Below are 56,338 nucleotides of genomic sequence, written 5' to 3'. Positions count from 1 at the left end.
CCGGCGAGCAGACCCGCGAACTGCGGGCGGTGCGTCGGCAAGGTTCCGGCGGTGGAGGGCACGGCATCCTGGGCCGCGAGGGAACCGGCCAGGGCCAGCACGAACACGATCGGCAGGAACCGTCCGAGGAGCATCGCCACCCCCAGTGCCGTGTTGAACCACGGGGTGTTGGCCGTGAGACCGGCGAACGCGGAGCCGTTGTTGTTCGCCGCCGAGGTGAAGGCGTAGAGCACTTCGCTCAGGCCGTGCACGCCCGGATTGAGGATCGAGGTGGTCTCGACGTCGTCCCGGATGCCGGGAATCCCGAAGCTCAGCGCGGTTCCGGCGAGCACGAGCGTGGGTGTGATGAGGATGTACAGGCTCGCGAGCTTGATCTCCTTCGGCCCGATCTTCTTGCCCAGGTACTCGGGGGTGCGCCCGATCAGCAGGCCGCCGACGAACACCGCGATCACGGCGAGGATGAGCATGCCGTACAGGCCCGATCCGACACCGCCGGGGGCGATCTCACCGAGCATCATGTTGATCATCGGCATCATGCCGCCGAGCGCCGTGTAGCTGTCGTGCATCGAGTTGACCGCACCGGTCGAGGTCAGCGTGCTGGTCGTGCCGAACAGCGTCGAGCCGAAGATGCCGAACCGCACCTCTTTGCCCTCCATGGCGCCGCCCGCGAGCATCGGCGCTGTTCCGTTTCCGGCCGTCTCGGCCCAGGTGAGAAGAGCCGTGGATGCCACGAAGATCGCGCCCATGACGCCGAGGATCGTGTAGCCCTGGCGGTCGTCGTTCACGATGCGGCCGAAGGCACGGGGGAGCGAGAACGGGATCACCAGCATGAGGAAGATCTCGAAGAGGTTCGTCCAGGGAGTGGGGTTCTCGAACGGGTGGGCGGAGTTCGTGTTGAAGATCCCGCCGCCGTTGGTGCCGAGGAGCTTGATCGCCTCCTGCGAGGCGACCGGTCCGCCGGGGATCGACTGGGCCGCGCCCGCCACCGTCGTGGCATCCGTGAAGCCCGAGAGGTTCTGGATGACGCCACCGGCGAGCAGCACGACCGCCGCGACGATCGAGAACGGCAGCAGAAGGCGGTAGGTGCCGCGCACCAGGTCGACCCAGAAGTTGCCGATCACACCGCTGCGGCGGTAGGCGAACCCGCGCACGAGAGCGACCGCGATGGCGATGCCGACGGCCGCGCTGACGAAGTTCTGCACGGTGAGGGCGGCGAACTGCACGGTGTAGCCGAGCGTGGTCTCTCCGCCGTAGGACTGCCAGTTGGTGTTCGTGACGAACGAGACGGCCGTGTTGAACGACAACGCCTCGCCCGGGGCGTCGAAGCCGAGAGAGAGCGGCAGCACGGCCTGCAGGCGCATGATCGCGTACACGAAGACGACCCCGACGAACGAGAACAGCAGCACCGAGCGCAGGTAGGCCTGCCAGGTCTGGGCGCTGCGGGGGTCGACGCCGATCAGGCGGTAGGTGCCCCGCTCGACGGCGAGGTCGCGCTGACCGGTGTAGATGCGGGCGATGTAGTCGCCGAGGGGGCGGTAGGCCAGGCCCAGGGCGACGAGAAGAGTGAGGCTGGTCAGGACGATCGACCAGATGGTTCCGCTATCCATGGGTCAGAACTTCTCCGGTCGGACGAGGGCGACCACGAGGTACACGACGGCGGCGACCGCGAGGACCGCGGCGAGGATCGAGAAGACGATCACGAGTGCTCGCCCCCTCGTCCGGTGGTGCGGGCAGCCGAGGGGCGGGCCTCGGGGCCCAGCTTCTCGACCCCCTTCGCGACGAGGGCGATCAGCGCGAAGAGCGCGACGATCGCGGCGAGGAAGACGGCATCGAGCACGACGACTCCAGATTCGGGTGTGTCCGCGGCGGACCGCGGGCGCCGCGGGGCGGCACGTGTGTCGATACAACTCCTCGAGCCCGCGGCATCCCGGCGCCCTAACGCTTTCCCTACGGGTCGCCGACGGACACATACGGAGTGCTTACGGGGCGCTCTGCTCGATCGCCGCCGCCGCCGAGACGGCAAGTCGCTGACATCCCGCTTGCAGGCTGACGCCGACGTGTCGGCCGGATGCAGTCTCGAGACCATCGGTGTCGGTGCCGACCGCGCATGATGGAGGCATGCTTTCCTCCGACGGATCCGACGTGCGCGTCAGCGCGGGGCTGGTGATCCCGGCGGCGGAGCTGTCGTGGCGGTTCTCGCGTTCCTCGGGTCCGGGCGGTCAGGGAGTGAACACCGCCGACTCGAGGGTCGAGTTGATGTGGGATGCCACGGCGTCGACCGTTCTGTCGCGGGTGCAGCGTGAGCGGCTCATCGAGCGACTCGGTGACCGGCTCGTCGGCGGGGTGCTGACGATCGCGGCATCCGAGCATCGGGCGCAGCTGCGCAATCGCGATGCTGGGCGGGCACGGCTCGCCGCTCTGGTGGCCGAGGCCGTGGCGCCTCCCGCCCCGCCGCGCCGCGCGACGAAGCCCACCCGCGGATCGAGGGAGCGCCGCCTCCAGGCCAAGCAGCGCCGTACCGACGTGAAGAGGATGCGCCAGCGTCCGACCGACTGACCCCCCGCCCTCCCTCCCCGCCCTACGCCCCGCCCCCCGCCCCCCGCCCCCGCCCCCTCCCTCCCCGCGCCCCCGCGCCCTCGCGCCCGACGTTGAGTGTCCAAAACACCCGGACGCTTTTGAAAACCGTCCGGGTGTTTTGGACACTCAACAGGGCTGGAGGGGGGAGCGAGGCCGCGGGGTAGAGGGGGGAGCGAGGCCGCGGGGAGGGGGGGAGCGCGGCGTGGGCGTCAGGTCGGCGCGCCGCCCTCGGCGCGGCGGCGGCGCACCTGCTCCTCGAGGTCGGCCAGGCGCATCTCGCGCTCGAGGTCGGCGATCTGTTGCTCGGTGGTGCGGTTCTCGCGCGGGGCCGGAGGGGGAGTGTGCTGAGCGTCCTTCTGCCAACGCCGCGGGTCGCCGAACGACATCGGCGTCGATCGCGCCTCGTACTCCCGGCCGAGGGCGAACCACAGGATCGAACCGATCAGCGGCAGCAGCACGATGAAGAAGATCCACGCGAACTTCGGCAGGTGCTTCACCTGATCCTCGCGACGGGTGATGGCGTCGATCAGGGCGACCACCATGACGGTGAGGGTCAACAGGGCGAGTACCGGCATGGCATCCACCATGGCGAAGACTTCCGGCGGCGTCCACCGTCGTTTCGTGAGCGGGCCGAACTCCGGAGGTTGCGCGCGCGGCGTCTGCGGGGTGGTCGATCCCCGCGTCTCGCCCGAGCTCGGGTCGCCGCCGCGCGGTGACGACGCCGAACGCCCCCGCCGGAGGGGCAGGGGCGTTCGAGAGGGACTCAGGATGCCGAGCCGGGCGGGGTCTTCTTCGGGCGGTGAGCCGTGACCTCGGCCACCGGCTGACCGCCGCGCTGCTGGCCCGGGAGGGGCCGCGAGCGGCGTCCGTAGATGACCTCGGACGAGTCGAGCAGCCACGGCACGAGCGTGATCGAGACGCCGTGCACGAGCATGAGCTGGTGCGCGAGGCGGCGCGAGCGGCGGTTGTGCAGGATCGACTCCCACCAGTGGCCGACGATGAACTGCGGCAGGTACACCGTGACCACGGCCGAGCCGTTGTTCTCGCGATACTTCTTGATGAAGGTCGACACCGGCGAGGTGTACGTGCGGTACGGGGAGTCGATGATCACCAGGGGGATGGGCATGTCGTGCTCGGCCCACTCCTTCTGCAGCTTGGCCGCGTCTTCGTCGGTGATGGCGACGTGCACCGCGAGCGTCTTCTGGTGGTTGGCGGCCAGAGCGTAGTCGATCGCCTTCATCACGGGCTTCTGCAGCCGGTTCACCAGCACGATCGCCACGTCTCCCGACGAGCCGAAGTGCACGGTCTCGTCCATGCGGATCTCGTGCTCGACGTCGCGGTAGTAGCGGTTCACGCCGATCATCAGCACCGCGAGGATCGGGATCGCGATGAACACCAGCCATGCGCCGTGCGTGAACTTGGTGACCGTGACGATCAGCAGCACGAGCACGGTCATGGCCGCGCCGACGGAGTTGATCCACAGGCCCGAGATGGCGGAGCGACGCTCGATCGCGGCGGACTGCTGCTTCGCCGCCTCGGGGGTGAGGTCTTTCAACCCCCGCAGCACGCGACGCCAGTGCTTGACCATGCCGATCTGGCCGAGCGAGAACGAGACGAACACGCCGATGATGTACAGCTGGATCAGCGTCGTGAGGTTCGCCTGATAGACGATGAGCACGCCGATGGCGACGATGCCCAGGATGATCATGCCGTTGGAGTAGACCAGGCGGTCACCGCGGGTGTTGAGGGCCTTGGGGGCGTATCCGTCGCGCGCGAGCACCGCGCCGAGCAGCGGGAAGCCGTTGAAGGCGGTGTTGGCGGCGAGCAGCAGCACGCACGCCGTGGCGGCTTGGATGATGAAGAACGGGATGCTGTTCATGCCGAAGGTCGCGGCGGCGACCTGGGCCATGAGGCTCGGTTGCGGGTTGTTCGCACAGTCGAAGCCGATGAGGTGGCAGGGGTTCTCGGCGTAGTGCACGCCCGAGATGAGTGCGAGGATCGTCAGGCCCGCGAACAGCACGATGGCGATGCCGCCCATCAGGGTCAGCGTCGTCTGGGCGTTGCGGATCTTCGGCATGCGGAAGGCGGGCACGCCGTTCGACACGGCCTCGACGCCGGTCAAGGCGGAGCAGCCGCTCGAGAACGCGCGCAGCACCAACAGGATCAGCGCCGCTTGCGTCAACGATTCCGCCTGCACGCCGTAGTCCGCGCTCGAGGCGTGCGGCGCGTCTCCGAGCAGTGTGCGCGCGAGGCCCACGACGATCATCACGCCGACCGACCCGATGAACAGGTAGGTCGGGATGGCGAAGACGCTCGACGCCTCGCGCACGCCGCGCAGGTTCACGATCACGATGAGGATGACGAAACCGACGGCGATCTCGACGCGGAACGGATTCAACTCCGGCAGGGCCGAGATGATGTTGTCGACTCCGGATGCCACCGACACGGCGACCGTGAGCACGTAGTCGACCAGCAGCGCGGCGGCGACGATCACCCCGGGCACCTCGCCGAGGTTCTTGCTCGCGACCTCGTAGTCGCCGCCGCCCGAGGGGTAGGCCTTGATGAGCTGCCGGTAGCTCAGCACGACCACGACGAGCAGCGTCACGACGGCGACGGCGACCCACGGACTCAGGGTCAGCAGGGCCGTTCCGCCGATCAGCAGGATCATCAGCAGCTCCTGTGGCGCGTATGCCACGGAGGACAGCGCGTCGGAGGCGAAGATCGGCAGCGCCATCTTCTTCGGGAGGAGCTGTTCGTCGAGTTTCTCGGAGGTGAGGGGCTCGCCGATCAGGATGCGTTTCGCGATCGGCGTCTCTTCGCCGTCAACGCGACTTTCGTCAGTCACGGCGCGCGACACTACGCGTACTGGAGGCCATGCGCAATCTGACGCGCACGCTGTTCAATGCATGGTCGCCAGACCGTGACCTAGCGGCGCATTCTCGCAATGCGAGAAACGCTCACTTCGCGGCCCTATTCCCGATGAATTCCGCGACCGCGTCAGCGCCCTCATGATCGTGCGCGGTCACCGTGACGACGGCGTCGCCGGCGAAGACGACGAGCTGCCCGTGGGCGCCGTGCAGGCGCCAGGCGTCGCCCGGTCCGTCCCACCCGGCGAGGGCGTAGCGACGGTACCCGGCGCCGGGGCTGCCGGTATCGATCCACCCCGAGTGCATGGCATCCACGATCCCCTCCGAGACCACCCGATGGCCGTCGATGACGCCGCCGTCGCGGATGAGCAGACCGAGACGCGCCAGCTCGGCGGTGCGCAGCTCGAGGCCCTCGCCGGCGAGGACGCGACCGTTCGGGCAGCGGCGCCACGACACATCGGTCCATCCCATCGGGGCGAACAGGCGCGGGCGCAGGAAGTCCTCGATGTCGCCGGTCCGCTGCGACAACGCGGCCATCGCCGTATAGGTGCTGGCGTTCGAGTATTGGAACACCCGGCCGCTCGAGGGGCGAGACAAGAACTCCGCGGCGAGATCGGGCCAGTCGGTCATCATCGTCTCGGACCACGGCAGATCGATGCCGCTCGACATCGAGAGCAGGTCGCGCAGCGTCACCTCGGTCGCCGCGGGCAGCATCGAGCGAACCGGGTCGTCGAGCGACACGATTCCCTCGTCGGCGGCGATTCCGGCCGCCAGCACCGCGACGGCCTTCGCGACGGAGTGGATCTCCTCCCGCACATCCGGCGTCCACCAGTGCATCGCGACGTCGTCGCCCACGCGCGCGTGCACGCCGTGCGCGGCGAAGCCGGTGTCGTCGATACGAGCGACGAGCGCGTCTCGAAGGGCGGCGGCGCGGGTCATGCGCCCAGGCTACGGGCCCGAGCGATTCTGCCTAGGCTCTCGGGGTGGACAACATCGTGGGCTCGGGCGTTCTCGCTGTCGTCGCGGGTGCCGTGGTCGCGATCCTCGCCTTCGTGCCGTTCGTCGCGGTCAGCTATCGGCGTCGCGGTCGGCTCACGGTATGGCGCTCGCTCCTGTGGACGGGGGCGGCCGTGTACTTCTGGGCGATCTGGACGTACACGCTCATCCCCCTGCCCGACTCCGAGGTCTACCGCTGCGCGGGCGTGAACCTGCACCCCTTCGCGTTCGTCGACGAGGTCCGCGCGGCCGTCGCCGCCTCGGGCCGGTACCTGACCGACCCCGTCGTTCTGCAGGTGGCGCTGAACGTGCTGCTGTTCGCCCCGCTCGGCTTCTTCTTACGGGTGCTCGGGGGTCGCGGCATCCTGATCGCGGGTCTCGTCGGCTTCGCGACCTCGGGGATCATCGAGACGACGCAGCTGACGGGCGTCTGGGGTCTGTTCCCCTGCGCCTACCGCGTCTTCGATGTCGACGATCTCATCGCGAACACCAGCGGCGCTCTGATCGGGTCGTTCCTCGCGTTCGTCGTCCCGGCGCAGCACCGGGGTGTGGAGAGAGCTGCGGATGCCGACACCCCGCGCCCCGTGACGCGTCGCCGGCGTCTGCTGGGACTTGTGTGCGACGTCGTGGGCGTCTGGCTGGTGGGCTTCGCCGTGGCCGTGGTGGTGCAGGCCGCGCTCGTGCTGCTTCTCGGTGAGACGTCGTCGTTCTCGACCGACCGCGTCGCGTCGGTGGCGGGGACGATCGCTTCGGCGGGGCTGTGGCTCGGCGTGATCCTGGCGACGGGTCGCTCGATCGGTGACCTCGCCACGCGTGTGCGGTTCACGAACGGCGTCCTGCCGGCGTGGGTCGCGCGACCCCTGCGCTTCGCGACCGGGGCCGGGTCGTACGCGATCCTCGCCGGGCTGCCGGCACCGTGGTCGCTCCTCGCTGTTCTCCTGGCGCTGACGACCGCGGCGCTCCTGCTCGTGTGGCCCGATGGTCGTGGGCTCACGGGGTGGATCGGGCGCCGCCGCCTGGTCGACGACCGCGCGGGAGTGGTCAGTCCGACGGTGGATCGAGGCTCGCGCGTCTAGGGCGCCGTCAGCCCGCGCGGAACTCCTCGGCCAGCACGCCCATCAGCACCTCGTCATGGAAACGCCCGCCGTGGAACGCCACCGCGCGCCGCACGCCCTCACGGACGAATCCGGCCTTCTCGTAAGCCCGGATGGCGCGGTCGTTGAAGGCCCAGACGCGCAGCTCGACCTTGTGCACCCCGAGCTCGTCGAACCCGTACCGCAGCAGGGTGCGAGTGGCATCCGGGCCGTATCCGCGTCCGACCGCGTCGGGGCCGAGGATGATCGCGAACGTCGCGATGCGCGCGGGCAGGGCGGCTCCCCACAGCGTCGCGTGACCGATGAGCCGACCGGTCTCGTCATCGATGCTGAAGCCCGCGCCGCCCGGGGAGTCGTTGCGGCTCCACGCCTGGAACATCTCGCGGACGGATGCCGTGGGGCGCAGGCTCACGCTGTTCTGTTGCAGCACGGCGCTGTCGCTGCGCTGCCACCAGTCGACGAGCGGGTCGAGGTCGGCGTCGGTCAGCGCGCGTAACCGCACGCGCTCACCGCGCAGGATGTCGGAGCCGTACGCCAGGGCGGAGTCGGTGTCGTGGATCGCGTCATCGGCCATGGCCCGACGTTACTGAAGGGGTCCGACACGGGACCACCCGGCCTCGGCCTTGTGCCCACGGGCGGGGCCGTCGACCGATATCCGGCGCGTCGAATGAACGCCCCGCGGTTGTGCTCGCGCCCCCCGCGATCGTATGCGCGGTCCCGCGGGTGTCTCGACGGCGGAACACTCCTCGTCACCCTCCGCGGGCCCGCCACCTAGGCTGGACCCGGAGGATTCGATGTCGTCGAGAGCAGGGCGCGCGCAGCGGACGGGGCGCGGCATGGCCGCAGCCGCGGTCGCGACGTTCGTGGCGACCCTCTCGCACTCGGCCGTATCGGCCGAGCGACCGCCTCTCGGAAACATCGTGCTGGCCCTGTGCCTGGCCGCTCCCGTGTGCGTCCTGCTCGCGGGGCGTGCGATGTCCTGGGTGCGCCTGTCGCTCGCGGTCGTGCTGAGCCAAGCGCTTTTCCACGCGTTGCTCGTGCTCGACCTCCAGGGCGGATTCGTCCCGGCCGGTCACCACGCCGCGGCATCCGTCCTCAGCGCCACCGGAGCGCACAGCGCGTCGGCACACGCCTCGGAGTCCCCCTGGATGTGGGCTGCGCACGCCGTCGCCGCTCTCGTGACGGTCGTCGCCCTCGGTCGGGGGGAGCGCGCGGTACAGGTCATCGCGCGGTTCTTCGTCGCGGTGCTGTCGGCGCTACGACCCTTCCGGGGGCTTCCCCCGCGGCCGGATGCCGTCGTCTCGGCGCCCGCGCCGGTGCTGCTGACCACGACGATGACGGTGCTGTCGTCGATGAGGCACCGGGGTCCGCCGCTCGCGGCCTGATCCCCACCCCTCATCCTTCGCGCGTGAAAAACGCCGATTCGGCGTGCGCACCTCTCAGAAAGCAGCACCATGTCTCGAAAGACCACTCTTCGCCGTGCCCTCGCCGGCCTCGCCGCCGGTGCGGCCCTGGCGATCGCCGTTCCGCTCGCGGCCTCGGCCCACGTCACCGTCAACCCCAACACGGCCACCCCGGGCAGCTACGCCACGGTCAATTTCCGCGTCCCCACCGAGTCGAAGACGGCATCCACCGTCAAGCTCGAGGTCACGCTGCCGACCGACACTCCGCTGACCTCGGTGCTCGTCGAGCCCGTCCCGGGGTGGACCGCCACCGTCGAGAAGGGGGCGCTGCCCGCTCCTGTCGAGGTCGACGGCAACACCGTCTCGGACGGCCCGCTCAAGATCGTCTGGCAGGCCGACCCCGGCGTGGGTATCGGACAGGACCAGTTCCAGATCTTCTCGGCGGTGCTCGGGCCCATCCCCGACACCGGGCACCTCGTGCTCCCCGCCGTGCAGACCTACTCCGACGGCTCGGTCGTCGACTGGACGAACACCCCCGAGCAGGTTGCGGCAGACGACACCCTCGAGCCCGCCCCCGTGCTCTACATCAACGACACCCCGCCCGCGAGCGGTCACGGGGGTCACGGCAGTGCGTCGGCCGCGCCGACGATGGACGATCACTCCATGGAGGCCTCGGCTCAGACGAGCGACTCCTCGGGCCTGTCCCTCGGCCTCAGCATCGCGGCCCTCGTGATCGCGGTCGCCGGCGCCCTGCTCGGCGCCTTCGCCGTGTCGCGTCGTCCGAAGCGCAGCTGAGCGTGGGCCCCCGGAACGCTCTGCGCCGGGCCCTGGCCGGGGCGGTGGTCGTCGCTGCGGCGATGACCGCCGCCCTCGGCGGGGCGGTGGCGGCGTCGGCGCACGACAGCCTCGTGTCGTCGACTCCCGCGGAGGGCGAAAGCGTCTCGACGCTGTCAGAGGTCACGCTCGACTTCAGCGCCAACCTGCTCGGCTACGACGGCGGCAACATCGTCATCGTCATCGGTCCTGACGGCAAGCATTACGAGAGCGACTGCGTGGCTCTCGCGGGCCCCACTCTGACCCTCCCCGTCGCCCTGGGTGCGCCCGGCGCCTACACGGTCGAATGGCGCGCGGTCTCGTCCGACGGGCACCCCGTCTCGGGGGAGATCCCGTTCACGTACACGGGTGAGAGCACGTCGGCCGGGGCGGATGCCTCGCCGTGCGCCAGCGCTCAGGGCGCCGCTCCGGCCGAGACGCCGGTCGCAGACCCCTCCCCTTCGGGCGGGATGTCGGGCGTGACCGTGGGTCTGCTGATCGGCGGCGGAGCGGTCGTGCTGGTCGGCGTGATCGTCGTCGTGATCCTCAGCCGTCGCCCGCGGGAGGACGAGGAGCCGTCCGACACGGAGTGATTCCGGATGCCACGACCCGGCGCGCCCGCCCCACCCTCCGTCTTGCGGAGTCGGGGCCGGACGCGCCGGGTCTCGGCATCCGGGACGAGGTTGTCCGCCCTCGCGTCCGCAGGGCGGCTGGTCGGATCTACAGGCTCCCGCCGGGCACCGAGAACGTGTCGCAGGCGTTGACGCCGCCCTGGCGGCCCTCGTCGAACCAGCGCGTGCGCTGCGCGCTCGAGCCGTGGGTGAAGCTGTCGGGGTTGGAGATCTGGCCCGCTTCGGCTTGGATGTGGTCGTCGCCCACGGCCGACGCGGCGGACAGGGCGTCGAGGATCTGCTGCTCGGTGGGCGGCTCCAGGTACGGGGTGCCGTTCTCGTCGACCTGCTCGCTCGCGGCGGCGACCCAGGCGCCCGCGTAGCAATCGGCCTGCAGCTCGGTGCGCACACTGTTGCTGTCGGCGCCCGTGCCGTTGTTCGGGTGCTGCTGCATCACGCCGGTGAGGTTCTGCACGTGGTGGCCGTACTCGTGGGCGAGCACGTAGAGCTGGGCGAGGGGCCCCGCTGTGGTGTCGTACTGGGCGCGCAGGATCGAGAAGAAGGTCGGGTCGACGAACACCGTCTCGTCCGGCGGACAGTAGAACGGACCCGTCGCGTTCGAGGCGGTGCCGCACGAGCTCCCCGTCTGCCCGTCGACGATGACGAGCTGCGGCGGACGGTACCCGTCGAGGCGTTCGGCCCAGAACTGGTCGATATTCAACGAGGCCGCGGCGAGGCGGCAATCGTCGTTCTCGTTGGCATCCCTACCCGTCTCGCAGCTCGCGATCCGCTCCCCGCCGCTGCCCGGGGCGGCAGCGCCGCCGCCCGAACCGAGCAGGCCCGTGAGGTCGGTGCCCGTGAACATCGAGATGAGCAGCACGACCACCGCGCCGAGACCCACGGTCCCGCCGCCGACGGCAGCCACCGTTCCGCCCCGGCGCTTGGCCGAGTTGCCGCCCACGCGGGCGTTGTCGTTGAACGTCACGGCGGAAACGCTACGCCGGCGATGGTGCAGCCGAAGGGGCTGGACTTCGCGCGTGCGAGCGGTTCGGGCACACGCACTCGTCGCCTCCGGGCTGCACTATTCGCGGACGCCGGCTGCCGCACGAGCAGAACGCACCCGGGACCCCTATTGACCCGTTTTAGCCCATATCATGTGTTCTGAGGAAAATTCGATGTGCGAGGAGAGAACCGCGCGCAGGTAGGTCCTCGCCCCCTCGCCGACCCACCCAGAAAGGTCTCATGCGTCACAACGTTTCTCGGCCCAAGCTCATCGGCGCAGTCGCAGCCGTCCTGCTGGTCATCGCAGGACCCGCGGCTGCCGCCTCGGCCGCCCCCAATTCCTCGGAGTGGCCCTCAGAGATTTCCATCTCTGGCGCCTATGGGATGGCATTCAGCCAGGACGGCTCTACGCTCTACGTCGCGCAGCCGCAGAAAGGCATCGCAGCGGTGTCGTCGTCCGGCTCTGTTCGCGAGATCATCACATCGGAGACGGGTTTCATCGCCGTCGCCACCGAGGCCGACGGTGATCTTCTCGTCACCGTCGACAGTGACGCCAACATCTACCGCATCGATATGGCGGACGTAGACGCAAACCCCGAGATCTACGGGACGAACGGGGCGTGGAAGGGCCGGGCGACCATCGTGTACACCTCCACCTCCAGTTCCTTCCTCTACTCCCTCGCGGAGACGTCCGACGGCACGATCTATTACTCGACGTACCAGGATCGGCAGATCAACGTCCTCCGTGGCGGTGTTTCGAAGCCCCTGCTCACCTCGTCGGCGAGTTCCGCGTTCGTCGGCTTCTCGTTGTTGTCCGACGGGGGTCTCGGTGCGCTGGACGAGAGCGGAGTCATCTCCAAAGTCTCCGCGGTGCAGCTCGCTTCGGGCTCGGTAGCGCCCTCCGCGCTCACGGTTCTCACGACGGGGGTGCGCGGCAACGGCTTCGCCGCTTTCGACGGCAACACCTTCTACGACACCTCTGGCGCGAAGCGGACCTTCAAGGGAACTCGTGCCCACATCCCCGACGCACCGACCGGACTCACGGCGACGACGGGCGATGGCGAGGTCACGCTCAGCTGGAAGGCGCCCGAGAACGACGGCGGCGCCGACGTGACCGAGTACACCGTCCTCGCTTACAACAGCGACGACGATGACTTCGAGCCAGTCATGACGACGACGACCACCACCGCGAAGGTGACGGGACTCAAGAATGGAACTTCCTACGAGTTCGTCGTGAGCGCCTCGAACAGCGCCGGCGGGGGTTATTACTCCGACAGCGTCACCGCGACCCCGTTCGCGCTGAACGTGGCCTACACGACCGGCGGGACGACCCTCGCAGCGGACGGCACGGTCGGAGCGGGGCAATCCGTGACGGCGACCGGGAGCGCCCTGCCGCCCGGCGCGGCCCTGAGTCTGGTGCTGCACTCCACTCCGGTCACGCTCGCCACCGGAGTGGTCGGCAGCGACGGCACGTTCACTCTCACCGGCACCATTCCCTCCGACACGGTCGCGGGAGCGCACACTCTTATCCTGACGGTCGCGCCCGCGGGAGATGACGTTCGCTCGGCAGAACAGTCCCTCACCGTCACCAACGCAGCCCAGACTCCCTCGCAAACGGTGATCCCGCCCTCGGGCACGTCGTCGGCGACGCCCGGTACGCCGGCCTCCACTGTCGGTCCGGCTGTCTCGGCAGGGCACCTCGCGGCGACGGGGGCGGACGACCCGGAGCCGGCACTCGCGCTCGCTGCGTTCCTGGTCGCCGCGGGCCTCGCGTTCTCCGTCCTCAGCCGCTCGCGCGCTCGCCGCGCCTGAGGTTCGGCAGAGCAGACGCGCCACGCGAGACGGCACCCCGCCCGGGGTGCCGTCTCGTCGTTTCGCCTCTCGCCTCCCTCGGGGTCGGTCCGACGACGTCGGATACCGCGCAGAGGCGGAACGCGTTCAGCCCAAGAACTCCCGCGCCGCGACCACCAGGTTCTCGACGCCGCGATCGATCGTCGGCTGCATGACCGGCGCGAAGTACGGGGAGTGGTTCGTCGGGATGTCGCGCTCGATCGTGCCGCCCGCAAAGGCCTTTTGGAACGTCTCGGGGTCGACCCCGCCCCAGAACCAGAACACCAGGGGTGCGCCCGATTCGCGCGCGAACCATGACACGTCCTCGCTCCCCGTGAACATGCCCGGGTCGACGACCGAACCTTCGCCGAACGAGCGCTGGAACGCCGCGGTCAGGCGAGCTGTGGCATCCGCGTCGTTGATGGTCGGCGGCAGGGTGTGATCGGTCGTGATGGTCGGCGTCTGCTCCGCGCCCGAGGCCTCCGCCTCGGCGCGGATGATGCGCTCGACCTTGGTCATGACCCGTTCGCGCGCGGCGTCGTCGGGGTAGCGCAGGCTGAGCTCGAGCTTCGCCTCGGCGGGGATGATGTTGTTCTTCAGGCCGGCGTGGATCGAGCCGACGGTGACGACGGCGACGTCGCGCGGGTCGACCTCGCGCGAGACGACGGTCTGCAGGCGCATGACGGTGGCGGCCGCCATCACGACCGGGTCGATCGTGGAGTGCGGGCGCGAGCCGTGCCCGCCGCGGCCGTGGAGCACGACGGTGAGACCGTCGGATGCCGCCATCTGGGTGCCCGGACGCACGCCGATCATTCCGGTGGGAAGGGGCGTGACGTGCTGGCCGAGCACGATGTCGGGCTTCGGGTACCGCTCGAGCACGCCGTCGGCGATCATCGCCTTCGACCCCGCGCCGTACTCCTCGGCGGGTTGGAAGACCGCGACGACGGTGCCCGACCACTCCTCGCGCGTGGCGACGAGGCGCTCGAGGGCGCCGATGAGTGCGGTGACGTGCATGTCGTGGCCGCACGCGTGCATGACGGGAACAGCGTTGCCGGCGGGGTCGGTGCCGCGCGCGGTGCTGGCGTAGGCGAGGCCCGTCTGCTCCTCGACGGGCAGGCCGTCCATGTCGGCGCGCAGCCACACGACCGGACCGTCGCCGTTGACGATGCTCGTGACGAGGCCGGTGCGGCCCACTCCCTCTTCGACCTCGAGCCCGAGCTCAGCCAGGTGGCGGGCGAGAACGCCCGCCGTCCGCGTCTCTTGGAACGACAGCTCCGGGTGGGCGTGCAGGTCGGTGTAGAGGCTTTCGAGGTCGACGCTCATGTGTCCGAGCCTAGTTCTCCCCGCCCGCGCGCGGTCGGGCTCCTCCTCGTCGAGTGTCCAGAAAACGCCGTACCGAGCGGCGCACTGGCGGAGTGTCGTGGACACTCGACGAGAGAGCGGCGGCACGCCCGCCGCATCGCTACCGGATGCCGGGGACACCCGCAACCCATCCGCTCCGGTCAGGTCGAGCGGTCACGCTTTCGCCATGACCACCACACACTTCGACTACCTCATCGTCGGCGGCGGAATGGTCGCCGACACCGCCGCCCGTGGCATCCGCGAGATCGACGCCGACGGCTCGATCGGCATCCTGAGCGACGACGTCGACGAGCCCTACACGCGCCCCGCCCTGAGCAAGAAGCTGTGGACCGACGAGGAGTTCACGTGGGACAAGGTGCCCCTCGGCACCTCCGACGACACGGGCGCCGATATCCGGCTGCAGACGCGCGCCACGGCGATCCGCCCGGACGCGCACGAAGTGGATGCCGACGGCGACACGTTCTCGTACGGCAAACTCCTCATCGCCACCGGCGGCAAGCCCGTGCCCCTGCCCGTCGAAGACCACTCGAACGGCGAGCGGGCGCTGACCTTCCGCACCGCCGAGGATTACCGACACCTCCGAGCCCTCGCGAAGGACCTCGACCGCATCGCCGTCGTCGGCGGCGGTTATATCGGCTCCGAGCTCGCCGCCGCCCTCGTGCAGAACGGCGTCGAGACGGTGCTCATCCACACGGGTTCGGTGCTCGGCGATGCGGTGTTCCCGGCCTCGCTGGCAGAGCGCTTCGAGAAGCTCTTCCGCGACGCCGGGGTCGAGATCGTCTCGGGCTCCAAAGTCGCAGGAGGAGAAGTGGATGCCACGGGCGCCCGCCTCGAACTCGAGAACGGCGATGAGGTGAGCGCGGACGCCGTCGTGAGCGGCCTCGGCATCGAAGTGGCCGTCGACCTGGCCGAGAAGGCGGGTCTTCAGGTCGACGACGGCGTGCACGTCGATGCGCAGCTGCGCACATCGGCCGACGACGTCTACGCCGCGGGCGATGTCGCGAGCTACCCCGACCGTCTGCTCGGGCGCCGTCGCGTCGAACACGTCGACAACGCGAACGAGCAGGGCAGGGCCGCCGGTCGCAACCTCGCGGGGGCTGCCGAGCCCTACACGCACACTCCCTATTACTACTCGGCGGTCTTCGGCATCCGGTACGAGGCGGTCGGCACGCTCGACTCCTCGCTCGAGACGGTCGAGGACTGGATCGACACCGACCGCGGGGTCGTCTACTACCTCGACGACGACCGCGTCGTCGGCGTCCTGCTGTGGAACGTGGAGGAGGCTCGGGATGCCGCCCGCGCGGTCCTCGCCGAGGCGGACACCCTGACGCGCGACGATCTCGTCGGTCGCATCCGCTGATCCGGCGGGCGGGCGGGAGGCGAGACCCCTCGTTCGCCCCCGCCCTGCTGCGGACGATCCGGTCGTGCGGACCGCGCCGCAGGACTAACCTGGACGCGCGCTGAGTGTCTTCAGCCCGTGATCCCCCAGGAGCATCCGATGGCCACCGCCGAACTTCGCCTCTCCGTCCCCGTCGACTCCGCACGAGACGCGGTCGGCTACGCGCTCGCCGAACAGGGCTTCACGGCCCAGCCCACGGCATCCGGATCCCTCGACGTGTCGCGCGGGAGCATGGGCACCACCCTGGTCGCCGGGGCGTTCGCGGGACAGGACATGCACGTCCGTTTCGACGTGCACTTCTCGGAGATCCCCGAGGGGACTCTCGCGTCGTTCGAGCACTCCACTCTGGGCGGCTTCTTCAAGGGCGGGGCGATCGGCGCCGCAAAGGTCGGCGATGTCGTGCGCGATGCAGCTCACCGTGCGGGCGCTCGGCTGGCCGAGCAGGGCGTGCTGGTCGGGGGTGTGCCTGCTTCCCCTTCCGGCGCGGGCGACGCGCAGCAGCCGGCCGCGACCGACAGCACGTGGGCGCCTCCGGTGCCGCCCGCTCCTCCCGGCTACCCCGGCGCGGCTTCTGCGGGCGACGGCGGAGCCGCTCCGGCTGACGGCGCTCCCGTCGGCGGCGCTCACACGGTCGCGCCCGCGTATGGCTCGTCGCCCTATGGCACCGTGCCGGCCGCATCGGATCGCACCAACGGCATCTCGATCCTCGCGATCATCCTCGGTTTCGTCTTCCCCATCGGCGGCATCATCGCCGGTGCGGTCGCCCTCGCCCAGATCAAGCGCACGGGCGAGAAGGGGCGCGGCCTCGCGATCACCGGCATCGTGGCGGGCGCGGTCATCAGCGTTCTGACGATCCTCGCCGTCATCGGCCTGTTGATCTTCTCGTTCACCGTCGGTTCGAAGGCGTCCTCCGCCGACCCGTTCGATGTCCCCACGTTCCCGCAGGACGGTGGCGTCACCGTCGGCCCCAGCGAGGCTGCTCCGGGCGACGAAGACACCTTCACCCTGCCCGTCGGGGTCTGCCTCGACGACGTCCCGAGCGGATTCATCAGCTCGTCCAACATCGTCGAGTGCGCCACCGCGCACACCTACGAGGTGTTCAGCAGTTTCCTCCTCCCCGAGGGAGCTTTCCCCGGCGACGACGCGATCGCCTCCGCCGCTCAACAGGGCTGCGATGCGGCGTTCCCGGCGTTCGTCGGCATCCCCTATGACCAGTCCGCCCTGAACTACCAGTACGTGGCTCCCACCGAGGGCACCTGGGCCGACGGCGATCGCGAGATCTCGTGCCTGCTCTACGACCCCGCCGTGCAGGAGACGACCGGGTCGTTGGCGGGTTCGGCGCGCTGACGAGGGTTGGGGGCGACCGACACTCGCGCTGAACCCGGGTACGTGTCGCCGTGCGCGGCGGGGCTACGTGCAGCGAGCCACTCCGAACCACAGCAGGGTGGTGGTCGTGACGTTCACCGACATCGCCGTGCCTGCCGTCCAGTCCCGAGTCAGGTTCGTTCGGATGCGAATGACGGAGGTTCGACCGAAAGAGAAGGGGCTGCTCGGCTTGATGACGAACTCTCGGGTATCAGATCCCACACGAGCGAGGGAACCTCGCCCGTCGACGAGAACATCGAAGTCCAGAGGCCGTTGCCCCGTGTAGGACCATGACACGGTGGCCGTACCGTCCGCGTTGTTGCGACACGACAGGGCGTCGGGAGGGCGTGCCGTCGCCGCCGAGAACGAGCCCGATGATCGCACCGACGCCGAAAACGGTTCGGCGAACGCGGCGCCGGGAAGAGCGATCAGGGCCAAGGTGAGGGCGATGCCGCTCGTCTCAAGGAGACGACGGTGCCGTCTGCACTCCGACCGGGCCCGAATGCGGCGAGAGAAACCGTCCACCGGTACTCTCCCGCCCGCTTTTCGGCCCGGGGGATGGCTGTGGGTTGTGGAGGTCGGTCCCTCTTCTCGCTGTGTCGGTCGCACGGCTGGTGTCAGCGACAGCCACACGACCAGCCCGACAGCAGCAACGAGGGGGATGAGCCTGCCGAAGTCCCCGACCGACGCCAGGAGGATCGGCGTGCCCACATACGGCACTCTGATGCACCCGACTCCGATGACCGCCGAGCTGTCGAGAAGGCTCGAGTCGGGGTCCGGGTTCGCATCGCCCTTCGTGACGAAGCCGTTGCCGTCGCGACGGACAATGCGATGAAGACGTAATCTCCCCGGATGATCAGGATCTCTCCCCAGTAACACGTGCCCTGACTGTAGATCTCCCGTCGACGCCGGACGGCTGACAACGAGGTCTCCCGGTGCGATGGCCGGCTGCATGGAGCCCGTCATGACTGTCGTCGTCGTCCATCCCAGGACGAGAGGTGCTACCGCCCAGAATGTCATCCCCAGAATGAGGGCAAGGATGGCGCGAGCCGTCAGGACGCCGCAGAGTCGCCCCCAGAGGCGCAAGGCCCCAATCTCCCCCGCGCTGTGTTGCGGGTGGCCGGGGGCGGCGTCGACTACTGGTTCTGCGCTTCCCATGTGAAATTGAGCTTGACGGTTCCACCCATCGCGGAAGAGGGAGCGTTGCTGGCGACGTCGTAACTGATGCGGTAAGTGCGCGGCTCGGACGCCCCGCCCGAGGTCACCCAGTCACCGAAGCCGTTGCTGAAGTTGGTGCTGTTATTGATGAACGCGTCCAGGGTGTTGTTGTACGACGCGCTAGTGGAGAGGGCGGCGAAGCCGTTGCACGTGCCGTTTCCGCCGCCCGTTCCCTGGGTCACATGGAGGTTGATCCAGGACCCCAGGGAGTTCGTCTGGCTGGCGGTCGTGGCGTAGAGCTTGACCGCTGCCGGCAAAGAACCCTTCGACGTGACGACGATGCAGTTGCTTCCGGCTGAGCCGGGCTTGAGATTGTCCGCCGTGAAGGCTGCGCTGTTGGGGAGATCGTTCGAGAGCGCGACGGTTCCCGCGGTCCAATTGTTGGCGGCATTCGATGTCGTCGCAGAGAACGCGGAGTACGAGGCCGTAGAGACGAGGACACCGGAGCCGAGCAGCGCGAGCGGTATGGCGGCCAGCGTGCCGAGGCGAGCGAGCTTGGGGGTGGGAGCGTGCATGACGGGTTATCTTTCGGGTCGAGGAAAGGGCGATGAGTGTGGCCGCGGCGGCACTCGCCGGTGCTGGTCCCGACTGTTCTCGTCGGTGACGAATGGTCGTCGAGGGGCGACAACCTTTTGAGCGAGATGGCTCACGTGAGCGTCCACTTCTGAGACGAACTCCCGTCGCAGGTCGCGATCTGCTGCTGCGTGCCGGCTGTTGCCGATCGGCTCGGGTCGGTGAGGCACAGCCCGGACGATGGGTTGTACATGGAGCCGTCGTCTCGAGCTACCCACCACTGATAGCCGAGGCCGTTGCAGTCCCACAGCTGAACGATGCTGCCCGACGTGTTCCCCTTCATGTCCAAACATTTTCCGTTGGCGCGAAAGGTGCCGTCCGACCATGTCGTCCACTTTTGACTCGTGGAGGAAGGATCGCAGGTCGCCAAGACGACCGGCGTTCCTTGCGCGCTGCTGTTGCCTTGGATCGCCAAGCACATCCCACTGTCTCCTGGACCACCGACCACCGCGATGCCTGTCTGCTGCGATGTCGCCGTTGACGTGACCGGACCCGCGCTCGCTGACCACGACAGGTACCGGTAGGAGACCGTATAGCTGGCCTGGCCTGTGAAAGGGCAGTACCCGGCGGAATTAGGGGTACTGCCGTTGTCGCAGGTCTTGAACGTCGCCGCCCCGTTCTGATAAGTGAGTCCACTGGCCGCAAGCACGGGGTAAGGGTAGGTGGAGTACTGAGCGTCTCCGTTGCCGAATACGGGTGTCGAGGGCACGTTCGCTCCCCAGGCCCAGAAGGTACCATTCTGGTCAACGGCATAACTCTGAAGACTGCCTGTCGACAATTGAAGGACGTTATACGAGACGCGATCAGGATTATAGGTTTTCACCGGTACGCTGCTGTCGGACTTCGAGCCGCTGCCGAGTTGACCCTGATCGCCCCGCCCCGCGATGTAAATAGTTCCGTCGGAGGCGATGGCGCCCACCGTGTCGGAACCGACGGACACATCGACCCACGTCTTGTTTGTCGGGACTTGAAACTTCTGAAGATAGGCGTACTTGTTCGAGTTGCTTCCCGACGGAAGGTTGGCGCCCAGTTGGCCCCGCTTGTTGGAGCCAGCTACCCAGACTGAGTTGTTGCTCAACAACACGGCTGTGTTATTCATGTACCCCGCGATCCTCACTGCGGAGGTGCCCGCGGGCAGAATGGCCTGGGCCGGCGCGTCGGACCATGCGAACGTTCCGTTCGCCAGTTGACCATATGTGTTGTCTGTGCCTCCGACAGACCACACCGTCCCATCACTCGCCAGCACCATGCCGGCTCTGCTGAGCTGCACAATCTTGCGCCCCCCAGGGAAAGTCACGGCGTGGGCGGTCTGGCCCGTGCCTGCTCTCCATACGACCCGGTCCGCATCGAGCATGGTGACGGTGAAGCCGTCGAAGGTCGCCGAGATGATCTTCGAAGAGCTCGGCGGGGCGACGAACCGGGGGGTTGGGGAATCGCTCCCGTACCCCCAGATCCACACGGTTCCGTCCGACGCCACCGCCGATGCGCTTGCGAACGTGTAGGAGAAGTCGACGATCGCGCGGTTGCCGGGGAACGTCACTTTTGTCGGATATTTGTTGAGAGTGGTGTTCGTGCCAAGGGACCCATATTGCTGGTCCGCGCCCCATGTCCACACAGAGCCTTCGCTGATGGCGCCGGCAACGGCGCCACCGACGCTGAAGGTGTTTTGCGTTTGACGATCTTTTGCGACTGGATAAGGGTCGCTCGCGGATGTCCCGGTGCCGGAGTAAATACTGACAGGATCTTTCCCGTCGATTGTTCTGGTCACCGAGTACGACACGCCGGAAGACACCTGGTTTGCTGTGGCCCACGTCTGCTGCCGAGCATCCACCCACCGCACGTTGACCCCGTCGTCGCGGCTCGTGGCTGACAAGCCCGATACGGGTGACAGCGTTGCGGCAGCGATCGAATTACCGTTCCGAGTCTGCTGAGCCACAAACCAGGCCCCGGTGTCTTCAGGAGGCGCGACCACGCCGGCGATGAGCGCGGCCGTTACGGCGGTGATGGCTAGAGCGACTCGGCGCCGCCCCGGCTGTCCGGACGGTTTGCGTGATCGAATCATGGCTGCTCCTGAGGCACTCGTACGCGAAGACTCGCGAGCACGGGTGGGGAAATAGATGCGGGTGACAAACGAGAAGACGGCGCCGTCTCGACGCAAGTCTCAGACGGCGCCGCGCGGCGACCCACCCGTTACCCTCGGAGGAATCGCCGGCCTGAATCACGGGCTTTGTTGAGTTACCCGGACGAAAAGTGAGGCAGATGCGGTCTGCCCCTGGTACTCATTGCCCACCGCAGCCGGAAGGGACAGTGTGAAGGTCACCGGTGCCGTTTCACCTGCCGCGAGTGTTCCCAGAGCATGAGCATCGGTGTTTGTGAGAACGCTCGTGACGGTCACGTCGCCGCGCTGAGCGGTCCACGCCACCTGACTCGACAGCGGAGCCGACGGATCGGTGCTCGACAACGCGAACAGCGATACGGGAACGTTCGTGGTGTTGGTGACTTTTGCGGTGACCACGGTCGGCGCGGCTCCAGGAAGTAGGACGATCGAACCGCCTGCCGAAGGTGCAGGATCGACGGAGACCACCGTCACCTGAACCGCGTCGCAGCCCGACCCGACGGCAGCCTGCGCTCCGGGCGTAGGGGCAGCGAAGCCGAGCACGAGGACAAACCCGAGGGCGATGACCGTCGCCGAACCGCGACCCAACGACCGTGATCCGCGTTGGGTCCGGCGCTGGCGGTGCCGGCGAGCTCGAACGGCAACCACGATGCCCGTTCCGAGGAGAACCGCAGCAACGATGCAGAGGAGCGTGATGTTGATGTTGAGCCCCGTGATGGCCAGACCGCCGTTCGCACCGTCGACCCCACCACCTACGAAAGGTACGACCCCCGTCGCGGAGGATGCGCCGCCGGGAATCTGCACATCGGGTGTAACGGGTACGGAGCAGTCCAAGATGGTGTCCTCTGGTACAAAACGGGTCTTCACGGTTCCCGCTGAACCTAGCTCATCGCTCTCTGTCAGTCAATTTTGGCGGTTTGAAACCGTTATGTACCCTTTTCGCCCGATGTCAACCGCTCTTCGTTTTTCGAGGATCATCAGGCGGTTTGACGCGCGGGGCCGTAGAATGGAACAACCCGTTACCCCGGAATGAGCACATGGCGAATCACGTAGAGCACCTGTTTGCTGGGTACCCGGCGATCCTGTCCGCGAAGGATGTCGCTGAGGTGCTCGGGCTGAACAACAAGACCGTTTACGAGTACCTGCAAAGCGGCACCCTGCCCGGTTACCACATCGGTACGAAGTGGGTCATCATCCGCGACGAGGTCGTGGACTTCATCTCCCGCGCATCCAACGTCGCCGATCGTCCCGCGGTCAGCGTCAGTCCGTAGGGCTTCCTCATCGGCCCCTCTGGGTGAGGGAAGGTTCGAGAGGCGTAATACGGTTGCGCCGCGCTCACTGGTGGCATATCTCGACTTCTGACGACGCCGGCCAACGTTGCGGCGAGTCGATGCGCGCGATGTTCTCGCACGACGATGAGGTCCTGCCTATGGACGACGTCGCACACCCCGAGGCGGCTCGGATGCTCCTGCCTGAGCCTCTCGAGGTGCCGCCCATCGCGCGCGCGATCGTGTACATGGCGCAGTACTTCGACACTTCCTCCACGGATTTGGTCATCGAGTTCGCCTAGGCGATCGAAGCTGTCGGCGCGGACGGCCGCGTGGGTGGCTTCGTTCAGGCGGTGTGCGCGGAGAGTGTGCCGGCTCTCGTGGGCGACGGGGGTCCCTCCGGCCCAGTCTTGAAGATGCTCGGCGCGCCATGGCTCGGGAGGCTGACTGAGCCCCCGCTCGTGTGACTCTCTTCGGCCACGTCATGGCGCCTCTCTATGACCTGCCGGTCGCGCACGTGGACTCCTGTCAGGTGATCTCTGCCAGCTGGACCGTGGGGACCGCGCAGGCCTTGCATCGCTACACGTAACCGGGCAAGCGTGCTTCTTGCCGCGCTGATGTGCGCGGCTAGACGGTCCCCATCTGCCCGCGGTGGCGGGTCCGGCGGGAGCTCCGCCTCGAGGCGGCGGTGTCGTCATCGACGAGCGATGTCGGGACTTTGTGTCGTGCCCTCGAACGGGGTTGTCAAAGGTCACGCAATTGCTGTTATGGTATCGACGTTCCGCTTCACTCCGTTTTGACCCGTAGAATACTCTTTGAACTGTTTAGACCCGTTGATGGGTACTGCTGAGTGAAAGGTTCGCTTGAGGTCCATCTTGCGTGTCAAGGCGACCGGTCATCGCGCCCGCAGGGCTCGGCACCGGTCCCGAAGCACGAGCACCCGTCCGGTGCATACCGGTCACCGTCGTACCGAAGCCGCGTGGTTGAAGGCCGACGTTCATCTCCCATCACTCGAAAGTGCACCGCTCATGAACTCCACGTCCCGTCCCTACAAGAAGAAGCTGTTCATCGCCTCCGCGGCGCTGCTGAGCATCGGTCTGACCGGTTCGCTCGCCACCGGCGCCTACTTCACCGATCAGAAGGTCGTGACCGACAACAAGCTCACTGCCGGCACCGTCGTCCTCGGCAACCTCGCTGACGACTCGACTTCTACCGCGCCGGTCGTCTTCACGAACGTGCTCCCGATCGACGACTCCACCAGCGCCAAGATCGCGGCTAAGGCGAAGACCTTCAATGTCAACATCCGCAACACTGGCACTGCGGACATCGACTGGAAGTCAAAGATCACCCTGACCTCCAGTGCCTTCGCCAAGCAGGTGACGGTGTCGTACAGCACCGATGGTGGCACGAACTGGTCCACGCCGGCCCTTGCCGACAACCTCAATAATGTCGCTATCAACAGCTCGAGCTCGCTTGCGGCCGGCGGATCACTGCCCATCAAGTTCCGCGCCTGGCTGCCGGCCTCCACCGACAACAGCGCGCAGGGCCAGAGCCTGACGTTCACCCTGACCGTCAACGCCATCCAGGCCGGCGCGCCCTGGTCCTAACTCAGACCGGGTGCCGGTCGAGCCCCAAACCGGCCGGCACCCCGTCGGGACGAGGCCATCACAGAGACCGATGGCGTCGGCCCAGCCGACAGGCAGACCCCGTCAGCATCCCGCGCGATTAGGCGAGCCCAGATGACACTGATGCACGATGTCGATCCCTCGCAGGGCGAGAAACGCGCGGCGATCGCTGCCTTTGTGATGATCAGCCTCGGGGTGATCGTCACCCCCACGCACCTCGACAGCGAGATGAGCCGCAGCTCCACACTGTTCTGCGCGGGCACCGTCTTCCTCGGGGACCCCGCCCTTCGGGAGGCCGCCGCGCCGCCGCGCGTCGTGTTTCGAGAAGCTCTGAGCGTCCCGCAGTCCACCCACACGCTCGCCATAGATGTTCGGAACATCGGGCTCAGCGTCGTCGGATGGCATACCGGGTTCGAAGTGGCACCGCACGGCTACCCCTCGAAACATGTGGCACTCTCCCTCAGCGCCACCGGCGGCGCCACATGGTCACCGCCGGTGCCGATGGATGACGCCGAGAACCCCGCCTTTTGTGCACCGCCGACGCTCTCGCCCGGGGCGCTTCACCGCATTCTTCTGCGCGTGCACCTCTCCGCAGAGCCGGCGCGAGAAGGGTCGCGCGCCGTGGGATTGACCGTGGACACCACCGTCCTTCAGAACGAACGGAAACAGACCCCGCGCCGCGCCCATCGGCGTTGGATGCGGTCGCCCGACCGTCCCCGGCTCGGCAACGCCCTGTCTGACTGATACGTACCTGCCTCGGAGGTCCACCATGCGCATCCTCTCCTCTCTCCGCTGGAGCGTCGTTGCTGCTCTGCTTGCCCTACTCATCGCCCCGGCGGCCGTCGCCCTCGTCACCGGGACGCAGCTCGTCGTCGTCGATGGGAAGTCGATGACACCTACCTACCAGTTCGGCGACATCGTCCTCATCGGCGCACCCCACCCCGACGATTTCGCCCCCGACCACGTGGTGACCGTCGGGATGCCCAACGGTGCGATGTACACCCACCGGATCATCAGCATCACTGACGGTAAAGCGCAGCTCAAGGGTGACGGCAACACCGCCGAGGATCCCGACACGGTTACGTACGATCAGCTGGTCGGGGCCGTGAGAGGACACATCGGCGGTCCCCTCGCCGGCATCCTGGCATACGCCCAGACCCTGCCCGCCCGTGTCAGCCTCGCCGTCCTCGTTGTCGCACTGATCATGCTCCCCTTGAGCCCGCACCGTCGATCGGTCGACGACGAGCACGATCGAGACACATCGACCCCGGCTGACGCGGAGGCGGACACACCTGACGACCACGCCTCGTCTTCCGACGACCTGGACATCTTCCTACCGGTGGTGCCAGCAGCCTCACGCGACGGTGATGCCGTCGTCCCCGCGCCGCCCCATTCCCGCCGCGCCCGTCAGCAGGGGTGATTCCCTGCGGAGCGCCAATGAACGCCCGCCCCTCGCCCTCCAAACCCCCATTTTCCGGGAGATCACGTGACCGCTAACGAACAACTTCACGCAGTGGCGTTCCGCAGCTGCCCCACAGCGGTGGTCATCGAGGACGACGCTCAGGTTCGCGCTCTTCTCACCCAGACACTCGAGGCCGCCGGCTACGCGACGGATGCATGCCCGAATGGAGTCGAGGGGATCGAGACCATCTTGGCGACATCGCCGGACCTCGTCACGGTGGACATCGACCTCCCGGGCATCGACGGGCTCGAGGTGGTGCGCAGAGTCCGTGCCGCCGGCCTGGCGACGCACATCATCGTCGTCTCGGCTCAAGACGACGAGCCGGCCACGCTCCTCGGGTTCACGACTGGCGCAGACGACTACGTCACGAAGCCTTTCCGCATCCGTGAGCTCCGTGCCCGCATCGATGCCGTGTCACGGAGAGCAGCCCGCGCGCACCAGAGCCGCTGACGTCTCGTCTGGATGACCCCGCCTTCCGCACCCGACCCGGCATGTACTCGTCTGCCAGTCGGAACTCGGCGGGCGGAGTCACCTCGCTCCGCTCTTGCCCGAGTTATCTGACCTCCGCCCGGTACTCGCAGATCCAGGTCGGCGCCTCAGCGCGCCGGCGCCGCCGTCGAGCCGCGGTCGACCAGCTCGAACGGAAGTGTGCCGAGGCCCCGAACGGGCTCGGCGCCGTCGAGGGCTGCGAGCACCGCCTCGGCCGCGCGTCCTCCCTGACCCCGTGCGAACTGATCGACGGTGGTGAGCGAGAACCACCGACCGAGCTCGTGCCCGTCGACACCGACGATCGACACGTCCTCGGGTACGCGTAGACCGAGTTCGCGCGCGGCGAGGATCGCCCCGATCGCCATCTCGTCCGAGGCGGCGAAGAGCGCGGTCGGCGGGTTCGCGGCGGTCAGGGCGCGGGTCGCCGCGGCGGAGCCACCCTCGATCGTGAAGTCTGCCGGCTCCACCACGGCGTCGGTGATACCCGCTGCCGCCAGCTGCTCCACGAAGCCTCGACGTCGCAGGCCCGGCACGGTCGAACCCGCGGCGGTCGCGGCATCCGCTCCGATGTGCACGAGATGCCGGTGACCGAGCGCGAGCAGGTGATCCGTCGCCAGGCGTCCCACGGCGAGATCGTCGACCGTCAGGGTCGTCAGGAGCGGGTTGGGTCCGGCGATCGCGACGATCGGAACGCCCAGCCCGCGCAGGGACGCCGATTCCTCGGCATCCAGTTCGAGGGCGATCGTGATGACCGCGTCGATGCGGCGGCGGCGCAGGTGGTCGTCGAAGACGCGGTGACGCTCGACCGGGTCGCCGCTGACGCTGTACAGGGTGATGTCGTAGCCCTCGCGCACGAGAGCATCGGAGATGCCCGCGAGCACCGTGCTGAAGAACCAGCGGTCGAGGAACGGCACGACCACGCCCACCGCCCGCGCCCGTCCGGTCGCCAGGCTCGACGCGGCCGCCGAGACGACGTAGCCGAGCTGGTCGGCCGCAGCCAGCACCCGATCGCGGGTTACGGCCGAAACGGGTCCGCGCCCGCTCAACGCACGCGAGACCGTGGCCGTCGACACCCCCGCCGCGCGGGCGACGTCATCGATACCGACCACGGTCTCGAGATTCCGGATGCCGCGACCTACGCCGCCGCGATCCAGACCGTCGTGTCGGTCGGCAGGCGCTCGTCGTCGAGGGGGCCGCTCGCGATGAGCACCTCGCCCGCGGGGAGCTCTACCGACTCGTCGCCGAGGTTCGCGATCACGAGCAGGGAGCCGTTGCGGAACGCCACGATGTCGTCGCCGTACTCGTCGAGCCACTCGAGGTGACCCGCGCCGAGGTTGCGGGCACGGCGCTCGGAGAGGAGCGACCGGTACAGCGTCAGCGTCGAGGACGGGTCGTCGACCTGTACGTCGTGCGCGAGCTCGGCCCACTCCGCGGGCTGGGGCAGCCACGACTGGCCCGTGGTGTTGAAGCCGTAGGCGGGGGCGTCGGAGGTCCACGGGATGGGCACGCGGCAGCCGTCGCGACCGTAGCGCTCGCCGTCGGTGCGGAACCAGGTGGGGTCCTGTCGCGCGTCGTCGGGCAGGTCGATGACCTCGGGAAGACCAAGCTCTTCACCCTGGTACAGGTACGACGAGCCGGGGAGCGCGAGCATCATCGACGTGGCGGCGCGCGCGCGACGCAGGCCCTTCACCGGGTCGGGCTGTCCGGGCGACTTCGGGCCGATGCCGGCGCCCTGCGGGTTCTCGGCGGTCAGCGCGAGACGCGAGGCGTGGCGCACGACGTCGTGGTTCGACAGGACCCAGGTGCTCGGGGCGCCGACGGCGGCATACTCTTTCAGCGACTCCGAGATGACATCGCGGAGGGCGGCGGCATCCCACTTCGTCTCGAGGTAGTGGAAGTTGAACGCCTGGTGCATCTCGTCGGGACGTACCCAGAGAGCCGTCTGCTCGATGGTCGGCAGCCACGCCTCGGCGCACAGGGCGCGGTCGCCGTCGTACGCGGCGAGCACCTCGTGCCACTCGCGCCACACGTCGTGCACGCCGGGCTGACCCCAGTACGGCACCTCTTCGGCGTCGCCGCCCATCGAGCCGCCCTCGGGGTCGGGCGTGAAGTCGGGCAGGCCCTCGGCCTTGATGAGGCCGTGGGCGACGTCGACGCGGAAACCGTCGACCCCGCGGTCGAGCCAGAAGCGCAGGATGTCGCGGAACTCCGCACGCACCTCGTCGTTGGTCCAGTCGAAGTCGGGCTGGCTCTCGTCGAAGATGTGCAGGTACCACTGGCCCGGAGTGCCGTCGGCCTCGGTGATGCGCTTCCACATGCCGCCGCCGAACACGCTCTCCCAGTTGTTCGGGGGCAGTTCGCCGTTCTCGCCCTTGCCATCGCGGAAGATGTACCGCGCCCGCTCGGGGCTGCCGGGAGCGGCCTTCAGCGCCTCCTGGAACCAGACGTGCTGGTCGCTGGAGTGGTTCGGGACGAGGTCGACGATGACCCGGATGCCACGCTCGTGCGCACCCGCGAGCATCTCGTCGAAGTCGGCGAGGGTGCCGAAGATCGGGTCGACGTCGCGGTAGTCGGCGACGTCGTAGCCCGCGTCCTTCTGCGGTGAGGTCTGGAAGGGGCTGAGCCAGATGGCATCCACCCCCAGCTCTTTCAGGTCGTCGAGGTGCGAGGTGACGCCGGGCAGATCGCCGAGGCCGTCGCCCGATGCATCGGCGAAGGAGCGGGGGTAGATCTGGTAGATGACGGCGGTGCGCCACCACTCGGAGCCGGGCGCGGAGACGAGGTCGGCCTGCGCCTCTTCCTGCGTGAAAGTCATGGTGTCCACGTTAGTGCAAGCGCTTGCATCGTGGTCAAGTGGGCGGCGGGTGAATCCCGGCGGGCGTAGCGAGGTGGGGTGGGTGGTGTCGGCCGGGGTGCGAGCGGTTCGCGCCTCGGGGTGTGAACGCTCCTTGAGTGTCCAAAACACCCGGACGAATTTTCGAAGTGTCCGGGTGTCTTGGACACTCGATGCGTCGGGCGAGCGCCCGCCATGAGCCCGCCCGTCCGCGCCCACCGTGAGCCCGCCCGTCCGCGCCCGCCGTGAGCCCGCCGGTCCGCGCCCACCGTGAGCCCGCCCGTCCGCGCCCGCCGTGCGCCTGCCGCCCGCGAGCCCCGCCCCGCGGGCGCCGCGATTAGGCTGGGTCGGTGCCCGACGCCTCCGCCCTCGCCCGTGCTGAATCGCTCATCACGAGCATCCCCGACTACCCCAAGCCCGGGATCGTGTTCCGCGACATCACGCCGCTGCTCGCCGATGCCGCGGCGCTGCGGGTCGTGGTCGACGCGCTGATCGAGCCGTTCGTCGGACGCTTCGACGCCGTCGCCGGGGTCGAGGCCCGCGGCTTCCTGCTCGCGGGGGCGGCGGCCATCGCCGCCGACGTGGGGCTCATGCCGATCCGCAAGGCCGGCAAGCTGCCACGGCCCGCGGCAAGCGTCTCGTACGACCTCGAGTACGGCTCGGCGCGGATCGAGATGCACGATGACGCCGCAGCCGGTGCTCGCGTGCTGCTGCTCGACGACGTTCTCGCCACCGGTGGCACGCTCGGCGCGGGCCGCGAACTGCTCGAGGCCGTGGGCAGCGAGGTCATCGGCATCGCGACGCTGCTCGAGATCGACGGGTTGGGTGGCCGCGAGGCCCTGGGCGGCGCCCTGCACTCGGTCTTCCACGTCTGACGCGCGACGACCTCCCCGTGCCGCGGTCCGGGTGATCCGGCTGCGATAACCGCGCGCCGCGAGGCGGCGGGAGAGCGGATGCCGGGATCTTCCGGAGTCCGGCACGCCGCTGCCCCGCCGCGACGACGTTTTACGCGACGTCGCGCGACGCTCGTAACGCCGGCAGCTCCCGGTCGGTGTCGGCGACCTGCGTCAGTTTCGCCGTGAAGTGCGAGAGGGGCGGTGCGGTCATGACCTTCATGAGCACGCCCCGCGCGGCGAGCCCGAGCCGCGAATGTGGGTACGCGAGCTTGAGCATCCCGCGCGGAAAACCCTGGATCTCGTCGACCAGCGGCCGCATCCACGCATCGAACGAGGCGAGCGCCTCGTCGAGCCGGTCGCGGTCGGGGCGCCCCTCGACCTGCGAGAGGGAAGCCGCCAACACGTACCCGCCGATGAGTGCCAAAGACGCCCCGCCCCCGCCCATCGGTGTCACGCACCACGCCGCGTCGCCGATGACGCACACGCGTCCGCGGTGCCATCCCGGCATCCGGATCTGCGTGAGTTCGTCGATGTACACGTCGTCGGAGGAATCGAAGCCGTCGAGCACACGCTCCGCCTGCCACCCGGCGTCGGCGTAACGCTCGCGCAGCACGCGCAGGGCTTCGTCGCGGTCGCGCCCGACCAGGTCGTCCTCGCCCGCGTACGACAGGATCGCGCGGATGGTGCCGTAGGGGTCGGGGCGCAGGTGCACCTGGCGTCCGCCGACCGCGTTGTACCAGCGCCACCGGTCGTCGTCGCCGTCGGCCCGGGGGATCGTTCCGAAGGCCATCGTGATGCCGAGGGGATCGGCATCCACCTCCGATTCCGCGAAGAGCAGGTCGCGCGTGGCTGAGCGCACGCCCTCGGCCACGATGAGGAGGTCGGCCTCGAGGCGCTCGCCGTCGGTCGTGACGACGACGATCCGGTCGGCCCGCGACTCGTCGACCTCGGTCACGGTCGCGCCGTAGACGAAACGCACGCCCTTCGGGAGGGACTCGAGAACGGCGCGCGCGAAGTCTCCGCGCAACACCTCGAGTTCGGCCGTGGCACCGTCGGGCCCGTCCGAGGGAAGCTCGGCGATGACCTTGTCATCGGCGTCGACGATCACGGTGCCGGTCTCGGTGGTGTTCTTCGCGCGGATCGCGTCGGTCAGGCCCATGCGTTCGAGGACCTCGCGCGCGACCCCTCGCACGTCGACGTTCTGCCCGCCGTCGCGAAAGGCCGGGGCCCTCTCGACGACGGTGACGTCCCACCCGATCGTGCGCAGCCACCAGGCGGTGGACAGTCCGGCGATGCTGGCGCCGGTGATGAGGGCGTGCGGTGCGGTCATGGCGGTCTCCTCGGGGGTCGGTGCATATAGCTTTACGGCAAAGTCGCTTTACTGTAAAGTCATTGCATGACCTCCGTGAACGCGCTCTCCACGTCCTGGTCCGACGACGAGGTCGGGGTGATGCACGGTCTTCGCGACTGGGCGATGGCATCCGACGAACTCAATCGGCACCTGTCGACCTGGATGGGTCTTCCCGTCTCGGATGCCGAGGCGCTCGGCCAGATCGTGTGGGCCGCGCAATCCGGCAGCCCGGTGTCGCCCGCTCTGCTCGCACGACAGATGGGCATGACCTCGGGCGCGGTGTCGGTGCTCATCGACCGGCTCGAGCGCGCGGGGTACGTCACGCGCCACCGCGAAGGCGACGACCGCCGTCGCGTGGTCGTGCGCCCCACCGCCACCGCCCTCGAGGGGACCGAGCGCTTCCTCGGCTTCGCAGGCGCCGAGGTCGCCGCCGCCGTCCGCGAGACACCGGATGCCGAGCTGCGCGTGATCCGCGCCTTTCTCGAGCGCATGACGCAGGCGGCGTCGGCCGCGAACACCCGGCTTCGTGACGCACCCGCGTCGACCAGAATCGACGCGTGACCACCAGCCCGGGAACCCGGCGCCGCGGAACGGCGACCGCGCTCACGCGTTAGCGTCGGCTCACGCGGGCGTGCGCACCGCAGCGAACCTGTTGCGGCGACGCAGCGCGAAGCCCAGGCGCTCGTACGCGGCGATCGCGCCGAGGTTCGTCGCCGCGGCGTGCAGCAGCGCACGGTCGCCGCGTTGCTGGATGTGGAAGGCGACATCGAGCACGAGTCGTGAGGCGAGTCCCTGGCGGCGGTGGTCGGCGTCGACGGCGACGGCACTGATCTCGGTCCATCCGGTGGGGTGCAGACGCTCGCCGGCCATCGCCACGAGACGCCCCTCACGACGGATGCCGATGTACCGGCCGAGCTCGTAGGTACGGGGTCGGAAGGGACCGGGCTGGTTGCGCGCGACGATGTCGATCATCTCGGCCGCGTCATCGGCGCTCAGCTCGATGGCCTCGTCGTCGGGGCGGGTCTGCAGGGCATCGGTCTCGACGAGCTGGACTCCCTCGCCGCCGCCGACCCACTGCCAGTCCGCGGGGATCTCGCCCTCGAAACCCGACAGGCCCACGTCGGCGCCGGGGCCGACGAGCTCGCGCAGCGCCTCCCACACGTTCGGGTCGTCCCACGTGCGCACGGCCACGAACGGGGCGACGTCTTCGGGGTAACGCTTGACCAGATCGCCGCCGATCGCGAAGCGCGCGTGCGGACCGGCGAGCGAATGCCAGGCGGCGTTGTCGAGCACGGTGGCGTCGGCGTGCGGAACGGGAAGCGGGAGGGTGGTGGTGGTGGTCATGGCATCCGTTCTGGGCGAGGTGCGGCGAGGCGCACTTAAGACAACAGCGGCGAGAGTCCCGCATTCCGCGGGGCTCAGCGCACCCCGGCCGTGGTGCGGGCCGCGAGGGCGGCGGCGACCGCCCCGGCGACTCGGTCGGTCTGGCGCAGCGACAGCGAATCGGAGCGCGGGCGGGTGAAAGCGCCGGCCTCCATCGACGAGGTGAAGGGCCCGATCGCGAACATCGCCGGGCGCGACCGCCCGTCGCGCGCGATCACGCGACCGTCGGCGTCGACGTCGATGCGCCCGAGCGAGCCGGTGAACGTCTCATCCGAGACGTGCACCTCGCGTCCGTGACGACTGGCCAGCTCGCGGAGTGCGGGGTTCTCGCTCGCCGACGCGGTCGCGGCGGGAAGCCACGCGTCGATGAGTCCTCGAGCGCTCACGTTGTCGCCGGTTCGCGGCGACGAGGCGACGAAACCCCGGTCGACGTCGACGTGCACCGCGACGTCGGGCCCGAGAAAACGGACGATCCCCGCGTCGGCCAGCGCGAGGAGCTCGTGCAGACGGTGCGCGGGCGGACCCGAGGCGACGTAGCTGAAGAACGCGTGCCAGGTCACGGGCAGGTCGACGGCCCGGGAGCGCGCGCTCCACCGCTCGGTCGGGATGTCCGCCAGTGCCAGGAACGACGACAGGATCGTGAGGAACAGCGCCTGGGCCGTGCTGCGATCCTGGTTCGTGCGCAGGTGCAGGTCGTCGAGGATGTGCCGGCTCACCCGCTCGTGCACCTCGGCGGCGTCGGCGAACGTCTCGTCTCCCAGTGGTACGTCGAGTGTGCGCACGTCGAACCGGTCGAGAGGATCGGGAACCACCGCGGCGGCGGCCCGGCGGAGGGCCGAGGTGTCGGCATCCACCTCTCGAAGGGTTTCGCGGAAGGCCTGCCACGTCGTCGTGACGCGCTCGGGGTGACCCGTGAAGAGTTCGCGGTAGTGGCCCCACACGAGCTCGCGCGCGATGAGCGGCCAGACGTCGTCGAGGAAGTCGATCGTGCCGGGGCGCGCGAGCAGCGCGGCGACCGCCGCGGGGGTCAGCACCTCGCGCACGGGCGGGTCTCCCTGAAGCTGAGACGACACCTTCGAGCGGTAGGGCACGCCGCGTCGAGATCCGAGGTGCAGCCGCGGCTCGCGGCCCGAGGGCTCGTAGCGCAGCCTCCCGTCCGCACCGGTGACGAAGCGACCGCCCCGCCCCGCGGTGAGCAGCACCACGGCGTCGACGGCCGCCAGCCCCATCCCGCGGACGATCACGTCGTCGCCGGGTGCGAAGACGCTCAGGTCGGCGTCGGCGGTGAAGGCCGGGGGAACGTAGGTCAGCCCGGTGCGGGCGGCGGCCTCGCGCAACGAGACCGCCTCGCCCTCGAGCTCGCGGGCGTTGTGCCCCATCGCGTACACGAGAACGTCGGCGGGCAGACGGATGCCGTCGGCGAGGGCGATCTCGTACCCGTCGGCCGTGTCGTCGACCCACTGCACGGTACCCTCGTGCCACCGCACCTCGACGCCCGGCGGGGCGATCGCCACCGTGCGACGCCAGAACCAGTCGAGGTACGCGCTCTGCAGGCGCCGCGTCGGGAAGGAGTCCGGACCCAGGCCCCGCAGCTCGGCATCCAGATCGACATCGTCGATCGCGACGTCGGGGAGCGTGCCCGCACGCACCCGCTCGGCCCACTCGATCAGCGAGGGCCCGGAACGGATCGGCCCCGAGATCGTGCAGGACTCGTCGGTGAAGACGGTGACGTCGCGCGCCATCGAATTGAGCTTCAGCAGCGGCGACTGCTCGCGTCGCCAGATGCGCCCCGCCCCCGGCGGGAACGGGTCGACGAGGGTGATGCGCAGCGGAAGCGGGGAGCGCCGGGCGAGCAGACGCTCGACGAGCATGACCGCCCGCGGCCCTGCCCCGACGATCACGAGCTCGGTCATCGCACCCCGGCGCTCACGGTGACCGGGGGCAGGCCCAGCAGGTCGTGCAGCGTGGCCCCCTCGTCGTAGGAGCGGCGGTACGACCCGCGTTCCTGCAGCAGCGGGACGACCTTCTCGGTGAACTCGTCGAGGCCGTGCGGGGTGACGTGCCCGACGACGGTGAACCCGTCGGTCGCGCGCTCCTGGACGTAGCGGTCGATCTCGGATGCCACGTGCTCCGGCGTCCCGACGAAGGTGTGCTTCGCGGTGAGGCGGATGACGAGCTCGCGGATGCTCAGGTTCTCGGCGGTGGCCTGCTCGCGCAGCTGCCCCACGCGAGCGCGGATCGCGGCGTGACGTCCGGCGAACCCCTGCGCTGTCTCGACCCCCGTGTCGGGCTCGAGGTCGGGCAGTGGTCCGTCGGCGTCGTACCCGCTGAGATCGCGATTCCAGATCTGCTCGAGATAGGTGATCGCGGTCTGGGGCCGCACCTGCGCGAGCGCGATCTCGCGCGAGCGTTCGCGGGCCTCGCCGGCGGTGTCGCCGAGGACGAAGGTGGCGGCGGGGAGGATCCTCAGCGAGTCCTCGTCGCGGCCGTGCGAGGCGAGGCGGCCCTTCACGTCGCGGTAGAACTGCTGCGCGTCGGCGAATTCCGTGTGCAGCGAGAAGATCACGTCGGCGTGGGTCGAGGCGAAGTCGCGGCCGTCGGGGGAGTCCCCGGCCTGCACGATGACGGGCCGCCCCTGGGGGGAGCGGGGGACGTCGAACACCGCGTCGACGTCGAAGAGACGGGATTCGTGCCGCACCCGCGTGATGGCGTCGTCGCGCAGGAACTCACCCGTCTCGGCATCGGCCACGACCGCGTCGTCGCGCCACGACGACCACAGCGCCTTCGACAGTGCCGCGAACTCCGATGCCCGCACGTACCGGTCGGCGTGGTCGAGGTAGCCGCCGCGGCGGAAGTTCGCCCCGTGGAACGCGTCGGAGCTCGTCACGGCGTTCCATCCGGCCCGGCCGCCCGAGAGCTGATCGAGGGTGCCGAGCTGTCGCGCGAGTTCGAACGGCTCGTTGAACGTCGTGTTGAGCGTGCCGACCAGTCCGATGTGCTCGGTGACGGCGGCCAGCGCGGTGAGGATGGCGAGGGTGTTCGGGCGTCCCGCGACGTCGAGGTCGTGCAGCTGCCCGCGGTGCTCGCGCAGACGCAGGCCCTCGGCCAGGAAGAGGTAGTCGAAGAAGCCGCGCTCGGCCGTGCGGGCGAAGTGCTCGAACGACGAGAAGTCGATCTGGCTGCCCGCGCTCGGGTCGGTCCACACGGTGGTGTTGTTGACGCCCGGGAAGTGCGCGGCGAGATGGACCTGGCGGCGGGTCATGCGCCGACCTCCTGACGGGCGTAGCGGCTGGCGAGGCGGGGGAGTCCGAGACGCTCGCGCAGCGTGGGGGAGCCGTCGTCGGGGAGCAGGATGCCGGCGGCCGCCGCCCGCGGCACGAACCGGTCGGTGATGGCATCGAGGTCGGCGGGCAGACGGGCGGGGCGCAGGCGGACGCCGTCGACTCCCGCCTCGGCGAGGGCGCGGATCTCGTCCACGACGTCATCCGCGGTGCCGACCACGACCCGCGCATCGGTGGTGAGCGGCGCGCGGTCCTGCAGGCGGCTCCACACGGCCTCGGCCCCGGCGCGCGTCTCGTCGACGAGCACGAGCAGGTCGGCGAAGACGCGCAGGTCGTCGCCCCCGTCGAGTTCGCCCAGGATGCCGCCGACGGCGTTCGCATCGGAGGGAGTGATGAAGACGAGGTCGGCGTGCTCCGCGGCGAAGCGATAGGGGATCGTCTGGTGCGCGAGCGCCGTGATGAGCGGCTGACCCTGGGGAGACCGCGGCACGATCGACGCCCCGGTGACCGAGAAGAACTCGCCCGCGAACGCGACGTTGTGCACGCGTTCGCGGTCGAGGAATCTGCCCGACTCGAGGTCGCGCACGATCGCGTCGTCCTCCCACGAGTCGGCCAGACGCCGGATGACGTCGGCGACCTCGCCCGCCTCGCGGAAGGCGGCGAGCAGCGCGGGATCGTCTTCGACACGACCGGATGCCGGCAACCCGGTCGGTCCGTCGGCGCGGCGACCGAAGTTCTTCCGCTCCTGCGCCGTCGAACCCGCGACGAGCCGGACGCCCGCGCGGCCGCGGCTCACGTGGTCGAGGGTCTGCAGGCCCGTGGCGAGGTGGAAGGGCTCGGGATGGGTCGTCGTGGCGGTCGGCACGAGACCGATCCGTCGCGTGGCCGGGGCCAGGAACGACGCCAGCAGCACCGCGTCGAGGCGCCCGCGGACGCGGTCGCGGCGGGTCTCGGCATCCGGTTCGAACGACCGCCCGCCCAGGCTGAGCGCGTCTTCGATCGTCGCGAGGACAAGACCCGCGGCGTCGGCCGTGCGGGCGAGGTCGCGCCAGTAAAGCGCGGAGGTCAGCTCGGTGGGCCGGGCTCCGGGCTCGCGCCAGGCGGCCGGGTGCCAGCCGGCTCCGTCCAGGGCGACGGCGAGGTGGATGCGGTCGGGCATCGAGGCTCCTTCGGTCAGGCGACGTGCTGACGACTGTCGCCCGGGACCCAGGCGGGTCTCAATGCGTGACGTAACGCAACGTCTTGCGGCGTCACGAACCGACGAAAGGGGCGGAATCTAGCGCGCGCGCTCGGCGACCGCTCGACTATGACGCTCCGCAACGCAGGGTGTCGGACGGTGACGCCTCGCGACGGTCGGTGTCGCTCGAGATGAGCGCGCCGCCGCGCGCGCCTACGGTCGGCGTCATTCCTGTTCCCGATGAGAGAGGCCTCCCATGAGCGCACCCTCCGCCGTCGCCCCGTTCACGGGGGTGCCCGCCCTTCTCGACGATCTGCGCCGCGAGGCGCCCGAGATCGAGGTGCGGGAATCGTCGTCCGAGACGGCCGTGTTCGCGTTCGACGCGGGGACCGCCCCGCGACGCGGCGGTCCGGCGCTCGACGGGCCGACGGTGGCCTTCCCCGCGACCGTGGGTGACGTGCAGCAGCTCGTGCGTCTCGCCGCCCGTCACGGCGTCAGCGTCGTGCCGCGTGGGGCGGGAACCGGCCTCTCGGGCGGGGCCACGGCGCAACCCGACCAGCTCGTCATCTCGACCGACCGGCTCGACCGCATCGTCGAGGTGTCGCCCGCCGACGAGGTCGCCGTCGTCGAACCCGGCGTGCTCAACGCCGCGCTCAACGAGCGCTTGGCGCCCCTGGGGCTCTTCTACGCCCCCGACCCCGCCAGCTGGCGCATCTCGACGATCGGCGGCAACATCGCCACCAACGCCGGGGGCCTGCGCTGCGCCAAGTACGGCGTCACGCGCGAATCGGTCCTCGCTCTCGACGTCGTGCTCGCCGACGGCAGCCTCGTGTCGGTGGGCCACCGCTCGATCAAGGGCGTGACGGGTCTCGACCTGGTCTCGCTGTTCGTCGGGTCGGAGGGCGTGCTCGGCATCGTGGTGGGCGCCACCGTGCGCATCCGCCCGCTCCCGGTTGCGCGGCGCACCCTGACGGCGTTCTTCGATTCCACCGACGCGGGGGCCGCGGCCATCGGGGCCATCACCGCCTCTCGCGTGCGCCCGAGCGTCATCGAGTTCCTCGACGAGATCACCCTCGACGGGATCGACGCGGCGCAGGGTTCGGGCCTGAGCGCCCGGGGCGCCGCCCTGCTGCTGATCGAACTCGACGGCTTTGGCATCGACGAGCAGACCGCTGAACTGACGACCGCGCTCGTCGCGGCAGGGGCGCGGGTCGAGGTCGAGAACGACGCGGATGCCGAGGTCCTCTGGGAACTGCGACGCTCGGGCCGACGTTTCGACGCGGGCTCGTGGTTCGCCGGTGGCGACGTCGCCGTGCCGAAATCGCGCATCGCGGAGTTGTTCGCGGGATTCCCCGCGATCGCCGCGCGGTTCGGGGTCTCGGTGAGCGCCGTCGCGCACGCCGGCGACGGAAACCTCCACCCGGTCATCTCGCTCCCCATCCCCGCCGGCGCGGACCCCGCCGTCGTCCCGCCCGCGGTCCACGATGCGTCCGACGCCGTCGTGCGCGCCGCTCTCGCCGTCGGGGGGACCGTGAGCGGCGAACACGGCATCGGCACAGTGAAACGCGCGCTCGCCGCCGAGGAACTCACCGTCCGTGTTCGCGAAGCCCAGCTCGCCGTGAAGAACGCGCTCGATCCGGCCGGGCTCTTCAACCCCGGCAAAGCCCTGTAGTCAGCCCCCACAGCCCGAGGATTTCCATGACCACTCGCCTCCGTCCTTTCCGGCGCCTTCTCGGCGTCGCCTCCGCCCTCACCGTCGGCGCCGTGCTGCTGAGCGGGTGCGGCGCCGCGTCGACCGCCGCTCCGGCCGCCGACGCCGAACCCCAGCCGGGTGGTGACCTCGTCTTCCTCATCGATTCGCTCGGCGCGACCTGGATTCCCAACAACAGCGCGATCTCGAGCTACCAGGGTCAGATCTGGGGCAACCTCACCGACAAGCTCGTCTACGTCGACGCCGAGGGGAACCTCAGCCCGTGGATCGCCGAGAGCTGGGACGAGAACGCCGACAAGACCGAGTTCACCCTGCACCTGAAGGAGGGCGTCACCTTCTCCGACGGCACGCCTCTGGATGCCGCCGCGGTCGTGGCGAACATCGACATCTGGGCGAAGGGACGACCCGATGACGGCATCAACCGCATCGGACTGTTCCCCTCGGCCAACTACGCCGGCGCCGAGGCGGTGGATGCCACGACGGTGAAGGTGTCGTTCTCGGCTCCCACCCTCAGCTTCATCCCGACGTTGGCGTACCACGGCTCGATCCTCATCTCGCCGGCCACTCTCGCTCTTCCCGCTGAGCAGCAGGCCGACCTCACGAAGGACATCGGCAGCGGTCCGTTCGTCGTCGAGAAGGTCGCCGAGGGCGACAGCGTCGTGCTGAAGAAGCGCGACGACTACGACTGGGGTCCCGAGGCCCTCGGCCACGAGGGCGCGGCCTACCTCGACACGATCACGTACAAGCAGGTCGCCGAGCCCACGCTCCGTACCGCTTCGGTGGAGTCGGGCCAGGCGCAGGTGGCGTACAACGCCAGTCCGCAGGACCTCGAGGCCCTGAAGCAGGAGGGGCTGACCGTCGAGACGCCCCGCTACCTCGGCTTCGTCAACGGCTACGCGCTGAACACGTCGGTGGCCCCCTTCGACGACCTCGCCGTGCGCCAGGCCGTGCAGCACGGCATCGACCGCGACGAGATCCTCTCGACCGTCTACACCCCCGACTGGCACGCGGCCGAGTCGCTGTTCCAGAGCACGGTGCCCGAGGCGACTGACCACAGCGCCGACTTCGCCTACGACCCCGACAAGGCCGCGGCGCTTCTCGACGAGGCCGGCTGGGCGAAGGGTGCCGACGGCGTCCGCACGAAGAACGGCCAGAAGCTGTCGTTCACGCTCTACCCGAACCCGTACCTGCAGGCTTCGCAGTCGGTCGACGAGCTCGTCGACCAGCAGCTGACGGCGCTCGGGTTCGAGGTGAACCTCGAGACCTACGACGTGCCGACGTACGGTCAGAAGGTGATCGGCAACGCGACGATCCCCGCGACCGAGATCACCCGCAGCTTCGTCGACGTCGGAACCGTCGCCGGCGTCCTCACCTCGCAGAAGAAGGGCGACGAAGACTGGTTCACGCTCGGTACCTCGGATGCCACGCTCAACGACCTGTCGACGCGCATCGCCACGGCCACCGACCGTGACGCCCGCGCGAAGGTCGCCGACGAGCTGCAGAGCTATGTGCTCGACCAGGGCTACTTCGTGCCGCTGACGCAGATCGTGCAGCGCGTCTACGTGCAGGCCCCCGACGTCAGCGGCGTGACCTACAACGGCCTCGCCTACGCGTACTACCTGGACGCCTGGCTCAACAGCTGACACCGGACGGGAGACGGATGCCGCGGCATCCGTCTCCTCGATCCGCTACAGCGAGACGAGAGGAGGAGAGCATGTTCCGCACGTACGGCCGATTCGTGCTGCGCCGCACGGGCCAGGCGCTCGTCGTCGTGCTGCTGGCGTACCTGTTCACGTTCTTCGTGATCAGCATCCTGCCCGGGGACCCGATCACGAGCACCTTGCGCAATCCCGACAACGGCTTCACCGAGGACGACATCGCCCGCATCGTGGCGTACTACGGCCTCGACCAGCCCTGGTGGGTGCAGCTCGGATCGTCGCTCGGACGCTTCGTGGTCGGCGACCTCGGTGTCTCGCTGCGATCGAACCTGCCCGTCAGCACTCTCGTGTTCGACGCGCTGGGGTCGACGCTGAGCCTCGCGGCCGTCGCGCTGCTGGTCGCCATCGTGCTCGCCGTCGCCATCGCGTACGGAACGCAGTTCCTGCCCGCGCGCTTCGGGCAGGGCGTGCTGCGGTCGCTGCCGTCGCTGTTCCTCTCCGTCCCGAACTTCGTGATCGGCCTGCTGCTGATCCACGTCTTCGCCTTCGGGCTCGGACTGTTCAGCATGATCGACACCGAGACGCCCTGGGGCACCTTCTTCGCGGCGGTGGCCCTCGGCATCCCCGTGTCGGCTCAGCTCGCCGAGGTGCTCATCGCCTCGCTCGATCACGAGTCACGGCAGGAGTACGTCGCCGTCGCGCGCTCGCGGGGACTCCGCCAGGCAGCGCTGTTCCTGCGTCACCTCGTGAAGCCCTCGGCGCTGCCGACGGTCACCGTTCTCGCACTCATCGTCGGAGAGCTCCTCGGCGGCGCGCTCATCACCGAAGCGATCTTCGGCCGCGTCGGCATCGGCACCCTGGTCGAGTCATCGGTGGCCAGCCAAGACCTCCCCGTGCTGCAGGCCGTGGTGTCGCTCGCCGCCATCGTCTTCGTCGTCGTCAACCTGCTCGCCGACCTCGCCTATCCGCTGCTCGACCCCCGCGTGTCCATCGGCTCGCGCGGGCGCGCGGTCACGGCGACCCCGCGCGAAGAGCCGGCGCCGCTGCTGCGGGAGGAGGTGAGCGTCGGATGACCGCCGCACTCGCCGCGCCGCCGCGCTCCGTCGCCGCCCGGGCCCGCGGCATCCGCCTCGCCGTTCCGTTCGGCGTCATCGTGTCGTTTGTCGTCGTGGCGGTGGTGCTGACGTTCTCGCTCGCGCCGACCCTGTTCACGTCGCAGAACCCTGCACAGGGCGTACCCGCCGACAAGTTGCAGCCGCCCAGCGCCGCGCATCTGCTCGGCACCGACCACCTCGGTCGTGACCTGTTCGCGCGCATCGTGTTCGGTGCGCAGTCGTCGGTGACAAGCGCCCTCGTCGCCGTGGCGATCGGCGTGGTCGTGGGCGGGCTCATCGGCCTGCTCGCGGGGTTCCTGGGGTCGTGGACCGACACGGTGCTCGCCCGTCTCATCGACGTGCTGCTCGCCATCCCCGCGTTCCTGCTCGCCGTCGTCATCGTCAGCTCGCTCGGTTTCCAGACCATCAACGCCGCGATCGCCACCGGCGTCTCGGCCGTCGCCGTGTTCGCCCGGGTGATGCGCTCCGAGGTGCTGCGCGTGCGCTCGTCGGTGTTCGTCGAGGCGGCGCGGTTGCAGGGCGGGTCGAGCCTGCACGTGCTGTTCCGGCACGTGCTGCCCAACGCGTCGCGCTCGCTCGTGCCCCTCGCGGTCCTGCAGTTCGGGCTGTCGATCCTCGTCATCGCGGGGCTCGCCTTCCTGGGCTACGGCGATCCGCCCCCGGCATCCGATTGGGGTCTGCTCATCTCAGCCGGCAAGGACTACCCGCGTGCGCCGTGGCTCGTCGTGTGGCCAGCCCTGGTCACCGTGGCGACGGTGTTGTCGATCAACCGCATCAGCCGGTGGCTTCGGAGGACGCCATGACCCTCACTCTCCCCTCGCGCGAACAGACACGGGCCGAGGCCGCACCCCTCCTGAGGGTGCGGGACCTCTCGGTGGCCTACGGACGAACCCCCGTGGTGCACGACGTGTCGTTCTCGATCCCGCACGGCGGCAGCCTTGCCCTCATCGGCGAGTCGGGGTCGGGAAAGTCGACGATCGCGCGATCCGTGCTGCGGCTGCTGCCCCGCGCGACCGGGCGGGCGAGCGGACGCGTCGAGTTCGCCGGCGACGAGGTGCTCGGGCTGAGTGAGGCGCGGTTCCGCCCTCTCCGCGGCCGGCGCCTCGGCTTCGTGCCCCAGGACCCGTCGAACGCGCTCAACCCGGTGCGCACCATCGGCTCGCAGGCGCACGAGGCCGCCGCGTTGTCGGGAATCACGGATGCCGGCGCGCAGCGCGACGCGATCCTCGACGTCTTCGCCCGCGTGGGCCTTCCCGATCCGCGCCGGGTCTACGGCTCGTATCCGCATCAGCTCTCGGGCGGCATGCTGCAGCGCGTGCTCATCGGTCTCGCGGTGCTGCCGCGACCCGAGCTGCTCGTCGCCGACGAGCCGACGAGCGCCCTCGACGTCACGATCCAGAAGCGCATCCTCGACCTGCTCGGCGACCTGCGCGAGGAGCTCGGCATCGGCCTGCTGCTCATCACGCACGACCTGGCCATCGCGGCCGAGCGCACCGACGAGATCGTCGTGCTGAAGGACGGGCGGGTGCAGGAGGCCGGCGCCACACGCGAGGTCTTCGCGGCGCCGACCTCGCCGTACACGGTGCAGCTGCAGGCCGACGCACCCGCGCTGAACCCCGACCGCTACCGGCGCGCTGACGAGCGCGGTGTCGACGCGTGGACCACCGACACCACCGCGACCCGCATCGAGGTGCGCGAGGTGTCGAAGAGCTTCGTGGTCGACGGGTCCGAGCGCGCGGCGGTGTCGGCGGTGTCGTTCCGCGTGCCGCCGGGCACCACCCACGCGCTCGTGGGGGAGTCGGGCTCGGGGAAGACCACGACGGTGCGGCTACTACTCGGACTCGAGACCCCCGACACGGGCGACATCGTCGTCGACGGCAAGCCCGCGACCGGACGCACCGAGGCGGAGCTCCGCGGCATCCGTCGCCACCTGCAGCTCGTGTACCAGAACCCCTTCACCTTGCTCGATCCCACCTGGACCGTGGGGCGGATCGTGCGTGAGCCGCTCGACCAGTACCGGGTCGGCACGCGCGCCGAGCGCGCGGCGAAAGTCACCGAGGCCCTGGACGCCGTGGGTCTGTCTCCGCAGCTCACCCGCCGTCGCCCCGACGCGCTGTCGGGCGGTCAGCGGCAGCGCGTCGCGATCGCCCGCGCCCTGGTGCTCGAACCCGACGTCATCGTGCTCGACGAGCCGACCTCGGCGCTCGACGTGACGGTGCAGGCGGGGGTGTTCGACGTGCTCCGCCGACTGCAGCGCGAACGCGGGCTGACCTACCTCTTCGTCTCGCACGACCTCGCGCTCGTGCGGCAGATCGCCGACACCGTCTCGGTGCTCAAAGACGGACGGGTCGTGGAGGCCGGGCGGGTGGCCGACGTGCTCTCGCACCCGCGCGAGGAGTACACACGGGCCCTCGTCGACGCGATCCCCACCCCCGACCCCCGGAGTCCCTCATGACCCTGCTCTTCCCGCCCCGCTCGCGTCCCGCGCTCATCGAGGCGTTCACCGCCCCGAAGGGCTTCGGCGATCAGACCCTGCGGGATCGCCGGCCCGATGCGATCGAGTTGCTCGGCGGCATCCCCGATCCCTCCGTCCTGCCGACCGCGGAGCTCGCCGAGGCGACGACCCGCGTACTCGCCCGACCTGGGGCGCCGTCACTGCAGTACTCGCGCACCGAGGGCATCCCGGCGCTGCGCGAGTGGATCGCCGCGCGCGAGGGCGTCGCCGTCGAGCGCGTGCTCATCACCAACGGCGGGTTCCACGGCCTCGCGATCGCCGTGCAGACGGTGCTCGAGCGCGGCGACCTCGTGGCGGTCGACAACCCCGTGTTCCCGCTGTTCCTGCGCGGGCTCGAGCTCGCGGATGCCCGCGTTCTGCCCATCCGCGTCGGGGCCGAGGGGCTCGACATCGACGCCCTCGCCGCCGAGCTGCGCGCCGGCGCCCGCCCGGCCGCGGTGTATACGGTTCCCGAGTTCCACAACCCCTCGCAGTCGTCGCTGCCGACCGCCCGGCGTCGCGAGCTCGTGGAACTGGCCGAGAAGTACGGCTTCGTCGTCTTCGCCGACGACCCGTATCGCGAACTGCGCTTCCACGGCGAGCCCGAGTCGCTCGCACCGTTCCACGACTCCGACCACGTCATCCACGTCAACACCTTCACGAAGACGCTGGGCCCGGGCCTGCGGCTCGGCTGGATCGTTCTTCCGGAGCGCCTGATCCCGGATGCCGTGGCCCTCCGCAGCCGCCAGGACTCGCACTCGTCGACCTTCGTGCAGGCCGTCGTGGCCGAGCTGCTGACCGGCGACGTGGGCGTCTTCGACCGGGTTCTCGGCGGTGCTCGAGCCCTGTACCGGGCGCGGGCGCACGCTCTGGCCGAGGCGCTCTCGGCATCGGGCTCCTTCGACGTCACCGTGCCGGACGGCGGCCTGTTCCTGTGGCCGCGCCTGACCGACGACTCCCTGGACGCCGACCGGCTCGCCGCCGCCGCGAGCGCCGAGGGGGTCGAGTACCAGCGCGGGTCGTTCTTCCCCTCGGGGCCGGGAACGGACGCCGACCGGCACCTGCGGCTGGCCTACGGCGACACGTCCGAGGAGCTGTTGGTGGAGGCGGCGGCGCGGCTGGCGCGGGCCGTAGCGCGGCAGCGCTGACGCGCCGCGTCGCCCTCTTGCTGGCGTTGAGCGTCCAAGACACCCGGACGTCTCGAGAATTCGTCCGGGTTTCTTGGACACTCAACGTGCCGCGCGGACGGCGGTGCGTCCGGGGCGTCAGGCTGACGGCTGCCACCCCAGCAGCGGCCCGAGGCGCCCCGCGATGTCCTCGAGGATCTGCACATAGTCGTCGGGCTCGAAAGCGAAGGGCAGCGCGAAGGCCACCTCGTCGACCCGCGGGAACGACCGCGACGACAGCAGCCGGTCGGCGATCTGCTCGGACGTGCCCACGAGATCCTCGGCGAACAGCAGCCCTTTCGGACCCTGGGGGATGCCGACGCGCCCGCGCCGCGACTCGGCGTACGCCTCGTACCGCCGGCGTTGTTCGGGTGTGGCGGTGTCGGTCGGCACGACGACGAGACCCTGTGACACCCGGGCGGTCTCGCCGTCGGGGTGCGTCTCGCGGTAGAGCTGGATCTGCGCGTCCTGCTCGACATCGAAGTCGGTCGAGTGCACCGACTGGATCACGCTGCTGGTGAGCAGGTGGAAGCCGTTCTCGGCTGCCCAGGTCGTCGAGGTCGGGCTGCCGGCGCCGTACCAGAGCCGGTCCGAGAGACCGGGGGAGTGGGGCTCGACGCGCTCCGAGTACTCCTCGATCCCCTCGGTGCCCGAGAACGGGCTGACCCGCTCGCCGGCGAGGAAGCGGCGTAGGCGTGAGAGGCGCTCGTATCCGAAGTCCTCGGCGTCGGCGGTGTCGGGGTACAGCGCCGGCGCGATCTCGTCGAGGTGGCGGGGCGGCCCCACCGAGAAGCCGGGCTCGAGGCGCCCGCCGGTCAGCACGTCGACGGTGGCGAGGTCTTCGGCGAGGCGCAGCGGGTTCTCCCACCCGAGCGGGATGACAGCGGTACCCAGGCGGATGCGGCTCGTGCGCTGGGATGCCGCGGCGAGCACCGCCACGGGCGAGGAGATGCCGTACTGCAGGTGCCGGTCGCGCAGCCACGCGCTGTCGAAGCCGAGGCGCTCGCCGCGCTCGATGATCGACAGCGTGGTCTCGTGCCCGGCGCGCGGGTTCTCGCGATCGAAGAGGCCGATGGTGAGGAAGCCGAGGGAGCGGAGAGCGCGGGTCACCCCGCCACGCTAACGGCGCCGGCGACCGATCGAGGCCGCATCGTCACGGTCCGTCATCGCCGGGCCGAGCGGGCACAGGAGGGGATCGGATGCTGCCGCTCGAGGTGGCATCCGTCACCGAATCGGCGGCTGAACCCCTTCGCTCGCGCGCCCGTCCCTGCGAACCCGAGGCGTGTTCGTGACTGATGTGCCAGGCTCCGAGCCTTTCGGGCACGCGACCGGCGTCAGCGAAGCGAGGCGGCGGAGGAGCGAGGGCGCGCCCCCGACGAGTCCACGGAGTCCCGATTGGCCGCTCCGCCGCGCGTCCGTGGGCGGTCAGAATCGGACCCATGCTGCCCTCCCGAGACCCTCACGATCGTCCGGCCGAACTCGCCGTCCTCGCAGACGCCGACCGTCGCGCCCAGGACTACGTCGCGGCCATCGGCTCACGACCGGTCTACCCGTCGGTTCATGCGCGGGAGGCGCTCAGCGGATTCGATGAGGAGTTGTCCGCGGCCGGTCACGATGAGCGCTCGACCATCGCCCTGCTCGATGAACTCGGCTCGGCAGCCGCCGTCGAGTCGAACGGGGCGCGCTACTTCGGTTTCGTCGTCGGCGCGACGCTCCCCGTCGCGGCGGCGGCCGATCGCCTCGCCCTGGCGTGGGACAACACGGCATCCACCCCACTCGGCTCGCCCGCGACCAGCGCGATCGAAGCGATCGCCGCTCGCTGGGTCGTCGAGGTTCTCGATCTGCCGCGCGACAGCGCCGTCGGGTTCTCTACCAGCGCGGGCGCCGGGACGGTCGCGATCCTCGCCACCGCTCGGCAGCACGTGCTGGCACAGCTCGGGTGGGACGTCGCGCGTCGCGGGCTGACCGGTGCACCCCCGGTGCGGGTCGTCGCGAGCGAACTCGCGCACGTCGTCGTGCGCAAGGCTCTGCGCGTCCTCGGTTTCGGCTCGGACCTCGTCGAGTGGGTCCGCACCGATGAATACGGACGCATCGACCCCGACGCCCTCCCCGCGGTCGACGCGAGCACGATCGTGATCCTGCAGGCCGGCGAGGTCAACACGGGCGAGTTCGACCCGTTCGAACCGATCATGCAGAAGGTGCGGGCGAGCGCCGGGTGGATCCACGTCGACGGAGCGTTCGGTCTGTGGGCGCGGGCCTCGCGTCTTCGACCGCTCACCGACGGCATCGACCGGGCCGATTCGTGGACCGTCGACGGGCACAAATGGTTGAACACGCCCTACGACAGCGCCGTCAGCATCGTCCGGAACCGCGACTCGGTGAACGCGGCTCTGCACTCCGATGCGACATATGCCCCGTCGACCGACGACGCGCAGAAGAATCTGACCCTGGAGTTCTCGCGGCGGGCACGCGGCATCCCGATCTGGGCGGCCCTGCGCACGCTGGGTCGAGACGGCGTGGCCGAACTCGTCGAGAACTCGACCGCGACGGCCACGCGGATCGCCGACGGTCTCCGCGGGGCCGGCTACACGGTGCTCAATCGCGTCGTGCTGAACCAGGTGCTGGCACGAGCCGGGTCCGCCGAGGAGACGGCGCGCATCGTGGCCGCCGCCCAAGCCAGCGGCCACACGTGGTTCGGCGCGACCGTCTGGCGGGGAGAACCGGCGTTCCGCATCTCGGTGTCGTCGTGGCGGACGCGCGCGGAGGACGCGGACGCTCTCGTCGAACTGCTGGCGGGACTCGCGCGAGCCTGAACAGGCGCTTGCGGTGCGCTCATCTGGTGGGAGCGCAGCTACGCTCGCGTACGATCCCCTTCGTGATCGCGCGTGAAATCGGTTCGGGTCGCCCCCTCGTCGCTTTGCACGGATTCGGTGTGGACCACCGGATCATGCTGCCGCTCGCCGAGTGGATCGGAGACGCGCCGTGGCGCTTGGTGCTGCTCGACCTGCCCTGGGCGGAGTCGGCAGCGCGGGGAGCGACGGTGTCGAGTACCCGGGAGGTGGCGTACGGCGTCCTCGCCGAGATCGACGATCATCTGGGCGATGAGCCCTTCGCTGTCATCGGCAACTCCTACGGGGCGATGCTCGCCCGCCACGTCGCGCACGAACGTCGTCCGCGTGTGCGGGGCCTGGCCACCCTGGCGGGCGTATTCCGCCCGGCGCATCACGAGCGGAGCGTCCCCGAACGCACCGTGGTCCACGTCGAGTCGCCGGTCCTCGACGCTGCGGGCGACGCTCGCGAGGCCTTCGAAGAGATCAGCGTCATTCAGGATGCCGCGTCGTTCGCCGCCTTCCAGCGGTACGTCCTGCCGGGTCTGCGCGGGGCCGACACCACGGTCATGGACCGCATCGCCGCCGACTACGCAATCGATGGCGTGCCGGAGGAGCGGTATCCCGAACCGTTCACCGCGCCGACCCTGCACGTGTTCGGCCGTCAGGACGACGTCGTCGGGTACGAGGACGGTCTCGCCCTGCGGGAGCACTACCCGCGCGGGAGCTTCGTCGTGCTCGACGGGGCCGGTCACAACGTGCACCTCGAACAGCCCGACGTCACCGGGGCGCTCTTCCGCGAGTGGCTCGCCCGCATGGATCGCTGAGCGGCGCATGCCCCGTATTACCCGACGTTTCCGCCTGCTCTCGGCACGCGTGTGACCCCGGCGATACTGGCGTCATGACGGCGGCGCACCCCACGTGGACGATCGAACGCGTCGACTGGCACGACGAGCGCGCCGTCGCTCTGCGCACAGCGATGGACGAAGAGATCGGCCCCCGCTACGCCCCGGTCTTCGCCGCCTTCGACGACGAGACGCAGGCGGTCCTGGCGGAGGACTTCGCGGTTGATCCGGCGACGATCGTCGACGTGATCCTCGTCCACGATGCCGCCGGGGAACCGGTGGGGCACGCGGCCCTGCGCGCGCTCGGGACCGATCTCGAGGTCAAGCGCGTCTTCGTCGATCGGCGTGCCCGCGGGCAGGGCGCCAGCCGAGCGCTCATGTCGGAGCTCGAGCGTCTCGCCCTCGCGCGCGGGGTGTCGCGACTGATCCTGCAGACCGGCGATCGTCAGCCCGAGGCCATCGCGCTGTACGAGCGCATCGGCTACCACGCGATCGAGACCTTCCCGCCCTACGTCCGCTTCCCCGCGTCGCGCTGCTTCGCGAAGTCGCTCCCCTCGTGAGCGTCTCGCCTTTCGCCGGCTGACCGTGCTGACCGGCGGCAGCGCGGCTTCGCCGGCCCGCCCCGCCGACTCGGCTCCCGCCCTGCTCGCGCGGCATTCACGCGGTGACGGCCGACCCGTGTCGTCTACGACAGCAGACCGAGGGATGCCACGCTCCGCGGCATCCCTCCTCTGACGGGACCGACTCAGCGGGTGCTTCGGTGGCGTGCCAGGAACGCGAGGATGCGCCGGGCGACCTCGGGCGCCGCGGTGAACTGCACGAGGTGGCGGTGACCGGGGACGATGTCGACCGTGCCGTCGGCGGCGAGGGTGCCCAAGCGCTGCGCCCACGACTGTTGCGCGATCGGGTCGTCGGCGCCGCGCACGACGAGCAGGGGTGCCGTGAGGAGGGGAATCCGGTCCTCGATCGGGTAGCCCAGCATGTGCCGCGCCTGGCGGGCGTACCAGACGGGGCCGCAGCGCAGGTAGTCGGTGCAGACGAGGGCGTTTGGCCGGGGCGGCTCGAGGACGGAGTCGCGGGTCAGCAGCAGGGCCTGGACCAGGGCGTTGCGCCTCCGATCGTCGGTGACGGGCCCGATCGCGACGACCGCGTCCGCGAGGTCGGGACGCTGCACCCCCAGCTCCACGACCCACTGCGCGCCCATCGAGTGGCCCACGAGCACCGCGGACCCGACGCCGAGATCGTCGAGCACGCGGCCCAGCGCCCTCGCGACGTCGGCGATGTCGGCGGCCCGTCGCGGTTTGGGCAGCCCGCCGAAGCCCGGTAGATCGATGGTGTGCACCTCGGCATCCCGCGCCAGTTCGTCGTGAAGGCGGGTCAGGTAGCGGTGCGACATTCCGATGCCGTGGATGAGCACGAAGACCGGGCGTCCTTCGCGGCGGCTGGAGAACGACCGGAACGCGAGCCCGTGCACCGCATGGTCGCGAACTGATTTCCCCGTCACGGATGCGACCGTATGCCCGCCGCGACGAGGGCGGGTGAGGCTTGCGCGCCCCCGTTTCGATCGGATCCCCCCGAGCGACCGGCGCGCCCCGCGCCGTCAGAGGTCGAAGCCGAACGCCCGCAGATCGAGGAACCGGCCCGGTTCCACCTCGACCGGGTGCTCGCGCTCGGTGAGGCGGCGGAAGCCGAGCTTCAGGTAGAGCGCGTGCGCGCCGAGCATCTCGGGGCCGCTGTTCATGACCACGCGGTGCGCCCCTCTCTCTCGAGCGAGCCCGATCACGTGCCGGGTGAGCGCCTCTCCGACGCCGCGCCCGCGCGCCGAGGGGGCGACCGCGAGCTGACGGAAATCGAGCTCGCCCTCCTCGGCGAGCTCGGAGAGGCGCTCGCCGGGGCGCGGCGTCCACACCGTCCCGACGATCTCCTCACCGTCGAGCGCAACCCAGACCTCGCCCAGCGCGACGCGCCCGTCGACGTCGGCGAGCGACGAGAGGTAGCTGTCGGTGAGCCCGTCATAGCTCTGCCGATACGCCTCGGCGGTGACGCGGCCGGCCTCGGTGTGCTCGTGCGGGGCGACGAGCCGGATGGTCGGTGACGAGACGGGCGAGGTGGTCATGGCATCCATTCCATCAGGCGTGCTGGGGGCCCGGTCTCGGAAGACCGGGCCCCCAGAGGATTCAGGACTTCGGGAGTCCCGGGGGGTTGATCTGTGAGGTCTCGATGCCCTCGGATGTGAGGTTCCACGCCTTCAGCACCTTGGCGTACGTGCCGTTCGCGATCAGGTCGTTCAGCACGATCTGCACGGGCTCGACGAGTCCGTTGCCCTTCTTGGTGCCCGCCGCGATGTCGGCCTGCAGCGGGTAGCCGCCCGGGACGACGCCCACGATCTTGGTCTCACCCGTGTCGCGCGCGGCCCACGCGGCGGTGGCGTTCGGACCGAAGGTCGCGTCGACTCGACCCGACAGCAGGGCGAGGGTCGAGGCGGCGGTGTCGTCGTAGTACTGCAGGTCGGCGGGAGCCTTGCCGGCCGCGACGAGCTCTTCGTTCCAGTTCAGCAGCACCTTCTCTTGGTTGGTGCCCGAGCCGACCACGATCTTCAGGCCCGAGATGTCGTCGGCGGTCTCGATCTTCGCGATCGAGCTGTCGGCGCGGACGGCGAAGCCCAGCAGGTCTTGGCGGTAGCTGGCGAAGTCGTACAGCTCTTTCCGCTCCTCGGTCACCGTGACGTTGGCGGTGATGAGGTCATACTTTCCCGACTGGATGCCGAGCGGCCAATCCGCCCACGCCACCACGACGGGGTTGTACTCGAGGCCGAGACCCTCGGCGATGAGCGAGCCGATGTTGGGCTCGGTCCCCGAGGGCAGCGTCTCTCCCTCGGGCACATAGCTCAGCGGCGGCACGAACGCGCCGACGGCGACCGTCAGCTTGCCCGGTTCGATGGGCGTGAACCCGCTCGCCTTGAGCGCGGCGACGGCCTCGGGAACGGCGTCGGTGTGCACCCACTCCGCCGGGGCGTTCGAGGCGGATGCCGAGGGCTCGGGCGCCGCGACCGCGTCGGCCGGGCGGGTGAGGCCGATGGTGACGCCGACGCCGACGACGGCGACGACCGCTGCGGCGATCACGCCGATCGCGATGCCCTGCTTCTTACTGAGTGCCATGCTGTGTCTCCTGTGGTGGTGCGGGTTGGATGCCGCGGCGGCGGTGTCGGCGCCGCGGTTTCGGGTACGGGTGGGAGCGGGCCCCCGCGTGGCGAGGCCCGAGAGGGGTGGGGTCAGCCGAGCACCTTCGCGAGGAACTCGCGCGTGCGCGGATGCTGCGGTCGCGAGAGCACCTCATCGGGGGTGCCCTGCTCGACGAGACGGCCCTGGTCGAGGAAGACCACCCGGTCGGCGACCTCGCGGGCGAAGCCGATCTCGTGCGTGACGATCACGAGGGTCGTGCCGAGCTTCGCGAGGTCGCGGATGACATCGAGCACCTCGCCCACGAGCTCGGGGTCGAGAGCGCTCGTCGGCTCATCGAACAGGAGCACCTTGGGCTGCAGGGCGAGGGCGCGGGCGATCGCGACGCGCTGCTGCTGGCCGCCGGACAGCTGCCGCGGATAGGCGTCGGCCTTCTCGGCCAGGCCCACCCGCTCGAGCAGGCCGAGAGCCAGCTCACGCGCCTCGCCTCTGCCCAGGCGTTTGAGCGCGAGAGGTGCCTCGGTGATGTTCTCGAGGGCGGTGAGGTGCGGGAAGAGGTGGAAGTTCTGGAAGACGATGCCCACCTGCGTGCGACGCTGGAGGATCTCGCGCTCGCGCAGCTCGTGCAGTCTGCCGTGACGCAGCTCGTAACCGATGAACTCGCCGTCGACCGTGACCGAGCCGGCATCCACCGTCTCGAGGTGGTTGATGGTGCGTAGCAGAGTCGACTTTCCCGAACCGCTCGGGCCGAGCAGGGCCACGACCTCTCCGGGCTGCACGGTCAGGTCGATGCCCTTCAGCACCTCGACCCCGTGGAAGCTCTTGTGCACGTTGTGCACCTCGACGAGCCCGCTCGTCGCCGTGACCGCGGTCATGCCCGAGCTCCCTTCGCGGCGGTGGGTGTCTCGGCATCCGTTCCCCCCGGTGGAGCGGGGGAGTCACCGAGGCGCGCCCACTGCGTGCGCACCCAGGTGCGGGCGCGCTGCACGGGAGTCGGCGGCAGCGCCCGAGCGGACCCGCGGGCGTAGTACCGCTCGATGTAGTACTGCGCGATGCTCAGGATCGTCGTGATCAGCGTGTACCAGACGACCGCGACGAGCAGCAGCGGGATCACGCGGCTGTTGCGGTTGTAGATGACCTGCACCGCGTAGAACAGCTCGGGGATCGCGATGACGAACACGACCGACGCGCCCTTGACCAGGCCGATGATCTCGTTCGTCGCGTTGGGCACGATCGAGCGCATGGCCTGCGGCAGGATGATCCGGAACAGACGACGGGATGCCGGGATGCCGAGCGCCGCAGCCGCCTCGTGCTGACCGGGGTCGACCGAGACGAGGCCGCCGCGGATGATCTCGGCCGAATACGCCGCCTGGTGCAGGCCGAGTCCGAGAATCGCGGCGGCGAAGGCGCTGACCAGCTGGACCGTCGGGAACTCCACGATCCAGAAATCGGTCGTGAACGGGGTGCCCAGGCCCAGGGTCGGGTACAGGTACCCCAGGTTGTACCAGACGATGATCTGCACGACGAGGGGCACCGACCGGAAGAACCAGATGTAGCCCCACGCCACCCCGCTCAGCAGCGGAGACGCCGACAGCCGGCCGAGGGCCAGCAGCGTGCCCAGTGAGAAGCCGACGACGGCCGAGATCGCCGTGAGCGACAGCGTGTAGCCGATGCCGATCAGCACGGGCTCCGAGAAGAAGTACTGCGCGAAGGTGCCCCAGAGGTAGCGGTCGTTGGTGACGAGACTCCACACGAACTGCGCCACGACGAACAGCAGCAGGCCGCTGAGGATCCAACGCCACCAGTGGCGTGTGGGGACGACGGCGATCGTGCCGAGGTCGACCTTGTCGCGGGCCGTCGTGGGCGCGGTGTCTCGCGCGGCGGTGGGACCGGTGGTCGGGCGGTCGGCGGGGGCCGGCGCGGTGGTGGTCATGGCGTGCTCCTGGGCTTCCGGATCGGCGGGATGCCGGTGGGTGACCGAAACGCTATGACGGCCCGCGCGCACCGCCGAGCGGGCGTTTCACACGTCGAAACGCCCCGCCACGGGCCGAAACCCGGGGGCATGCGGGGTAACACGCTGGACGCGCGACGGCTCGGGGCGTTACCGTCGCCGGTTTGGCGGCGGGCTGCCGTGCCCAATTCCGGAGAAGTGGCGCGCTGCGGCGACTTTCGGGGCGGATGCCGGCGTGCTCGCGTGGATTCTCGGGAGTTACGCACGCGACCTGCGCGCGACTCGAGCACCGGGGAGCCGCCACGGCGGCGTGCTGAACTCCGGAGAAGTGGCGCGCTGCGGCGGCTTTCGGCTCCGGAACGAGCCTTTCCGCCCGGATTCTCAGGAGTTCGGCACGCCCGCCCGCCGCTACGCGTCGCGCAGGATCCGCGCGGTCACCCGCGTGCCGAAATACAGCGCCTCCACCGGCACGCACTCGTCGGCCGTGTGGAACTGCCCGAACACGTCGAAGTCGGCGGGCACGCGCAGCGGCACGAAGCCGTAGCCCCGGATGCCGAGACGACTGAGGTGCTTGTTGTCGGTGCTGGCGGGCAGCAGGTACGGCACGACGGTGCCGTCGGGGTCTTCGGCGGTCACGGCATCCTGCAGCACGTCGATCAGCCGCCCCTCTGCCGGAGCCTCGATCGCCGGGATGTCGCGCGTCCACGTGACCTCGATGTCGTCGCCGACGACGGCCGCGAGCTGCTCCCGCACTGCATCGGCCTGCCCCGGCACGATGCGCACGTCGAGTGCCGCGCTCGCCGAGGCGGGGATGACGTTGATCTTGCCCCCGGCCGCGAGCACGGTCGGCGAGACCGTGTTGCGCGCTCCCGCATCGATGACGGATGCCGAGAACCCCAGGCGCGACAGGTCGTCGCCGTCGAGGGGCTCGCCGCTGGCGCGTCCGTAGACCTCGAGGAAGCGCTCGAGCGTCGCGGTCCGCACGACCGGGAAGCGGTGATCGCCGATCGCCGCGACGGCGCGCGCGACGCGCACCACGGCGTTGTCGGCGGTGGGTCGGGAGCCGTGCGCCGCAGCCCCACGCGCGGTCAGGGTGGCGACCGTCACGCCTTTTTCGGCGGTCGCGACGAGATAGGCGCGGCGGTCATCGGGCAGCGGGATCGAGAAGCCGCCCACCTCGCTCAGCGCCTCGGTCGCGCCCTCGAAGAGCTCCGGGCGGTTCTCGACGATCCACCGTGCGCCCCACACGCCTCCGGCCTCCTCGTCGGCGAAGAACGCGAAGATGAGGTCGCGCCGCGGAACGACGCCGTCGCGCCGGAACGCGCGCGCGATCGCGAGCAGCATCCCCGCGAAGTCCTTCATGTCGACCGCCCCGCGGCCGTACAGGATGCCGTCGTGGATCTCGGCCCCGAACGGCGGGTACGTCCAGTCCTCGGCGTCGACCGGCACGACGTCGAGGTGGGCATGGGCGACGAGGGCTCCGGCATCCGGATCCGAACCGGGCAACCGTGCGATGACGCTCGCCCGACCCGGCCGGGGTTCGACCAGGACCGTCTCGTACCCGACCTCGTCGAGACGCTTCTTCACGTAGAGCGCGGCGCGCGTCTCGCCGTCACCGATCGTGGCCGCGTCGCCCGTGTTGACGCTGTCGATGCGGATGAGCGCGCGGATGTGCTCGAGCGCTTCAGTTTCGAGCGGGCCCGGCTCTGGCGTGTCGTGCCCGTCGGGCTGGGGCGAGGGCGCGTCGGTCACGGGGTCAGTGCTGGTGCGGGCGGGCGTCGTCGGCGAGCTTGAACGCCAGGCGTCCGTGCGCGTAGCCACCGCCCGCGCGGATGGCGGTCGCGACCCAGGCGGCTTCGGCGAGCTCGGCCTCGGTGGCGCCGGCCTTCACGGCGTTCTGCGAGTGACCGTCGATGCAGTACACGCACTGGGTCGTGATACCGACGGCCAGGGCGATGAGCTCGCGGTACTTCAGCGGGATCGCGCGGCCCTCGGGCGCGAACACGGCCTGATCGAACGCGGCGAACGCGGCGAGGATGTCGGGCGTCTCGGCCTTGTAGACCTTGGTGTACGTCTTGTCAGCGGTGCGATCGAAGTACTCGGACATGGGGCCTCCCGGCGGCGTGAGCGGTGCGGATATGTCGCATCCACGGTGCCACGCGGGGCCGCCCCGACCGGCGGTCGTGCGTCATACGGTGACACACCGGTGCGATCAGGGCTGCGGCTTAGGCCAGGTGAGGTCGTACCAGCGCAGCTCGTAGCCGGACGGGATCTCGCCGGTCTCGTAATAGTGGAAGAAGATATCGGTCGCTTCGTCGAGTGCGAAGACCTCGTCGGGATACACGGTGGCCTTCCGTGTGCCGTCGAAGAAGGGGATGTCGACGGAGGGCTCTCCGGAGT

The 56,338-nt window shown here is 69.7% G+C and carries 54 protein-coding genes (1 of these 54 running past the window's edge); 25 read left to right on the top strand and 29 right to left on the bottom strand.

Going from position 1 to position 56,338, the window contains the following annotated elements; genetic code table 11:
* The 3 genes in view from kdpA to DEU35_RS17045 are tightly spaced (at most 3 nt apart) and all read right to left on the bottom strand, a layout consistent with a single transcriptional unit that may run on beyond the window.
* On the bottom strand, nt 1-1,607 hold the 5' portion of the coding sequence (kdpA, locus tag DEU35_RS05820; protein WP_116238849.1) for a potassium-transporting ATPase subunit KdpA. The gene continues 79 nt to the left of window position 1, outside the view; the window shows 1,607 of its 1,686 coding nt (coding positions 1-1,607); its start codon is at nt 1,605-1,607; its stop codon lies beyond the left edge, outside the window.
* Between the two features lie 3 nt (nt 1,608-1,610).
* The gene (kdpF, locus tag DEU35_RS05815) at nt 1,611-1,700 is read right to left on the bottom strand and encodes a K(+)-transporting ATPase subunit F (RefSeq protein ID WP_103211052.1); all 90 of its coding nucleotides are present in this window, start codon (nt 1,698-1,700) and stop codon (nt 1,611-1,613) included.
* Nucleotides 1,697-1,837, bottom strand: a complete 141-nt coding sequence (locus DEU35_RS17045; RefSeq protein ID WP_180993499.1) for a hypothetical protein — start codon at nt 1,835-1,837, stop codon at nt 1,697-1,699. The genes kdpF and DEU35_RS17045 overlap by 4 nt, the downstream gene beginning before the upstream one ends.
* Nucleotides 1,838-2,118: 281 nt before the next feature.
* Here DEU35_RS17045 and arfB point away from each other — a divergent pair, with 281 nt between their 5' ends.
* Nucleotides 2,119-2,556, top strand: coding sequence for an alternative ribosome rescue aminoacyl-tRNA hydrolase ArfB (gene arfB, locus DEU35_RS05810; RefSeq protein ID WP_116238848.1), 438 nt, complete (start codon nt 2,119-2,121; stop codon nt 2,554-2,556).
* Nucleotides 2,557-2,786: 230 nt separating this feature from the next.
* Here the strand turns inward: arfB and DEU35_RS05805 are convergent, their stop codons facing one another.
* The 3 genes from DEU35_RS05805 to DEU35_RS05795 form a co-directional block, all read right to left on the bottom strand.
* Nucleotides 2,787-3,152 carry a PLD nuclease N-terminal domain-containing protein gene (locus tag DEU35_RS05805; protein WP_116238924.1) on the bottom strand — a complete coding sequence of 122 codons (366 nt, stop codon included), beginning with the start codon at nt 3,150-3,152 and terminating at the stop codon, nt 2,787-2,789.
* Between the two features lie 188 nt (nt 3,153-3,340).
* Nucleotides 3,341-5,434: an APC family permease gene (locus DEU35_RS05800; RefSeq protein ID WP_116238847.1), complete on the bottom strand. Its 2,094-nt coding sequence runs from the start codon at nt 5,432-5,434 to the stop codon at nt 3,341-3,343.
* A 100-nt stretch (nt 5,435-5,534) separates the two neighbouring features.
* Entirely contained in the window at nt 5,535-6,383 is an 849-nt protein-coding gene (locus DEU35_RS05795; protein WP_116238846.1) for a serine hydrolase, read from the bottom strand.
* A gap of 44 nt (nt 6,384-6,427) precedes the next feature.
* Between DEU35_RS05795 and DEU35_RS05790 the strand changes: the two genes are divergently transcribed.
* Nucleotides 6,428-7,516, top strand: coding sequence for a VanZ family protein (locus tag DEU35_RS05790; protein ID WP_258873351.1), 1,089 nt, complete (start codon nt 6,428-6,430; stop codon nt 7,514-7,516).
* Between the two features lie 7 nt (nt 7,517-7,523).
* Here the strand turns inward: DEU35_RS05790 and DEU35_RS05785 are convergent, their stop codons facing one another.
* Complete coding sequence (locus tag DEU35_RS05785; RefSeq protein ID WP_103207055.1) at nt 7,524-8,108, bottom strand: GNAT family N-acetyltransferase; 585 nt, start codon at nt 8,106-8,108, stop codon at nt 7,524-7,526.
* A 220-nt stretch (nt 8,109-8,328) separates the two neighbouring features.
* Here DEU35_RS05785 and DEU35_RS05780 point away from each other — a divergent pair, with 220 nt between their 5' ends.
* From DEU35_RS05780 to DEU35_RS05770, 3 genes are all read left to right on the top strand, one after another.
* Nucleotides 8,329-8,919 carry a hypothetical protein gene (locus tag DEU35_RS05780; protein WP_146035528.1) on the top strand — a complete coding sequence of 197 codons (591 nt, stop codon included), beginning with the start codon at nt 8,329-8,331 and terminating at the stop codon, nt 8,917-8,919.
* A 69-nt stretch (nt 8,920-8,988) separates the two neighbouring features.
* The gene (locus DEU35_RS05775) at nt 8,989-9,732 is read left to right on the top strand and encodes a YcnI family protein (protein WP_103207053.1); all 744 of its coding nucleotides are present in this window, start codon (nt 8,989-8,991) and stop codon (nt 9,730-9,732) included.
* A 2-nt stretch (nt 9,733-9,734) separates the two neighbouring features.
* Nucleotides 9,735-10,343 carry a copper resistance CopC family protein gene (locus DEU35_RS05770; protein ID WP_116238845.1) on the top strand — a complete coding sequence of 203 codons (609 nt, stop codon included), beginning with the start codon at nt 9,735-9,737 and terminating at the stop codon, nt 10,341-10,343.
* 127 nt (nt 10,344-10,470) lie between these two features.
* Here the strand turns inward: DEU35_RS05770 and DEU35_RS05765 are convergent, their stop codons facing one another.
* Nucleotides 10,471-11,346 carry a neutral zinc metallopeptidase gene (locus DEU35_RS05765; protein WP_116238844.1) on the bottom strand — a complete coding sequence of 292 codons (876 nt, stop codon included), beginning with the start codon at nt 11,344-11,346 and terminating at the stop codon, nt 10,471-10,473.
* A gap of 257 nt (nt 11,347-11,603) precedes the next feature.
* Here DEU35_RS05765 and DEU35_RS05760 point away from each other — a divergent pair, with 257 nt between their 5' ends.
* Nucleotides 11,604-13,175 (top strand): fibronectin type III domain-containing protein, encoded by a 1,572-nt coding sequence (locus DEU35_RS05760; RefSeq protein ID WP_116238843.1) that lies wholly within the window; start codon nt 11,604-11,606, stop codon nt 13,173-13,175.
* Nucleotides 13,176-13,301: 126 nt separating this feature from the next.
* Here the strand turns inward: DEU35_RS05760 and DEU35_RS05755 are convergent, their stop codons facing one another.
* The gene (locus DEU35_RS05755) at nt 13,302-14,516 is read right to left on the bottom strand and encodes an amidohydrolase (protein ID WP_116238842.1); all 1,215 of its coding nucleotides are present in this window, start codon (nt 14,514-14,516) and stop codon (nt 13,302-13,304) included.
* A 205-nt stretch (nt 14,517-14,721) separates the two neighbouring features.
* On the opposite strand from DEU35_RS05755, the gene DEU35_RS05750 reads away from it, so the two are divergent.
* Nucleotides 14,722-15,915 (top strand): NAD(P)/FAD-dependent oxidoreductase, encoded by a 1,194-nt coding sequence (locus tag DEU35_RS05750; RefSeq protein WP_103207048.1) that lies wholly within the window; start codon nt 14,722-14,724, stop codon nt 15,913-15,915.
* Nucleotides 15,916-16,053: 138 nt separating this feature from the next.
* The gene (locus DEU35_RS05745) at nt 16,054-17,301 is read left to right on the top strand and encodes a DUF4190 domain-containing protein (protein WP_103207047.1); all 1,248 of its coding nucleotides are present in this window, start codon (nt 16,054-16,056) and stop codon (nt 17,299-17,301) included.
* A gap of 63 nt (nt 17,302-17,364) precedes the next feature.
* Here the strand turns inward: DEU35_RS05745 and DEU35_RS17555 are convergent, their stop codons facing one another.
* The 4 genes from DEU35_RS17555 to DEU35_RS16805 all read right to left on the bottom strand — a co-directional run bounded on the left by DEU35_RS17555 (nt 17,365) and on the right by DEU35_RS16805 (nt 22,093).
* Entirely contained in the window at nt 17,365-18,339 is a 975-nt protein-coding gene (locus DEU35_RS17555) for a signal peptidase I (protein WP_368845308.1), read from the bottom strand.
* 116 nt (nt 18,340-18,455) lie between these two features.
* Nucleotides 18,456-19,052, bottom strand: a complete 597-nt coding sequence (locus DEU35_RS05735) for a hypothetical protein (protein ID WP_116238841.1) — start codon at nt 19,050-19,052, stop codon at nt 18,456-18,458.
* A gap of 131 nt (nt 19,053-19,183) precedes the next feature.
* Nucleotides 19,184-21,172 carry a ricin-type beta-trefoil lectin domain protein gene (locus tag DEU35_RS05730; RefSeq protein ID WP_116238840.1) on the bottom strand — a complete coding sequence of 663 codons (1,989 nt, stop codon included), beginning with the start codon at nt 21,170-21,172 and terminating at the stop codon, nt 19,184-19,186.
* 156 nt (nt 21,173-21,328) lie between these two features.
* Nucleotides 21,329-22,093: a hypothetical protein gene (locus DEU35_RS16805; protein ID WP_147301827.1), complete on the bottom strand. Its 765-nt coding sequence runs from the start codon at nt 22,091-22,093 to the stop codon at nt 21,329-21,331.
* A 170-nt stretch (nt 22,094-22,263) separates the two neighbouring features.
* On the opposite strand from DEU35_RS16805, the gene DEU35_RS05725 reads away from it, so the two are divergent.
* The 6 genes from DEU35_RS05725 to DEU35_RS05705 all read left to right on the top strand — a co-directional run bounded on the left by DEU35_RS05725 (nt 22,264) and on the right by DEU35_RS05705 (nt 26,031).
* Nucleotides 22,264-22,497, top strand: a complete 234-nt coding sequence (locus DEU35_RS05725) for a helix-turn-helix domain-containing protein (RefSeq protein WP_103207042.1) — start codon at nt 22,264-22,266, stop codon at nt 22,495-22,497.
* Between the two features lie 158 nt (nt 22,498-22,655).
* Nucleotides 22,656-22,796: a hypothetical protein gene (locus DEU35_RS17040; protein ID WP_180993401.1), complete on the top strand. Its 141-nt coding sequence runs from the start codon at nt 22,656-22,658 to the stop codon at nt 22,794-22,796.
* A 726-nt stretch (nt 22,797-23,522) separates the two neighbouring features.
* On the top strand, nt 23,523-24,101 hold the full coding sequence (locus DEU35_RS05720; RefSeq protein ID WP_103207041.1) for a hypothetical protein: 579 nt from the start codon (nt 23,523-23,525) through the stop codon (nt 24,099-24,101).
* A gap of 132 nt (nt 24,102-24,233) precedes the next feature.
* Complete coding sequence (locus DEU35_RS05715; RefSeq protein WP_103207040.1) at nt 24,234-24,863, top strand: hypothetical protein; 630 nt, start codon at nt 24,234-24,236, stop codon at nt 24,861-24,863.
* Between the two features lie 25 nt (nt 24,864-24,888).
* Nucleotides 24,889-25,539 (top strand): signal peptidase I, encoded by a 651-nt coding sequence (locus tag DEU35_RS05710; RefSeq protein ID WP_103207039.1) that lies wholly within the window; start codon nt 24,889-24,891, stop codon nt 25,537-25,539.
* Between the two features lie 66 nt (nt 25,540-25,605).
* On the top strand, nt 25,606-26,031 hold the full coding sequence (locus tag DEU35_RS05705) for a response regulator transcription factor (protein WP_103207038.1): 426 nt from the start codon (nt 25,606-25,608) through the stop codon (nt 26,029-26,031).
* Nucleotides 26,032-26,177: 146 nt separating this feature from the next.
* Here the strand turns inward: DEU35_RS05705 and DEU35_RS05700 are convergent, their stop codons facing one another.
* On the bottom strand, nt 26,178-27,179 hold the full coding sequence (locus DEU35_RS05700) for a LacI family DNA-binding transcriptional regulator (RefSeq protein WP_116238839.1): 1,002 nt from the start codon (nt 27,177-27,179) through the stop codon (nt 26,178-26,180).
* 26 nt (nt 27,180-27,205) lie between these two features.
* On the bottom strand, nt 27,206-28,885 hold the full coding sequence (locus DEU35_RS05695; protein ID WP_116238922.1) for a glycoside hydrolase family 13 protein: 1,680 nt from the start codon (nt 28,883-28,885) through the stop codon (nt 27,206-27,208).
* A gap of 368 nt (nt 28,886-29,253) precedes the next feature.
* Here DEU35_RS05695 and DEU35_RS05690 point away from each other — a divergent pair, with 368 nt between their 5' ends.
* Nucleotides 29,254-29,778: an adenine phosphoribosyltransferase gene (locus DEU35_RS05690; protein WP_116238838.1), complete on the top strand. Its 525-nt coding sequence runs from the start codon at nt 29,254-29,256 to the stop codon at nt 29,776-29,778.
* A gap of 130 nt (nt 29,779-29,908) precedes the next feature.
* On the opposite strand, the gene DEU35_RS05685 is transcribed toward DEU35_RS05690, so the two are convergent.
* A complete protein-coding gene (locus tag DEU35_RS05685; RefSeq protein ID WP_116238837.1) occupies nt 29,909-31,129 on the bottom strand; it encodes an FAD-dependent oxidoreductase in 1,221 nt (406 codons plus the stop codon).
* A gap of 66 nt (nt 31,130-31,195) precedes the next feature.
* On the opposite strand from DEU35_RS05685, the gene DEU35_RS05680 reads away from it, so the two are divergent.
* Nucleotides 31,196-31,711, top strand: coding sequence for a MarR family winged helix-turn-helix transcriptional regulator (locus DEU35_RS05680; protein WP_116238836.1), 516 nt, complete (start codon nt 31,196-31,198; stop codon nt 31,709-31,711).
* A gap of 60 nt (nt 31,712-31,771) precedes the next feature.
* Here the strand turns inward: DEU35_RS05680 and DEU35_RS05675 are convergent, their stop codons facing one another.
* The 4 genes from DEU35_RS05675 to DEU35_RS05660 form a co-directional block, all read right to left on the bottom strand.
* Nucleotides 31,772-32,494: a GNAT family N-acetyltransferase gene (locus tag DEU35_RS05675; RefSeq protein ID WP_116238835.1), complete on the bottom strand. Its 723-nt coding sequence runs from the start codon at nt 32,492-32,494 to the stop codon at nt 31,772-31,774.
* Between the two features lie 74 nt (nt 32,495-32,568).
* Nucleotides 32,569-34,446, bottom strand: coding sequence for an FAD/NAD(P)-binding domain-containing protein (locus DEU35_RS05670; protein ID WP_116238834.1), 1,878 nt, complete (start codon nt 34,444-34,446; stop codon nt 32,569-32,571).
* A complete protein-coding gene (locus tag DEU35_RS05665) occupies nt 34,443-35,795 on the bottom strand; it encodes an NtaA/DmoA family FMN-dependent monooxygenase (RefSeq protein ID WP_116238833.1) in 1,353 nt (450 codons plus the stop codon). The genes DEU35_RS05670 and DEU35_RS05665 overlap by 4 nt, the downstream gene beginning before the upstream one ends.
* The gene (locus DEU35_RS05660) at nt 35,792-36,973 is read right to left on the bottom strand and encodes an LLM class flavin-dependent oxidoreductase (RefSeq protein WP_103207030.1); all 1,182 of its coding nucleotides are present in this window, start codon (nt 36,971-36,973) and stop codon (nt 35,792-35,794) included. The genes DEU35_RS05665 and DEU35_RS05660 overlap by 4 nt, the downstream gene beginning before the upstream one ends.
* A gap of 274 nt (nt 36,974-37,247) precedes the next feature.
* On the opposite strand from DEU35_RS05660, the gene DEU35_RS05655 reads away from it, so the two are divergent.
* The 6 genes from DEU35_RS05655 (at nt 37,248) to DEU35_RS05630 (ending at nt 45,117) form a co-directional block, all read left to right on the top strand.
* Nucleotides 37,248-38,663 (top strand): FAD-binding oxidoreductase, encoded by a 1,416-nt coding sequence (locus DEU35_RS05655; protein ID WP_116238832.1) that lies wholly within the window; start codon nt 37,248-37,250, stop codon nt 38,661-38,663.
* A 26-nt stretch (nt 38,664-38,689) separates the two neighbouring features.
* Entirely contained in the window at nt 38,690-40,345 is a 1,656-nt protein-coding gene (locus DEU35_RS05650; protein WP_116238831.1) for an ABC transporter substrate-binding protein, read from the top strand.
* 71 nt (nt 40,346-40,416) lie between these two features.
* Entirely contained in the window at nt 40,417-41,433 is a 1,017-nt protein-coding gene (locus tag DEU35_RS05645; protein ID WP_116238830.1) for an ABC transporter permease, read from the top strand.
* Nucleotides 41,430-42,278: an ABC transporter permease gene (locus tag DEU35_RS05640; protein ID WP_116238829.1), complete on the top strand. Its 849-nt coding sequence runs from the start codon at nt 41,430-41,432 to the stop codon at nt 42,276-42,278. Before DEU35_RS05645 ends, DEU35_RS05640 begins: the two co-directional genes overlap by 4 nt.
* Nucleotides 42,275-43,930, top strand: a complete 1,656-nt coding sequence (locus DEU35_RS05635; RefSeq protein ID WP_116238828.1) for an ABC transporter ATP-binding protein — start codon at nt 42,275-42,277, stop codon at nt 43,928-43,930. The genes DEU35_RS05640 and DEU35_RS05635 overlap by 4 nt, the downstream gene beginning before the upstream one ends.
* Entirely contained in the window at nt 43,927-45,117 is a 1,191-nt protein-coding gene (locus DEU35_RS05630; RefSeq protein WP_116238827.1) for a PLP-dependent aminotransferase family protein, read from the top strand. Before DEU35_RS05635 ends, DEU35_RS05630 begins: the two co-directional genes overlap by 4 nt.
* A 117-nt stretch (nt 45,118-45,234) precedes the next feature.
* Here DEU35_RS05630 and DEU35_RS05625 read toward each other — a convergent pair whose 3' ends face one another.
* A complete protein-coding gene (locus DEU35_RS05625; RefSeq protein ID WP_116238826.1) occupies nt 45,235-46,245 on the bottom strand; it encodes an LLM class flavin-dependent oxidoreductase in 1,011 nt (336 codons plus the stop codon).
* Between the two features lie 329 nt (nt 46,246-46,574).
* On the opposite strand from DEU35_RS05625, the gene DEU35_RS05620 reads away from it, so the two are divergent.
* From DEU35_RS05620 to DEU35_RS05610, 3 genes are all read left to right on the top strand, one after another.
* Entirely contained in the window at nt 46,575-47,948 is a 1,374-nt protein-coding gene (locus tag DEU35_RS05620; protein WP_116238825.1) for a pyridoxal-dependent decarboxylase, read from the top strand.
* 62 nt (nt 47,949-48,010) lie between these two features.
* Nucleotides 48,011-48,790, top strand: a complete 780-nt coding sequence (locus tag DEU35_RS05615; protein ID WP_103207022.1) for an alpha/beta fold hydrolase — start codon at nt 48,011-48,013, stop codon at nt 48,788-48,790.
* 74 nt (nt 48,791-48,864) lie between these two features.
* Nucleotides 48,865-49,368: a GNAT family N-acetyltransferase gene (locus tag DEU35_RS05610; RefSeq protein WP_103207021.1), complete on the top strand. Its 504-nt coding sequence runs from the start codon at nt 48,865-48,867 to the stop codon at nt 49,366-49,368.
* 185 nt (nt 49,369-49,553) lie between these two features.
* Here DEU35_RS05610 and DEU35_RS05605 read toward each other — a convergent pair whose 3' ends face one another.
* The 8 genes from DEU35_RS05605 to DEU35_RS17035 form a co-directional block, all read right to left on the bottom strand.
* Nucleotides 49,554-50,312 carry an alpha/beta fold hydrolase gene (locus DEU35_RS05605; protein ID WP_258873345.1) on the bottom strand — a complete coding sequence of 253 codons (759 nt, stop codon included), beginning with the start codon at nt 50,310-50,312 and terminating at the stop codon, nt 49,554-49,556.
* A gap of 96 nt (nt 50,313-50,408) precedes the next feature.
* Nucleotides 50,409-50,924, bottom strand: coding sequence for a GNAT family N-acetyltransferase (locus tag DEU35_RS05600; protein ID WP_103207020.1), 516 nt, complete (start codon nt 50,922-50,924; stop codon nt 50,409-50,411).
* A gap of 61 nt (nt 50,925-50,985) precedes the next feature.
* On the bottom strand, nt 50,986-51,966 hold the full coding sequence (locus tag DEU35_RS05595) for an ABC transporter substrate-binding protein (RefSeq protein ID WP_116238824.1): 981 nt from the start codon (nt 51,964-51,966) through the stop codon (nt 50,986-50,988).
* A 113-nt stretch (nt 51,967-52,079) separates the two neighbouring features.
* Nucleotides 52,080-52,862 carry an amino acid ABC transporter ATP-binding protein gene (locus tag DEU35_RS05590; RefSeq protein WP_116238823.1) on the bottom strand — a complete coding sequence of 261 codons (783 nt, stop codon included), beginning with the start codon at nt 52,860-52,862 and terminating at the stop codon, nt 52,080-52,082.
* Nucleotides 52,859-53,920 (bottom strand): amino acid ABC transporter permease, encoded by a 1,062-nt coding sequence (locus DEU35_RS05585; RefSeq protein ID WP_116238822.1) that lies wholly within the window; start codon nt 53,918-53,920, stop codon nt 52,859-52,861. Before DEU35_RS05585 ends, DEU35_RS05590 begins: the two co-directional genes overlap by 4 nt.
* Before the next feature lie 426 nt (nt 53,921-54,346).
* Nucleotides 54,347-55,690, bottom strand: coding sequence for a M20/M25/M40 family metallo-hydrolase (locus DEU35_RS05580; RefSeq protein WP_103207016.1), 1,344 nt, complete (start codon nt 55,688-55,690; stop codon nt 54,347-54,349).
* A 4-nt stretch (nt 55,691-55,694) separates the two neighbouring features.
* A complete protein-coding gene (locus DEU35_RS05575) occupies nt 55,695-56,045 on the bottom strand; it encodes a carboxymuconolactone decarboxylase family protein (protein WP_055959812.1) in 351 nt (116 codons plus the stop codon).
* Between the two features lie 105 nt (nt 56,046-56,150).
* Nucleotides 56,151-56,338: hypothetical protein (locus DEU35_RS17035; RefSeq protein ID WP_396652081.1), on the bottom strand; the 188-nt coding region annotated here is incomplete at its 5' end.

It is taken from the genome of Microbacterium sp. AG157, assembly GCF_003385695.1.
In the GTDB taxonomy this organism is placed as follows: Bacteria; Actinomycetota; Actinomycetes; order Actinomycetales; family Microbacteriaceae; genus Microbacterium; species Microbacterium testaceum.
This window is presented reverse-complemented; position numbering and strand designations above follow the sequence as displayed.

Bases quoted from the DNA above. Each gene is read 5' to 3' on its own strand.
- DEU35_RS05745 (WP_103207047.1), top strand. From the start codon at position 16,054: ATGGCCACCGCCGAACTTCGCCTCTCCGTCCCCGTCGACTCCGCACGA.
- DEU35_RS05620 (WP_116238825.1), top strand. From the start codon at position 46,575: ATGCTGCCCTCCCGAGACCCTCACGATCGTCCGGCCGAACTCGCCGTC.
- DEU35_RS05755 (WP_116238842.1), bottom strand. From the start codon at position 14,516: ATGAGCGTCGACCTCGAAAGCCTCTACACCGACCTGCACGCCCACCCG.
- DEU35_RS05670 (WP_116238834.1), bottom strand. From the start codon at position 34,446: ATGACCGAGCTCGTGATCGTCGGGGCAGGGCCGCGGGCGGTCATGCTC.
- DEU35_RS05585 (WP_116238822.1), bottom strand. From the start codon at position 53,920: ATGACCACCACCGCGCCGGCCCCCGCCGACCGCCCGACCACCGGTCCC.
- DEU35_RS05805 (WP_116238924.1), bottom strand. From the start codon at position 3,152: ATGCCGGTACTCGCCCTGTTGACCCTCACCGTCATGGTGGTCGCCCTG.
- DEU35_RS05655 (WP_116238832.1), top strand. From the start codon at position 37,248: ATGAGCGCACCCTCCGCCGTCGCCCCGTTCACGGGGGTGCCCGCCCTT.
- DEU35_RS05685 (WP_116238837.1), bottom strand. From the start codon at position 31,129: ATGACCGCACCGCACGCCCTCATCACCGGCGCCAGCATCGCCGGACTG.
- DEU35_RS05575 (WP_055959812.1), bottom strand. From the start codon at position 56,045: ATGTCCGAGTACTTCGATCGCACCGCTGACAAGACGTACACCAAGGTC.
- DEU35_RS05695 (WP_116238922.1), bottom strand. From the start codon at position 28,885: ATGACTTTCACGCAGGAAGAGGCGCAGGCCGACCTCGTCTCCGCGCCC.
- DEU35_RS05610 (WP_103207021.1), top strand. From the start codon at position 48,865: ATGACGGCGGCGCACCCCACGTGGACGATCGAACGCGTCGACTGGCAC.
- DEU35_RS05675 (WP_116238835.1), bottom strand. From the start codon at position 32,494: ATGACCACCACCACCACCCTCCCGCTTCCCGTTCCGCACGCCGACGCC.
- DEU35_RS05600 (WP_103207020.1), bottom strand. From the start codon at position 50,924: ATGACCACCTCGCCCGTCTCGTCACCGACCATCCGGCTCGTCGCCCCG.
- DEU35_RS05635 (WP_116238828.1), top strand. From the start codon at position 42,275: ATGACCCTCACTCTCCCCTCGCGCGAACAGACACGGGCCGAGGCCGCA.
- DEU35_RS05595 (WP_116238824.1), bottom strand. From the start codon at position 51,966: ATGGCACTCAGTAAGAAGCAGGGCATCGCGATCGGCGTGATCGCCGCA.
- DEU35_RS05720 (WP_103207041.1), top strand. From the start codon at position 23,523: ATGAACTCCACGTCCCGTCCCTACAAGAAGAAGCTGTTCATCGCCTCC.
- DEU35_RS05780 (WP_146035528.1), top strand. From the start codon at position 8,329: ATGTCGTCGAGAGCAGGGCGCGCGCAGCGGACGGGGCGCGGCATGGCC.
- DEU35_RS05775 (WP_103207053.1), top strand. From the start codon at position 8,989: ATGTCTCGAAAGACCACTCTTCGCCGTGCCCTCGCCGGCCTCGCCGCC.
- DEU35_RS05760 (WP_116238843.1), top strand. From the start codon at position 11,604: ATGCGTCACAACGTTTCTCGGCCCAAGCTCATCGGCGCAGTCGCAGCC.
- arfB (WP_116238848.1), top strand. From the start codon at position 2,119: ATGCTTTCCTCCGACGGATCCGACGTGCGCGTCAGCGCGGGGCTGGTG.
- DEU35_RS05680 (WP_116238836.1), top strand. From the start codon at position 31,196: ATGACCTCCGTGAACGCGCTCTCCACGTCCTGGTCCGACGACGAGGTC.
- DEU35_RS05785 (WP_103207055.1), bottom strand. From the start codon at position 8,108: ATGGCCGATGACGCGATCCACGACACCGACTCCGCCCTGGCGTACGGC.
- DEU35_RS05735 (WP_116238841.1), bottom strand. From the start codon at position 19,052: ATGCACGCTCCCACCCCCAAGCTCGCTCGCCTCGGCACGCTGGCCGCC.
- DEU35_RS05715 (WP_103207040.1), top strand. From the start codon at position 24,234: ATGACACTGATGCACGATGTCGATCCCTCGCAGGGCGAGAAACGCGCG.
- DEU35_RS05590 (WP_116238823.1), bottom strand. From the start codon at position 52,862: ATGACCGCGGTCACGGCGACGAGCGGGCTCGTCGAGGTGCACAACGTG.
- DEU35_RS05750 (WP_103207048.1), top strand. From the start codon at position 14,722: ATGACCACCACACACTTCGACTACCTCATCGTCGGCGGCGGAATGGTC.
- DEU35_RS05730 (WP_116238840.1), bottom strand. From the start codon at position 21,172: ATGATTCGATCACGCAAACCGTCCGGACAGCCGGGGCGGCGCCGAGTC.
- DEU35_RS17555 (WP_368845308.1), bottom strand. From the start codon at position 18,339: ATGACATTCTGGGCGGTAGCACCTCTCGTCCTGGGATGGACGACGACG.
- DEU35_RS05660 (WP_103207030.1), bottom strand. From the start codon at position 36,973: ATGCCCGACCGCATCCACCTCGCCGTCGCCCTGGACGGAGCCGGCTGG.
- DEU35_RS05795 (WP_116238846.1), bottom strand. From the start codon at position 6,383: ATGACCCGCGCCGCCGCCCTTCGAGACGCGCTCGTCGCTCGTATCGAC.
- DEU35_RS17040 (WP_180993401.1), top strand. From the start codon at position 22,656: ATGGACGACGTCGCACACCCCGAGGCGGCTCGGATGCTCCTGCCTGAG.
- DEU35_RS05650 (WP_116238831.1), top strand. From the start codon at position 38,690: ATGACCACTCGCCTCCGTCCTTTCCGGCGCCTTCTCGGCGTCGCCTCC.
- DEU35_RS05725 (WP_103207042.1), top strand. From the start codon at position 22,264: ATGGCGAATCACGTAGAGCACCTGTTTGCTGGGTACCCGGCGATCCTG.
- DEU35_RS05645 (WP_116238830.1), top strand. From the start codon at position 40,417: ATGTTCCGCACGTACGGCCGATTCGTGCTGCGCCGCACGGGCCAGGCG.
- DEU35_RS05640 (WP_116238829.1), top strand. From the start codon at position 41,430: ATGACCGCCGCACTCGCCGCGCCGCCGCGCTCCGTCGCCGCCCGGGCC.
- DEU35_RS05710 (WP_103207039.1), top strand. From the start codon at position 24,889: ATGCGCATCCTCTCCTCTCTCCGCTGGAGCGTCGTTGCTGCTCTGCTT.
- DEU35_RS05665 (WP_116238833.1), bottom strand. From the start codon at position 35,795: ATGACCCGCCGCCAGGTCCATCTCGCCGCGCACTTCCCGGGCGTCAAC.
- DEU35_RS05630 (WP_116238827.1), top strand. From the start codon at position 43,927: ATGACCCTGCTCTTCCCGCCCCGCTCGCGTCCCGCGCTCATCGAGGCG.